This is a genomic window from Enterobacter sp. (genome assembly GCF_977039595.1).
The window spans coordinates 1-53,988 of the sequence record NZ_CDRQYH010000019.1; the positions used below are offsets into that span (position 1 = coordinate 1).

The window sequence follows — 53,988 nt, forward strand, 5'->3', positions numbered from 1 at the left end:
CGCTGAACAAAATGACGAAAGCAGGTATGCCTGAAAGCGTGCGTATTACCTGAAAACACAACCCGCTACGGGGGAGACTTACCCGAAATCTGATTTATTCAACAAAGCCCATCTGGATTATCAACGATCACGGAAGACCGCTGGTGTTATCGAAATTAGCGGAGCGGCTGACGGCCAATAACGTGGCGTGCGAACGTGAGGAATACGACATTTATTATTTCAGCGCCCGTTTTTCTATTGCCACTGCAGATGAGGTGTTCATTGGCGCTTGCCCGGTCAGTAAATCCAGCCTGTGCAAAACCATCCGTTATAAAAGTGGGGCACAAAAATGAAAATAAAACTTCTTTTTGGGCTGGGTGGCGCATTGGTCGGCAGTGCCCTGGCGCTATTTTACTATTCCGGCTGTGTGTTTAAAAAGGATGTGCTGGCCTGCAGCACTGAATTTAACTTCACGCGCAATGAGGGAAAAGCCAGCGAAGTAAAGGTCAATACCCTTGCTCAGTTCTATTTTCACCGGGATGGTACAGGGGTAACTACCTATAAAGGCGCGGCAAGGGCTGACGGGCAAAATATGATCGTTGACAGGGACGTGGACTTTACCTGGCAGCAGCGGGACGACGATAAGGTCATTGTATTGAGCTACACCGAAACCTGGCGTCGGCACAATGACAATACGCCTGACGCACAGTGGGGGAGCTTTGCCAGTCCTACCGCACGTTATTACCTCACGATCTCTGAACTCTCGCCATCCGTGTGGCTGATTCAGGACCGGCGTTACCCCACCTATATTTGCCGGGGTGAGTAGGGCATAAAAAAAGGAGAATGCCAGAGGCATTCTCCTTTTTAATATCCGTTGTGCTTAATCGCGGCTGGCGAAGCCCAGGATGCTCAACAGGCTGACGAAGATGTTGTACAGCGACACGTAAAGGCTGACGGTGGCGCGGATATAGTTCGTCTCACCGCCGCGAATGATGTTGCTGGTTTCAAACAGGATCGCGCCGGAAGAAATCAGAATAAACACGGCGCTGATCGCCAGGTGCAGGGCAGGCAGCTGCAGGAAGATGTTAGCCACCATGCCCACCAGCACCACAACAACACCCGCCATCAGCATACCGCCGAGGAAGGACATGTCCTTACGGGTGGTCAGCACGTAGGCCGAGCAGCAGAAGAATACCAGCGCGGTACCGCCCAGCGCCATGCCGATAAGGTCGCCCATACCGGCAGACAGATACGCGTTCAGCATCGGTCCCAGGATGTAGCCCAGGAAGCCGGTGAAGGCAAAGGCCGACAGAATACCGACCGGTTTGTCAGCGGTTTTGTAGGTCAGGAACATCAGACCATACATACCCACCAGCGTCAGGATCAGCCCCGGAGACGGCAGCATCAGCACGGTGCTGGCGGTGGCGGTGATCGCCGAAAACGCCAGCGTAAGGCTGAGCATGAAATAGGTATTGCGCAGCACCTTGTGGGTGCTGAGTAGCGATGTGCGGTCGCGTGAGGAAGTAATTATACGATCCATGAGTCACTCTCTTATGACAGATGTAATTAACGGAAAGAATAGGAAACGGGGCGCCAGTCTCAAAGTGGTTTTACCCATCTTTACTCAGCAGGTTAGCGCTGGAGCTGGTTGTTTCTTCTGCATAAATACATTTCACCAGTATGAACAGCGGTTTGACGCGATTAATCAGATCAACCTCTTATAGGTTACTGAAAATTATTGCGTTATTACCATAAGGCCGCTAAGAGTTATTTCCGGATCGTCACAAAAACAGACAATAAGGCGAAGGAAATGAAACCACAAACACGCACGCGCTTTACGCTCTCTTTACTTACCGCAGGGATCCTGTGCGCCAGCACGGCTACCTGGGCGGCTAACGTGCCGGCAGGAACGCAGCTGGCCGATAAGCAGGAACTGGTCAGGAACAACGGTAATGAGCCCGCTTCGCTCGACCCGCATAAAGTCGAAAGCGACGTCGAATTCAATATTATCAGTGATTTATTCGACGGGCTGGTCAGCGTTTCCCCGTCGGGTGAAGTTCAGCCCCGACTGGCGGAAAAATGGGAGAACAAGGACAACACCGTCTGGACGTTCCATCTGCGCCCGGGCATCACCTGGAGCGACGGAACTGCCATCACCGCGGAAGATGTGGTCTGGAGCTGGCAGCGTCTGGTTGATCCTAAAACCGCTTCACCGTATGCCAGCTATCCAGGCAACATGCACATCGTAAATGGTGCGGATATCGCTCAGGGGAAAAAAGCCCCCGATACGCTGGGCGTGAAAGCCATTAACGACACCACGCTGGAAGTGACATTGACTCAGCCTAATGCGGCATTCCTGGCAATGCTGGCGCACCCGTCACTGGTGCCTGTGGATAAAGTGCTGATTGGCCGCTTTGGCGACAAGTGGACCAAGCCTGAACATATCGTCACCAGTGGGGCGTATAAGCTTTCACAGTGGGTGGTCAACGAACGCATTGTGGCGGAGCGCAACCCGCGCTACTGGGATAATGCTCATACCGTGATCAACAAGGTGACGTATCTGCCTATCACCTCCGAAGCCGCGGATGTGAACCGCTATAAAGCGGGTGAAATTGATATCGTGTACACGGTGCCGATCAACCAGTTTGCCCAGCTTAAGAAGACTCTGGGCAGCCAGCTGGATGTCTCTCCGCAGCTGGCGACCTATTACTACGAATTCAATACCACCCGACCGCCGTTCAACGACGGCCGGGTGCGCAAGGCGCTGAACATGGCGCTCGATAAAGACATCATTGCCGGGAAAGTGTTAGGGCAGGGGCAGCGCCCGGCGTGGCTCATCAGCCAGCCGGATATCGGCGGCGTTAAGCTTCAGAACCCGGACTACGCCAGCTGGCCGCAGGACAAGCGCATCGCTGAGGCGAAAAAACTGCTCAACGAGGCCGGGTACAACGAAAGCCACCCTCTGAGCTTCAACCTGCTCTATAACACCTCTGAATCGCACCAGCGTATCGCGATTGCGGCCAGTTCCATGTGGAAAAAGAACCTCGGCGTGGAGGCGAAGCTGCAAAATCAGGAGTGGAAAACCATGCTGGATACCATGCACACCCACAACTTTGACGCGGTGCGGTACGCGTGGATTGCCGATTACGACGATGCGGCGACCTTCCTGAACACCTTCCGCACCGGCGACAGCGAAAACACCAGCCAGTACAGCAATCCGGAATACGACCAGGCGCTGGTGAATGCCGCAAAAGCCAAAACAACGGAAGAGCGGGGTAAGTTCTACCAGCAGGCGGAAGATCTTCTGGGTCGTGATGTGCCGGCCATTCCGGTTTATCACTACGTTCGCACGCACCTGGTGAAACCGTGGGTGGGTGGGTTTACGCCGGATAAGCTGGGGTACTATTACACCAAAGATATGTACATCAAAAAACACTAAGCCTGAGCGCGGGAGACTGTGCTGATAAAATCGTCGATGTGTCGTCAGTTCAACCGATTAAACACGTTTTGACTATTTTTACAGCGAACGAGTGCAGCCACTCTTTACAGCACGCGGTGAGGTGTTTATAGTTCGCCTCACTTAGGAAGTGTGGCCGAGCGGTTGAAGGCACCGGTCTTGAAAACCGGCGACCCGAAAGGGTTCCAGAGTTCGAATCTCTGCGCTTCCGCCAGATATAAACCCCAGGTTACTCGTGAACCTGGGGTTTTTGTTTTGGATTGACCGATCCGCCTCACACTTTCAAGACCCCGTTATTTCCCCGCAAAAATCAGGCGCTATTATTCACCCCGTAAATACCTTTTCATCTCTCATCGAGGCTTTGATGCTGGAGAATGTTTTCATCAGATAATCAGTTTCCCGACCTTTTCAGGACGGACTGGTTATCGCTGCGCTTAAACCTTACGCACGCACCTGCGGGTGTGGGCTCGTTTTTACGCATGATGATTACACAGGTTTTCCAGTATGAATTTATCCCGTCAGGAACAACGTACCTTACACGTTCTCGCCAAAGGTGGGCGTATTGTGCACGTCCGCGACAGTTCCGGCCGCGTCACGTCCGTTGAGTGCTACACCCGTGAAGGGCTGGTGCTGAGCGACTGCACGCTGAACGTCTTCAAAAAACTCCGCTCCAAAAAGCTGATCCGATCCGTGAACGGGCAGCCTTACCGCATCAACACCACCGGGCTGAACAACGTTCGCGCCCAGCTGGATAATCGCTAAGCGGAATAGACAACGCCACCCTCGGGTGGCGTTCATGCATTAAACTGAATATTGTGGCGGAATGTAGGCCGGGTAAGCGCAGCACCACCCGGCAAGAAACGCAGCGTTATGAGCGAATGAAAGCCAGAATGTCCGCGTTGATAGTATCCGCATGGGTGGTATGCATCCCGTGCGGGAAGCCCGGATAAATTTTCAGTACGCTGTTCGCCAGCAGCTTGTCCTGCAGCAGGGCGGCATTCTTATACGGCACGACCTGATCGTCGTCGCCCTGCATCACCAGAACGGGAACCGTGATGGTTTTTAAATCTTCCGTCTGATCGGTTTCAGAAAACGCCTTAATCCCCTCATAGTGGGCCTTGGCGCTGCCGATCATGCCCTGACGCCACCAGTTCTGAATCGTACCCTGTGAAATCTCGGCTCCCTCACGGTTAAAACCATAGAAAGGACCGCTGGCGACGTCGAGGTAAAACTGGGCGCGGTTAGCCGCCAGCGCTTTGCGGAAGCCATCGAAAACCTCGATCGGCGTTCCGCCGGGGTTAGTCTCCGTTTTGACCATGAGAGGCGGAACAGAGCTGACGAGCACCGCTTTGGCAACGCGCCCCTGCGGTTGGCCGTACCGGGCAACATAGCGGGCGACCTGGCCGCCGCCGGTGGAGTGACCGACGTGCACGGCATTACGCAGATCCAGGCTTTCAACCACGGCTGACGCATCGGCCGCATAATGATCCATATCGTGTCCTTCACTCACCTGGTCCGAACGCCCGTGACCGCGGCGATCGATAGCGATAACGCGATAGCCTTCAGCAAGGAAGAAGAGCATCTGGTTATCCCAGTCATCGGCACTCAACGGCCAACCGTGGTGGAAGACAATGGGCTGGGCCTCTTTGGGGCCCCAGTCTTTGTAGTAAATGTTGACGCCGTCTTTCGTGGTTACGAATGCCATACTGCAGACTCCTCTGTTAAAGGCAAAACGATCGCAACCCGGGTGGAGAGCGAATCATTAATGCCTTAATTAAGTTGGCTTTTTTCTATTTCCCGTACCGACAGTACCCCTAAAGTGTAGGTGAAATAGTAAAAGCAGTGGGTTTCATTCCTGTGAAAGGCAGCGTTTTGCTTTCAGGCGGGAGGGGGGAACGGAAAAAGGCTCTGGGGAGATCCTCCAGAGCCTTCAGGGCAGCATTAACTACAGGGGCGTTTAGCGGTTTTCTTCAATATAGCGGGCCAGGTCAGCCGGGGTTTTCAGCACCGTCGCTACGTCAGTTGGCGGGATCATACAGCCGTAAACGTCCTGCACTTCCAGCACCATATCGACCGCCAGGATGGAGTCGAGAATGTCGGATTCAATCAGTTCATCGTGAAAGCCCACCTTACGGGATAACACTTTTTCGAACAGGGCGAGAATTTCTTGTTCCATAATTTTTCCTGGAGTCATTAATTTGTTCGGGCGTAAGCGTCCAGCAGCTTGCGGTCAATTTTGCCGTTGGGATTCAGCGGCAAAGCGTCTTTTACGATAATTTGTGAAGGCACCATATAGTGCGGAACCACCTTAGAAAGCGACGTTTTGATGGTGTCCGGCGCCATATCGGTCACGCAGAACGCTGCAATGCGCAGCACGCTGCCGCAGGATTTCATCAGCGGCAGAACCACCGCTTCGTTGATGCCGGACATGGCCAGCAGGCGGTTTTCAATCTCGTTAATTTCAATACGGTAGCCATTCAGTTTGACCTGGCTATCGTTGCGGCCCTGGCAGTAGATAAGTCCCGCTTCATAGCCCAGATCGCCGGTCCGGTAGCCGCGAAATGCTTCATTTTCCCGACGGAGTAATTTTTCTGCGTTCTCCTGCGGTAGGCCCAGGTAGCCGCGCATGACGTTTTTACCCCAGATAATCAGCTCGCCTTCAGCGGAAATTTCCATTCTGCTCTCAGGCATCATGACCCCCACCGGCAGCACGGCGCTGTCGCTGTTCAGGATCTCATCCGTGATTTCAACCACGGTGGTCGCGATGGTCGCTTCCGTTGGACCATAGGAGTTAATGATTTTTGCCTGCGGGAAGCGGCGGCGAAGCTGTTTAACCAGCGCTTTATTCAACACTTCACCAATGAAGATAAAGACGTTGAGTTCAGGTAAATACTCGCTGTTAAACTGCGGGGAAAGCAGCTGCTGGTAAGCAAAAGAGGGGGTCGAAACCCAGGCGGAGACGGCGTTGCTTTTCAGTCGCTCCAGCCAGTTCTCTTTTTGAATGTCTTCTTTGGCGTTCAGCACGATGTGTCCACCCATCGCCAGATTCGCCAGCAAAGGGATCAGGGAGAGGTCAAAACTGAACACCGCGTGGTTCATCAGCACCGGTTTTTCCGGCAGCGAAAAGTCCTGGCTGACCCATTTCATGAAGTGCCATACGCTTTCACGCCCAATCTGCACCCCTTTAGGCTTGCCGGTGCTGCCTGAGGTAAACATGATATAGGCCAAATCCTGCTCCTCCAGCACCTTGCCCGGTTCACCGGTGGCGATAAACTGCCGGGTCGCGACGTCGTAATAGTAAGGGGCGCTGGCCAGATGGCAGATCTCCCGCAGGCGCTCCTGCGGGTAAATGCAGTCCACCGGAATGTACGGAATGTTGTGCAGCAGGCAGCTATAAATCGCCACGGCGAACTCGGCCTGCTGGTGTCCGTACAAGACGACCGGCGTACCGGCAACAGGCTGGCAACGCTGATAGCGCTGCGCCCAGTCCGTCACGGCCGCGGAAAGCTGCAGCCAGCTTAAGGCTTCGTCGCTGCCGCTGATGGCCAGCTGCTGCGGGGAGGCGGGATCGCATAATGCCGCACGCAAGAAATCGTGCATTTCCTGAAGATCGGAGTGATTTTTCATAGAGGTGACATTCCACTAAAGATGTAAAGGGAGCCCGCGGCGCTTCCCAGCGTCAGAATGCGTCCCAAAAATGCAACGGCCGGATACTGCAAGCCCCGGTGCAATGCCGGGCTGCGTTTGGCTAACCACAGCAGCATGTTATGAGTGACGGAAATCGCGCCAAACAGCGCGCCGCTGATGACGTAATGGCGTTCCAGGCCATTCCATGCCCCCATGCAGAACAGGGTGCAAAAAATACCGATATTTTGCGCCAGCGTTTTGTTCTGACGGAAAAAGTTGAACTTCATCAGGTTCATATAAACGGGCATAAAGACCACATCGCGCAGCCATTCAGACAGGCTGATGTGGAAGCGGCGCCAGAAATCCTGCGGGTTCTTTGCCAGAAGCGGCATATTGAAGTTTGCCGGAATGTTGAGTCCAAACAGGCGGCCTGCGCCGATGGCCATATTGCTGTAGCCCGCAAAATCAAAGTACAGATAGGCGCTATAGGCAATCGACATCACCACGCCCACGGTCAGCGTAAACGGCTTATGGCTCCAGGGCTGCACGACAAGTGAGTCAACCAGCATCGCAAACAGGAACTTCTGGATAATGCCGGTAATGATTTGCTCCAGCGCCACTAAAAACTGTTCGCGAGTAAGGGCAAAGACGGGCTTGCTGACGTCGCTCATCCATGTCCGCCAGCGGTACATTGGGCCCGCCAGAATAATAAAGGGCATAAACAGATAGCAGTAATAGTGCAGGAAATTCTGCCCTTCTTTTTTACTGCGATAGAGCAGCACGTCCACCGCGCGGAACGTCATAAAAGAGAGGCCGATCATGCCGAGATGGTGATTAACGTGCAGTTTCACCAAAAATAAAGGAAGCAGCGTTAACACAATCGCCTGCCAGGTTTTTAACCATCCTTTTTCTTTTAACGCGGCGACAAGGTAAAAACTAAAAAAAACGACCGCGGGAACACGGTAATCACCCTGAAAAATATAGCCCCAGCCTAATGCGGCCAGGACGGATAAGGCCGATAAATAAGTCAGGCGATGGCGTAATACGCGATTGACCAGCGCAAACGCCAGCGCGGATGAAAACAAATAAACAAAAAACATTCCTGAGCTATACATCATTCGGCCTCAGAATTTTTGATATTCAAAATGCAGCTGCATACTCATGCTGTCATCGACAGAGGTCCACGCGACGACGGTAATCGCCAGCAGGAGATAAAGGAAAAAAAGACGGATCGCAATTTTCATCATTTAAAACTCTGTGCAATAAAGCGAATCATAGGAACCCAGGCCAGTTCGGAAGGGTGCAAACGATCCCAGTTCCAGCCATTCTGATAAGGCATGGCGTACATATCTAAATAGGGGATCTGGTTCTTTTCCAGAATGGTTTTAATTTGCTTATCAACCGGGCGGAAGGTATCGGTGTTGTAAAGCGCCCAGGGGTTAACCGGGTCGACGATAGCAATCACCTGCACGTGATGTTCTTTCAGCAGCTGGACGGTTTTACTGAAAGCGGTGATTTGCGCAGGCACGACCGGCGTGTCGTCCCACTGTTGCCGCGTACCGTCCTCTTCGTAAATCGTTTTGTCCATCCACAGGGTGGCCGCGCTCTGCTGGCGTTTTTTATTTAACTCGCGGGCATTCGCCAGCTCTTTATCCCAGTCAGGGATAATGTGGGTGGCTGGCTGCGGCGGCCAGGTCTGAACCGTCTGGGGCCTAATGTTGAGCAGCGACAGCCAGTCGTTTTTTATCATGGTACAGACGTTCGCAAACTGGAAGCTCAGCTCGTCCCAGATCAGATCGGGATGCCAGCCAAAGACGCGCATTTGGCCAAAGGTTAAATGGCTTATTTCTTTACTATCAATATGCTTTAAATAATTAACCAGCAGCGGGCGCGCCTGCGGATCCTTCATCAGTGGATTAAAAATAGAGCCGGGGAAATTATCGGCATAAATAGCCGGTGGCAGCCCTTTTGAGTAAAAGCTGTCAGGCGCCAGCAGCAAAACAACTTTACTGTTTGCGTTAAGGCTATTTTTAAAGCGTGAGAATAGTAAAAATTGCGTTTCATCATCGACAAACGCATCGCCATACGCCACGATGGGTTTGTGTAATTGCTTATTAAAGTAATTATATACAGCGTAATGTTCATCTTCTGAGGTGGCAACCTCAGACGCGCCAATGAAGAAAATAGCATTCCCTTCTAAGGCATGAGAAATAGTGGCAATTTTTTCCGCCTGTTCTTTAGGCGTACCCGCCATTGATTTAATCAGCGGCTGGAAAGTGAGCGGTGGATCGAAACTCGTCACCAGCGGGTGAACACAGAGAAACAAAATGGCCAGCGTCGCCATCAGGATATGTAAGCAAAGCGAATTTTTGATTTTCATCATCAACCAGTAACACTGCATGGCAGTAATTTCTAAATCTGTGGCTACTCAGATTTATAACAATTACACAACAAATGACCGTTTATTTTTGTGGCATTCTATACCAGAGCGTTTTAAAACGATGAGCGTTGCTATGTTACGGTATGTACAAGGTCGCGGAGAGTGATGTGAAGTCAGCGTTTGGGTGACTTTTTGCGCAGTCAAACGCCTGTGGGGAAAAATAGAAAAATTCCTGCTTTACAAGGCGCTAATAGATGTTTATAGTGCGCCTCACTTTGGAAGCGTGGCCGAGCGGTTGAAGGCACCGGTCTTGAAAACCGGCGACCCGAAAGGGTTCTAGAGTTCGAATCTCTACGCTTCCGCCAAATTCGAAAACCCTGCGATAGCAATATCGCAGGGTTTTTTCGTTTTACAGCCCAATCACCAGCTCCCCGGAATGGCTTCGCGAACAGCACAGCGCCACCTGCTGGTTCGTCGCGCTTTTTTCCGCCTCCGACTGCACGCTATCCCGGTGATCCACCACGCCGTCAATCACCGGCGTCAGGCACGCGCCGCAGATCCCCATTTCGCATGACAGCGGAATGTCTACCCCGTTTTCCTGTAATACCTGGGCGATGGTCTTATCCGCAGGCACCGGCCAGCGCTCACCGGTGGAGGCCAGTTTGACCGTGAAGATCTCCCCGGTTTCACCGCCTGCGGCGGGCGCAACGGGTTGAAACGCCTCGCTGTGAAGGTGGGCGTCATCCCATCCCTTTGCAGTGGCGACCTCACACACTTTTTCCATAAATCCTGCCGGTCCGCATATCCAGGCGTGAAGCCCCGCCTCGGGCGCGGGGAGATGCTCTGCCAGCGTTATGCGCGGGCTGGCGGTATGAATGAGGCACTCGTCGAACCGGGAGAGTTCACGCGTAAACGCCGCGCTTTCGCGGTTTCTGACGTAGTAGTGCAGCGTGAATGGCGTTCCGGTTGCCTTCAGCTGCAGGGCCATCGCATACAGCGGCGTAATGCCAATGCCCGCCGCCAGCAGCAAAACCCGCTCTGCCTGCTGAAGCGGAAACAGGTTGCGCGGGGCCGATATTATCAGCTTCTGCCCGGGACGCAGCGTCTCGTGAACGTAGCGCGACCCGCCGCGCGAGGCGGTTTCACGCCCCACGCAAATAAGATAGCTCTCGTCCCCACATGCTCCGGTCAGTGAATACTGGCGCACCACGCCGCAGGGCAGGTGGACATCAACGTGCGCGCCGGCCTGCCACGCCGGCAGCGCTTCGCCGTTTTCAGCCACCAGCCTGACGGCGAGGCTTTTGTCGCCCTCACGCCACAGCCCGTCAACAATTACGCTCAGCATATCGGCCTCCGTCATACCAGGAAAAATTCGCCAAAGCCCATCTTCTTCAGCCCCCGACGGTAGGCAATTGAGCTTTTATCTGCGGGAATATGGGCTTCCAGCGTCAGATCCAGCGGCAGGCTTTCCGGGCGCTGGGTTTCGACCATCAGGCGATCCTCTTCAAAAATGCGCAGGTTAAAGGCATGCACATCCTCCACCGGAATATGCAGGTCAAAGTTGCGGGCGATAGGGGCGAACATGCGGGTCACGCGCGACGACACGGGCGACGCGGCGTTCATGATCACCAGCCGCGATTCACCCGGAAAATGAATTGTCAGGGTAGCGGTAAACGGCAGGTGCATTTCAAAATGGCGCAGCCACTGGAACCCTTCTGGTGCCTGCACGTCCGAACTGGCGGGATAGTTGCTCACGGAGCTCCAGTAATCCGCCACGAAGCCGAACGGCGTCTCCTGCGGCTGATAGGCAGGTACAAGCTGATTATTGGGGTCGGCAAAGGTTTCGGTGTGGATCCACGCAAAGTGCGCCACGTCCAGAAAACCCTCTACCTGACGTCCGGCAAAGCCGTTTACCTCAAACGCCGGGCAGTTAATCTGCTGAAATCCGTCGTCATCCCAGTGCGGCATGGCGGGCAGCGGCGCGGGGTTATCCGGATCAAAGGCCAGGCAGGTCCAGATCAGCCCGTACCGCTCTTCCACGGCGTAGTTAATCAGGTTCAGCTTCGCCGGAACGGGCTGGTCGGGGCTGGAGGGAATACGGTTGCAGCGCCCGTCCTCCCCAAAGCGTAAACCATGATAGGGGCAGATAATCCCGAGCTCATCGTGAAAGCCGAGCGTCAGCGGCACGCCGCGGTGCGGGCAAACGTCACGGGCGACCACAACCTGGTCGTTTATCCGGTAAATCACCAGCTGTTCATCCAGCAGCGTCGCTTTGACCGGCGCCGGACCGACGTCGCAGGCGCGCGCGACCGGATGCCAGCATTTCGCCAGACGCAGCCAGTCCTCTGGCTCAAACGTACAGTGGGCGGGTGGAGTTGGTTCTCTTTTCATCATTATCCCTCTTGCGTTCAGCCTAACGGGCCGCCCTGAATGGTCTCGCACAGACCGTTGATGATGCGCTCTCCGGTCTCTTCGCTAAGCTCCTGATACCAGGCCTGCGTCAGCGCCATGTCTTTCCCGTGGGTGACGTCGCAGCGCTTACGCGCCTTCAGCACCAGGTCGCGCACCCGGTCGCAGCGCAGCGCCTCGTACTGCCGCAGCGCCAGCGTAATATTATGGTTTTCACGCAGGCATTCCCCCAGCACTACGGCATCTTCCATAGCCGCGCAGCCGCCCTGGCCGATATCCGGCGTGGTGCTGTGCGCGGCATCGCCGAGCAGCGCGACGTTGCCGCGCACCAGGCTGTCGAACGGCTCGATATCGTGGATTTCGATGCGGTTGGTCGTTTCAGGATCCAGCGCCGCGATAAGCTTCTGCACCGGCGGCGCCCAGCCGCGGAAGTAGCCAGTGAGATCGGCGCGCAGGGTGGTGCGATCTTCCGCCAGGCCTGCGGGCAGCGGCACGTCAAAAAAGAAGTAGAAGCGTCCGCCGGAGACGGGCATCAGCGACACGCGTTTGCCTTCGCCAACGAACGTGGTCCACTGGTGCGCCGGGGCGATCTCTTCGTCAATCTTCACCAGCCCGTTCCAGTTTACGTACCCGGCGTATCGGCGCTCCGGCGTGTATCCCAGCACGTACGGGCGAACCGCCGAGTGGCTGCCGTCGGCGGCAATCAGAAAATCGCCAGTTGCCGTGGTGCCATCGGTGAAGGTGACGTTCACGCCCGCTTCGTCTTCATGGACGTGTTCCACGCGCTTGCCGAACTGCACCCTGTCGCGCCCCCAGAAGTCCAGCATTTCGCGCTGGAGTTCAGCGCGCGAGACGGGGCAGGGACGCCCGCCGGTACGCTCAACCAGCGGGGCAAGGCTAAAGCGGGTCAGGGTATCGCCGCGTCGGAAATCCTTGTAGGCCATAAAACGCATCGGCCCGCCATAGGTCTCGATGATGTCGCCCATGCCGAGGTGCTGCATGCATTTCACGCCGTTAGGCCAGATGGAGATGGCCGCCCCGACGGGCCTGATCTCCTTTACGGCTTCAAACACGGTACAGTCGATGCCCGCTTTCTTCAGCGCCACGGCAGCGCTCAGGCCACCAATGCCCGCGCCAATCACGATTGCTTTCATGCTTCTCTCCTTTTGCAGGGTGTAAAGACATTCAGCAATTTGCGTACCAGGCTGCAGCATGGCGAAAACGGCGTTGTAAGGGAGACGTTTGCACTGCTAAGGTGCGTAAACGCGGTGAACGTGCCTTTTTATGAATCAAAAATTTCCAGTTGAGCTATACGGAATCGACTGTTTCACGCCCGCGTTCAGGGTGGCGTGGTTTGTGCAATAGCCTGGAGAAGGATAATAAAGGAGACACTATGATCGCACTGCACGACTTCAATCAGCTTCCTGAGAAAGATGCTCTTACGCTGCTTCTGCCCTGCGTGGCGATACCCGGCTGGGCCGACGCGCTGGCTCTGGGGCGGCCATACGCCAGCCGGGACGAATTACTCAGTACGGCAAACGCGCTGACGCAAAACTGGGACGAAGCGGAGCTGGCGCAGGCCCTGAGCGCCCATCCGCGCATCGGGGAAAAGCCCGCGGGTTCAGCGGCGGAGGCGGCGCTGTCGCGTCAGGAGCAGGGCGCTGTGAACGATCGCGATGGCGCCCTTGCCCAGGCGCTGCGCGAGGGCAACGCCCGCTATGAGGCCCGCTTCGGACGCGTGTTTCTGATCCGCGCGAAGGGCCGCAGCGGCGAGGAGATATTGCGGGCCCTGCACGCGCGGCTGGAGAACAGCGACGCGCAGGAAGTCCGTGCCGCGCTGGAACAGCTGCGGGAAATTACGCTGCTTCGGCTGGAAGGAGTTATTAGCGAATGAGCACACTCAGCACCCATATTCTCGATATCTCAACGGGCAAGCCCGCGGAGGGCGTAACGGTTCATCTGCAACAGGACGGGAGCACGCTGGCCACGGGCGTGACCAACGTCCAGGGGCGCATTGCCGCGTTCGTTCCCTCTCTGCCCGCAGGTCGCTATCGGCTGGTGGCGGAGATCGGGGCGTGGTTTAGCGAAACCGGTCGCGACACGCTCTATCCCAGTGCGCAAATTGATTTTGTGACGGGAGAAACGGCAGACGAGCATTTCCATCTGCCGTTTGTGATTGCCCCCGGCGGATGGTCAACCTACCGGGGCAGTTGACCACACCCGCTCGCCGTTGACCCAGGTCTCGCTGATGTTGCGCTCGTCTCCGAGGGTCATCAGCACAAAAAGCTGCTCGTAGATATCCTGACAGCGGCGATTGCGCAGGCGCTGCAGCGGCGTCACGTCGGGATCGATGACCACAAAATCAGCCTCTTTGCCGGGTGTGAAGTTGCCAATCTTATCGTCCAGCCGGAGGGCGTGCGCGCCGCCCAGCGTGGCGTGGTAAAACGCCTCGCTGGCGCGCAGGCGGTAGCTTTGAAGCTGGCCGACCTTGTAGGCTTCCCCCAGCGTGCGCAGCATGCTGAAGGTCGTGCCCGCCCCAATGTCGGTGCCGATGCCCATCCGCACCCTGTGCTGCCAACAGGCGGGGAGGCGAAACAGCCCGCTGCCGAGAAACAGGTTAGAGGTGGGGCAAAACGCCACCGCCGAGCCGGTGTCATGCAGGCACTGCCACTCGCTGTGGTGCAGATGGATCGCGTGGGCAAACACGCTGCGCTCGCCGGTCAGGCCGTAGTGGTGATACACGTCCAGATAGCGCTCGTGCTCCGGCCAGAGGTCGCTTACCCAGGCCACTTCGTTGGGGTTTTCGCTCAGATGGGTCTGCAGCCAGGTGTCCGGGAACTCCTCTCTGAGCAGGCTGACCGCCGCAAGCAGCTCGGGGGATGACGTCGGGGCAAAGCGCGGCGTAATGGCATAGCCCAGCCGTCCCCGATGGTGCCAGCGCTGGATTAGCGCCCGCGTCTGCCGGTAGCTCTGCTTCGCGTCTTCGCTCAGGTAGTCCGGCGCGTGTCTGTCCATCATCACCTTTCCGGCGATAAGGCGCATGTTGAGGCGCAGGGCCTCGGTAAACAGCGCTTCGACCGATTCCGGATGCAGCGTGCAAAACACCAGCGCGGTGGTGGTGCCGTTGCTAACCAGTTGCTGTATGAAAAATTCGGCGATCTCTTTCGCGTAGGCCTCATCGGCAAACTGGCTCTCCACCGGGAAGGTGTAGGTGGTCAGCCACTCCAGCAGCTGTTCGCCAAAGGCGCCGATCATCTCCGTTTGCGGGTAATGGACGTGGGTGTCGACAAAACCGGGCAGCAGCAGCCTGCCGCGCAGGTCGGTATAGCCTTTGTGCGGGTCAAGATACTGCTCGCCCTCCTGCCACGGCATCTGCGCCAGAATTTTTCCGCTCTGTATAAACAGCAGCCCGTCCTCAAGGTAGCGCGCGTGTTGAGCAATGGCGTCTGCGCTGTCGCAGACCCGGGCAATATCAAAAAATGCACCGCGTATCGCAGTCTGGTATTCCATCATGGTTCCTGCCTTCGTGTTTGCGTAGCGGGGGGTGAGAAGTCTCAGCAAGAACGGTGCCAGAATGAAAGGGCCGCAGATACGCTGCGGCCGGAGGAGGGGGGTTACTCTTTTTGCGTCGCCACGCGGGAGCTGAACGACGTCGCGCCCGCCGTCTCACGATCTTCCCGCGCCAGCCAGCGGTAGGTCACGCCGCCGAGGAAGACGCCGATAAACCAGCTGAAGTTCGCCACCTCATGCAGGGCCGGGATAAAGCTAATCACCAGGCCCACGGCAACGGACGGGATCAGCGCGCCAATGGCTTTCGGGTTAAAGCCGTTGCGGTACCAGTATTTACCCTTTGGCGTGTCGTCGAACAGATCGTCAACCGACACCTTGCCGCGCTTAATCAGATAGAAGTCGGCAATCAGAATGCCGAACAGCGGGCCGATGAACGCCCCGAGCACGTCCAGGGTGTAGTGGATAAGCTCCGGCGAGTTGAACAGGTTCCACGGGGTGAGCAGGATGGAGCCGACGGCGGCAATCGTGCCCCCTGTGCGGAAGCTGATTTTCTGCGGCGAGCAGTTAGAGAAATCAAACGCCGGGGAGACGAAGTTTGCCACGATGTTGATCCCGATGGTGGCGGTGATCATCGTCAGCAGGCCAATCGCCACGGCCAGATCGTTGCCCACGCGGCTGACGGTCTCAATCGGGTCAGTGATCATGCGGCCAAACAGCGACTGGGTGCCGGAGACAATCACTACGGTGACGATGGAGAACAGCAGGAAGTTAAACGGCAGGCCCCAGCGGTTGCCGCGGCGGATCTCGCCCATGCTTTTGCCGTAGCGGGAGAAGTCGCCAAAGTTGAGCAGCGGGCCGGAGAAGTAGGAGACCACCAGCGCGGTCGCGGTGATCATCTGCCAGGTCTGCTCGCCCGCGCTCAGGGATTTGCTGGCGAGGGTAAAGGAGATCCCGTCAAAACCGGTCTTGTATACAATCCAGCCTGCGAGGGCAAGCATCACCACGTAGACCGCCGGACCGGCGATATCAATAAAGCGCTTGATGGCGCTCATGCCGTGCCAGAAGACCATCGCCTGCAGGACCCACATAATAGCGAAGCAGATCCAGCCCAGATGAGACAGGCCCAGGAACGCGCCGGCGGTGAGCGAAGAGAGCGATGGCCAGAACTTCAGCGCCACCAGCATCAGGGCGTTGGCGGCAAGATAGGTCTGGATGCCGTACCACGCGAAGGCAATCAGCCCGCGGATCACCGCCGGAATATTGGCTCCGAAGACGCCGAACGCCTGACGGCTGATCACCGCATAGGGCACGCCCGCCATCTGGCTTGGTTTGGCCACCAGGTTGGCGCACAGCTGCACGATGCAAATCCCCACCAGCAGGCAGAGCAGCACCTGCCAGCTTGCCAGCCCGAGCGTAAAGAAGCTCGCGGCGACAACATAACCCCCCATGCTGTGAACGTCCGACATCCAGAACGAAAAGATGTTGTACCAGCTCCAGTTCTGGTCACGCGTCGGTGCCAGATCCTCATTGCAAAGACGTGGGCTGTAAACCGCACCGGAATCAGCGGCCGTACCTTGCTGTGCGTTTTGACTGTTTGGCATGAAACCTGCTCCTGTGAATGAAAACCCGTTAAGCGGGAGTGCAAACGGTGTTGCAGGATCCAGGCCAAAATAATAAATCTTGTATGCAATATTTTATTTTTATGTATACGATTCGATAGCGAAGAGTAAAAGACGGAGTGGTGAATGAACAACATAAACGCCCTGCAGACCGCGCCAGACCTGCATGACAAAGACGAATCGATCTTTCAGGCGCTGATGACCGCGATTGTCGAACATCAGCTGCTGCCGGGGAGCAAATTGCCGGAAGAGGCGCTGGCCGAGGTGTTTGGCGTAAGCCGCACGGGCATCCGCAAGGTGCTTCAACGACTCGCCGCCGTGCAAATGGTCACCCTGACGCCCAAGCGTGGTGCACACGTCGCCAGCCCGACGGTGGAAGAGGCGCGACACATCTTTCGCACCCGCGCGCTGCTGGAGGTCGCTAACCTTCCGGACGTGCTGGCGCACTGCCAGCCGCCGCACCTTGCCGCGCTGGAGACCATTATTCGCCAGGAGCAGCAGGCGCACGAGGCCTATGACGGCCCGGCGGCGATTCGCCACTCCGCCAATTTCCACATTCAGCTGCAGGCCATCTCCGGCAACCAGGTGCTCACTGAGATGGTGACCAGCCTGAGCCAGCGTTCTTCGCTGGTGATTGCCACCTGGGGCGCGCCGTGGCGTCAGGGCTGCCGCTGCAACGATCACGAACAGCTTGTGGATCTGCTGCGCCAGAAGGCGCTTGAGCCATTAAGCGATGCCCTCATGCACCATTTTGAACATATCGTCGCCAGCCTCTGCTTCGAGCGGGCGGGCGAGTGCCTGCCTGATTTTGCCCGGCTGTTTGCCGGCCACAAGGAGTCGTAATGTCTGTCTGTATACAAGTGATCAACCCCAACACCAGCCTCGCCATGACGGAAACCATCGGCGCGGCGGCGCGCGCGGTGGCGGCGCCGGGGACGGAGATCCTCGCGGTCTGCCCGAGCGCGGGCGTGCCGTCTATAGAAGGCCACTTTGATGAGGCCATCGCCGCCGTCGGTGTCCTGGAACAGATCAAAAAAGGCAGGGAACAGGGCGTGTCGGGTCACGTGATTGCCTGCTTTGGCGATCCGGGCCTGCTGGCGGCGCGCGAGCTGGCCCAGGGGCCGGTTATCGGCATTGCCGAAGCCGCGATGCACATGGCGACGCTGGTGGCGACGCGTTTTTCGGTGGTTACCACGCTGCCGCGCACGCTGATTATTGCCCGTCATCTGTTGCACCAGTATGGCTTTCAGGACCATTGCGCGGCGCTGCACGCCATCGACCTTCCGGTGCTCGCGCTGGAGGATGGCAGCGGTCTGGCGCAGGAGAAAGTGCGCGCGCGTTGTATACAGGCGCTGAAAGAGGATGGCTGTGGCGCCATCGTGCTGGGCTGCGGCGGCATGGCGACGCTGGCGCAGGAGCTGACCCGCGAGCTGCGCGTGCCGGTGATCGACGGCGTCAGCGCGGCGGTGAAGATGGTGGAGTCGCTGGTGGCGCTGGGGCTGTCGACCAGCAAGCACGGGGATCTGGCGTTCCCGGAGAAAAAACCGTTAAGCGGGCATTTTCAGGCATTGAATCCATTTTAATTTTTGGGGGTAGCAATGGGGCTTTTTGAACAGGATTATCCGCGGGATCTGCGCGGCTACGCGGGCAACCCGCCGCACGCGCGGTGGCCGAATCAGGCGCGCGTTGCCGTGCAGTTTGTGCTCAACTATGAGGAAGGGGCGGAAAACCACGTTCTGCACGGCGATGCCGGATCCGAGCAGTTCCTGTCGGACATTATCGGCGCGGCCAGCTACCCGGATAAGCACATGTCGATGGACTCCCTCTACGAATACGGCAGCCGCGCCGGGTTCTGGCGGATCCACAGTGAATTTCAAAAGCGCGGCCTGCCGCTGACGGTCTTTGGCGTGGCGATGGCGCTGGCGCGTCACCCGGAGATCGTTGAGGCGATCAAAGCCGCAGATTACGACGTGGTCAGCCACGGCTGGCGCTGGATCCATTATCAAAACATGGACATCAGTCAGGAGCGCGAACACCTGCATAAGGCGGTGCACGTTCTGACCGACCTGTTCGGCAAGCCGCCAGCGGGCTGGTACACCGGACGAGACAGCCCCAACACGCGCCAGCTGGTGGTGGAGCACGGTGGTTTTGACTACGACAGCGACTACTACGGCGACGATTTGCCCTTCTGGACGGAAGTAGCCTGCAGCGACGGCACCCGCAAGCCGCACCTGATTGTGCCGTATACGCTGGATGCGAACGACATGCGCTTCGCGACCGCGCAGGGGTTTAACACGGCCGAGCAGTTCTATACCTACCTGAAGGACAGTTTTGACGTGCTGTACGAAGAGGGAGAAAGCGCGCCGAAGATGATGTCCATCGGCATGCACTGTCGCCTGCTGGGGAGACCGGGGCGTTTTCGCGCGCTGCAGAAGTTCCTGGATTATGTGCAGCAGCACGAGCGGGTATGGGTCTGTACCCGCCAGCAGATTGCCGACCACTGGCGGGAGGTGCATCCGTTTCAGAAATAACTGAGCCGTCTTTAGCCGGGTGGCGGCTGCGCCTTACCCGGCCTACGACTACGACATCAAACTCACCTGCGCCGCCACGATCCGCCACCCGTAGGCAAACCGTACCCACGTCTGCTGCTGGCGGCCAATGCGTTCCGTCCCCGCGCGGGTAAACTCGGTGCTGCACACGGCATAATCCTCCCCGAAGGTGGTAATCACTGTGTGGCGCAGCGTCCGCTGCAATCCGGCGGACGGGCGCGCCGCCCGAAAGGCGCGGATTTCATCAATCCCGTACAGGTTTTCACCCGCTCCGAGACGCACCGTGCTTTTGTCGTGCCAGAACAGCTCGTCCAGCACCGCAACGTTGTTGCTCACCAGCGCGTCCTCATACCGGTAAAACGCAGCGGTCACCTCGGCAACCACCCACGGGAGGTTAATGTCATCGTGATTCATCATGCTGCTATCTCCGCCGGGCGGGCATCGGTGATACCGTTCTCTTCCAGAACCCGCGCGACGCGCAGGCAGGCCTGCTCGTTAAACGGCGCGGCAATCAGCTGCAGGCCGATGGGCGCACCCTGCGCGGTGCGCAGGGGAACGGTGGTCACGGGCAGGCCCAAAAACGAAATTGGCTGGGTCAGCATCCCCATGCTGGCGCGAATGGGCAGCGGCTGGCCGTTAATCTCCATGGTCTGCTCACCCGCCAGCGTGGCGCTGCGCGGAGTGGCCGGGGCGATCAGCACGTCGGCCTGCGCGAACAGGGTTTTGAACGCCTGCCGGGCGTGAGCGCGAAACCGCTGGGCCTGAATATACCAGGCTGAGGGGATCATCGCCCCGGCCAGCAGCCGTTCGCGAGAGTGCGGCTCAAAACGCGCCGGTTCATGGCGAAGCGCGGGCAGGTATTGATTTCCCCCTTCGGAGGCGCTGATGATAAACGCAGCGGAACGCGCCAGCTCGGCGTCAGGGAACTGCAGCTCATCCTGCACGTCGAGCGCCTTCGCCACCCGCGCCACGGCGGCTCTGGCGTCTGCGTCGCACCAGGTGGTGAAATAGCCGCCGAGCACCGCGCAGCGCAGGCCATCAAGCCCGCGATCGAGCAGGGGGCGCGTCTGTTCCCGGGAGCACTCGGCCTGAAAACCGTCGCTGGTATCCCGTCCCTGCAGCGCATCATACACGGACGCCAGGTCGCACACGCGGCGGGCGAAGGGGCCGATATGATCCAGGCTCGCGACAAACGGATGGCTGCCGGATCGCGACAGGCGGCCAAAGGTGGGCTTCAGGCCATAGATACCGCACAGGGAGGCCGGAACGCGAATCGAGCCGTTGGTGTCTGTGCCGAGCGAAAAGTGCACCAGCCCGGCGGCCACCGCGGCGGCTGAACCGCCGGACGACCCGCCCGCAATGCGCGTCAGGTCGTGCGGGTTACGCGTCGTGCCGTAGTGGCTGTTCTCGGTGGTAAAACCGTAGGCGTAGGCGTCCATATTGACCATCCCGGTCAGCAGCCCGCCCGCGCTACGCAGCTGGCGCACCGCAAAACTGTCAGCGGCGGCGGCAGGGCGCTGGCTGAACAATTCGGCTCCGGCGAGGGTGGTGTGACCGGCAACGTCGAACAGATTTTTTACCGCGTAGGGCACGCCCGCCAGCGGCGGCAGGGGGCGCTTTTCCCGTCGCAGGGTATCGATATTGTCGGCCTCGGCGAGCATGCGTGCTTCCGTCACGGCGGTCCAGGCGCCGATCTGCGGGTTAACGCGCGCAATCCCCTCCAGCGTCTGTCGGGCGATCTCGCGAGCGCTCAGCTCCCCAGCGCTTAGCGCCTGCTGGATCGCGCTGATACTCATCTCGTGTAGCGTCATGCTTTATACACTCCTGCAATCTCCAGACGGTCGTCGAGCGGCAGCGCCATCAGCGGGGCGGCCATGGTGGCTATGCGGCTGAACTGCAGCTGCAGCTCGGCGCGGCGGGCGTCATCCAGCGTCACGCCGAGTACAGTTTCCATTTGCGCCAGGTATGCCTGCCAGTCGGGTTGGTGTGTCGTCATTTTTTTTCTCCTCAGAATCCGGCGGCCGCGCCGTTGCTGCGCGGGTCAAATGCCCCTTCGAACAGCCCGTTGGGGTGGCGGACAATCGCGCCCGCGTGGCCCATGGCTTCACTAAAGTCAGGGAAAAGCTCCACCTCGTGACCGAGTGCCCGCAGGCGCACGACCGTCTCGGGTGAAAAACGTCCTTCAAGCTTTAAGGTGTCCGAGGTTTGTCCCCAGGTGCGCCCCAGCAGCCAGCGCGGGCGGGAAATGCTCTCCTGTAAAGGCACGTCCTGAATCGCGTAGCGGGTAAAGATCGCGGCCTGGGTCTGCGGCTGTCCGTCGCCGCCCATCGATCCGTAGACCATCACGCGACCGTCCTTCAGACGCGCCGCCGCCGGGTTCAGGGTGTGGAACGGCTGTTTGCCCGGCGCGAGGGCCAGAAGATGGGCGGGATCGAGGCTGAATGATGCCCCTCGGTTCTGCCAGACGATGCCGGTATCGGGCAGCACCACGCCGCTGCCGAACTCGTGATAAATGCTCTGGATAAACGACACGGCAAGCCCGCTGCTGTCCATCACCCCCATCCACACCGTATCGCCGGGGCCTTTTCCGGTTCCCCACGGTGCGGCCCGGCCGTCGTCAACCCTGTTGGCAAGCGCCTGCAGGGCGGCGGGATCCAGCAGATCCTGAATATCGGTTTTCAGCTCGCGCGGGTCGGTGATGTGGGCATCACGCAGGCCAAAGGCCAGCTTGGTGGCTTCAACGATGCGGTGAAGGGTTTCGGCGTCGTCGGCCTCCGCCATGTTCAGTCGGTCGGTGATGCCGAGTATCGCCAGCGAGACCAGCCCCTGCGTCGGCGGGGCGTGGTTAAAGATCTCCCCCTGCTGATGCTGCAGCGTCAGCGGCGCGGTGCGCCGGGCAGCGTGGGCGTGTAAATCGGCCAGCGTAACGGGCAGGCCTAGCGTCTCCATGCCGTGCGCCAGCACGTCCGCCAGCGGGCCGCGATAAAAACTGTCAAGACCGTCTTCCGCCAGGCGCCTCAGGGTTGTAGCCATGGCGGGCTGGTAAAAGCGGCTCCCGGCCTGCGGCGGCTTGCCGTCGACCAGCCAGGTTTCCGCGAAGCCCGGCACATCCTTCAGCTCGTCGAACTTGCTGGCAGTGGCGTGAGCCTGAGAGGCCGTGACCGGCGTGCCGTTCTGCGCGTAGTCAATAGCGTCGGCCAGCAGGCGGGCCAGCGGCAGCGACTTGCCGGTCATCTCACGGGAAACCTTCAGCGCCTCGTCCCAGCCGCTGACCGTGCCGGCGACGGTTAGCGCCGCCTGCGGTCCGCGATGGGGGATCTGCGTGAGCCCATCGTAGGCGGCCAGCGTCGCGTGCGATCCCGCCGCGCCGCTGGCGTCAATGGCGATGGGGTCGCCTTCCGGCGGCACGATAAGCCAGAAGCCATCGCCGCCCAGCCCGTTCATATGCGGGTAAACCACGGCGATGGTGGCCGCCGCCGCGACCATCGCTTCTATCGCGCTGCCGCCTTCGCGTAGCACCGTCAGCGCGCTCTGGCTGGCGAGGTGGTGGGGCGCAACCGCCATACCGTGTGTGGAGACATTACTTTGCATGAAGAGTCCTCGTAACCCTGAAAGTCACAAGGCGCTGCAAAAGCTGTTCCAGTTCTGAAAGAAAAGTTTCAGTAAACTGGCACGTATAATGAAAGGTAGAATGAAAACCAAAATGTAATGAAACAAAAGTTACAGAGGCGCTATGGAACAACTGGATGAACGTCTGAAAGCACAATACCCGTCGCTGTCGCCGCAGGAGCAGCGGGTGGCGGACTTTATTTTTGATCATTTTGACGATCTTATTAGCTACAACAGCGCCGAGCTGGCGCAGCTGAGCGGGGTATCGAAAGCCACGGTGAGCCGTCTGTTTAAGCGTCTGGGCTATGAGAAATATAAGGACATGCGCGAAGAGCTGCGCACCCTGCGCCAGAGCGGGATGCCGCTCACCGATAACCGCGACGCGGTCCAGGGCAACACGCTGCTGGCACGCCACTACAAGCAGGAGATGGCGAACCTGACCCAGTGGATCAATGCCCTCGACGCGCAGCAGTTTGCCGACGCCCTGGCCTGCATGGTGAAGGCGCGGCGGATCGTGATTATCGGCATGCGTAACGCCTATCCGGCGGCGCTCCACCTGCGCCAGCAGCTGCTGCAGGCGCGCGGTCAGGTGCTGGTCCTGCCGCAGCCGGGGCAGAGCCTGAGCGAGGAGCTGGTGGACTTAACGCCGGACGATCTGGTGGTCATGATGGCCTTCCGCCGCCGTCCGCGCATTATCCGCCCGCTGATGCAGCAGCTTCAGAGCAGCGGTATTCCGGTGCTGCTGATGTGCGAGCCGCAGGCCCACAGCCTGTTTCCGCTCGCCAGCTGGCAGCTCTGCGCCCCGCTGGATAGCGTCTCGGCCTATGACAGCTATTCCTCGGTTAACAGTCTGATCAACCTGCTGGCGAACGCCTTCCTGCATGAGATCCTCGATAAAGGCCGTCCGCGCATTCACGAGATTGCCTCCCTCTATCAGCAGCTGGACGAGCTCGAACAACGATAATGGGGCATCAGGCTGGTGCTTTGCATTAAAATGGTGCGTAATGGCGGGGCGAAAATGGAGAGCATTTCCGCCCCGTCCGCGTTTTATCAGGCTTTACAAGAATATTTCCCGCTTCGCCTTATCTGGCGCATTAGTTGCAAAATCACATTCAAAGAATCTTTTGTTTCATGTTAACGTTACGGGGAAGCACCATGAAAAAATTGTTGATTGCACTGGCCGGGGCAGCATGCCTCTTCACGCAGCTGCCGGCAAAGGCTGACCAGCTACAGGATATCGAGAAGCGCGGCACTATCCGTATTGCCGTTCCGCAGGACTTCCCGCCGTTTGGCTCGGTGGGGACCGATCTGCAGCCCCAGGGGTACGACATCGATATGGCGCGCTATCTCGCCAAACAGATGAAGCTCAAGCTGCAGCTGGTGCCGGTGACCAGCGCCAACCGCGTGCCGTACCTGCAAACTGATAAGGTGGACCTGGTCATTTCCAGCCTCGGTAAAAACCCGGAGCGCGAGAAGGTGATCGACTTCAGCCGCGCCTATGCGCCGTTCTTCCTTGGCGTGTTTGGTCCAAAAGGGGCCGAGCTGAAGGACGCCGCCGCGCTGAGCGGAAAAACCATCGGCGTGACGCGCGGGGCGGTGGAGGACATGGTGCTGACTGGACTGGCGCCGAAAGACGCGGACGTGAAACGCTACGAAGACAATAACACCACGCTCTCCGCTTACCTGTCGGGGCAGGTGCAGTACGTGGCAACCGGTAACCTCGTGGTGGCGGCCATTTCGCGCCAGAACGCGGATAAAGCCCCGGTGCCGAGCTTTATGCTGAAAGATTCGCCGTGCTTTATTGGCCTGAAGAAAAACGAACCGGCTCTGAAGGCAAAAGTGGATGCGCTGATTGAGCAGGGCATCAAGGACGGCACGCTGAACGGCCTGTCTGAGCAATGGCTGAAGGCCCCGCTGCCGGCAAACCTTGGCGCCTGAGCCGATGACTGAGCAACTTGATTTCTCCGCGCTCTGGCCGCACTGGCCGGAGCTGCTGGCAGGGCTGTGGGTCACCGTTCAACTGACGGTGATGGCGACCGTCGGCGGGCTGGCGATAGGGATTTTCGGGGCGGCGATCCGCAGCGGACGCACGACCTGGTTCAGCCGGATCTGGGGCGGCTACGTGGAGATCATCCGCAACACGCCGTTTGTGGTACAGCTGTTTTTCATTGTCTTCGGCCTGCCAAATCTTGGCCTGAAGATGACGGCGGGTGAAGCGGCGCTGCTGGCCATGGTGGTAAACCTGGGCGCCTACAGCACCGAGATTATCCGCGCGGGCATTCAGGTCACGCCGAAAGGGCAGTGGGAAGCCGGACGCGTGCTGGGGCTCACCCGCCTGCAGACCTTTATTCGCGTGGTGCTGCCGCCCGCGCTGCAGCGCATTTACCCGGCGCTGGTGAGCCAGTGCATCATCGTGATGCTCGGCTCGTCGGTGGTGTCGCAGGTCTCCTATGAAGAGCTGACCTTCGCCGCCAACCTGATCCAGTCCAGAACGTTTTTGAGCTTTGAGGTTTATCTGGTGACAACCGGGATTTACCTGGCGCTGTCGATAACCCTGCGCCAGCTGATGATGGCGGCAGGACGCAAATGGCTGGGGGTGCAGGCATGATGACCACCTTTACCGACTGGGACATTATTCGCAACCTGCTGCTGGCCGGACGCTGGACGGTGCTGCTGTCGCTGGTGGCGTTCGTCGGCGGGGCGGTGGTAACGCTGCCGCTCCTGCTGCTGCGCCTGACGGGCGGGCGCACGGTGAAGCGCATTATCCGCGGCTATATTGAGCTGTTTCAGGGCACGCCGCTGCTGATGCAGCTGTTCCTAGCCTTCTTCGGCGTGGCGCTGTTCGGCATCGACGTCTCGCCGTGGACCGCCGCATCGCTGGCGCTGACGTTTTACACCAGCGCGTTTCTGCTCGATATCTGGAACGGCTGCATTCGCGCTTTACCGAAGGGGCAGTGGGAAGCGTCGCGCTGTCTGGGTCTGACCTTCGGCCAGACCCTGTTTCGCGTCGTCGCCCCGCAGGCGCTGCGCATCGGCATTGCGCCGACGGTCGGCTTTGCCGTGCAGGTGATCAAAGGCACCGCGCTGGCGTCGATTATCGGTTTTGTCGAGCTGACCAAGGCCGGGACCATGCTGACCAACGTGACCTATCAGCCGTTTAAGGTCTTTGCGCTGGTGGCGCTCGGCTACTTTATTCTGTGTTATCCGCTGTCGCGCTACAGCCGCTATCTGGAGACGAAATTCAATGCCTCTCATCACCATTAATCAGGTGCAGAAGTACTACGGCGATAACCACGTGCTCAAGGGCGTCGATCTGGATATCGACATGGGCCAGGTGATCTCCATTATCGGGCGCAGCGGATCGGGCAAAAGCACGCTGCTGCGCTGCATTAACGGTCTGGAAGGCTATCAGGACGGCAGCATCAAGCTGGGCGGCATGACCATTACCGACCGGGATTCCCAGGCGCGTGAAATCAGCCGCTCGGTGGGGATGGTGTTCCAGAGCTTCAACCTGTTCCCGCACATGACGGCGCTGGAAAACGTGATGCTCGCCCCGCGTCGGGTGCTGAAGAAAAGCGCCGCCGAATGCCGCGAGCTGGCGCAGCGCATGCTGGAGAAGGTTGGCCTCGGCGATCGTCTGGATTACTACCCGTCGAGCCTCTCCGGCGGCCAGCAGCAGCGCGTGGCGATTGCCCGCGCGCTGGCGATGTCGCCGAAAGTATTGCTCTGCGATGAGATCACCTCCGCGCTCGACCCGGAGCTGGTGGGCGAAGTGCTCAAAGTTCTGGAGCAGCTGGCGGCCGAGGGGATGACGCTCATACTGGTTACCCATGAAATGAATTTTGCCCGCGAAGTGGGCGACCGCGTGGTGTTTATGCACCAGGGGAAAGTCTGGGAGCAGGGCGACAGCAAAACGCTGTTCGCCAACCCGCAGACCACGGAACTGAAGCAGTTCATCTCCTCCGTGCGCGGCCTCAACTGATAAGGACTTAACAATGGATATCGCACACTTTCCGCAAATCAACCCGCCGCAGCGCCTGCTGATGGGGCCGGGCCCGATCAACGCCGACCCGCGCGTGCTGCGCGCCATGTCGAGCCAGCTGATCGGGCAGTACGATCCGGCCATGACCCACTACATGAACGAGGTGATGGCGCTTTATCGCGGGGTATTCCGCACCGAAAACCGCTGGACGATGCTGGTGGACGGTACCTCCCGCGCGGGGATTGAAGCCATTCTGGTCTCCGCCATCCGCCCGGGAGATAAGGTGCTGGTGCCGGTCTTTGGCCGCTTTGGCCACCTGCTGTGCGAAATTGCCCGCCGCTGCCGCGCGGAGGTGCATACCATCGAGGTGCCGTGGGGCGAGGTGTTTACCCCGGATCAGGTCGAGGATGCGATTAAGCGTATTCGTCCGCGCCTGCTGCTGACCGTGCAGGGCGACACCTCCACCACCATGCTGCAGCCGCTCGCCGAGCTGGGCGCGATCTGCCGCCGCTACGACGTGCTGTTTTACACCGATGCCACCGCGTCGCTCGGCGGTAACGCGCTGGAAACCGATGCCTGGGGGCTGGATGCCGTCTCTGCCGGGATGCAGAAATGCCTCGGCGGCCCGTCGGGCACCTCGCCGATCACCCTGAGCGCGCGCATGGAGGAGGCGATCCGCCGCCGCAAATGCGTTGAGGAAGGCATACGCACCGACGCCCACCGCGACGGCGACGAGGAGATGATCTACTCCAACTACTTCGATCTCGGCATGGTGATGGACTACTGGGGGCCGGAACGTCTTAACCACCACACCGAAGCCACCACCGCGCTGTTTGGCGCCCGCGAGTGCGCGCGTCTGATCCTGCAGGAGGGGCTGGATAACGGCATCGCTCGCCACAGGCTGCACGGCGATGCGCTGCTGAAGGGCATTCAGGCGATGGGGCTGGAGACCTTCGGCGACCTGAAACACAAGATGAACAACGTGCTGGGCGTGGTGATCCCGCAGGGCATCAACGGTGACCAGGTGCGTAAGCTGATGCTGGAGGATTTCGGGATTGAAATCGGCACCTCGTTTGGCCCGCTGCACGGCAAAGTTTGGCGCATTGGCACCATGGGCTACAACGCACGCAAGGACTGCGTGATGACCACCCTGAGCGCGCTGGAGTCGGTGCTGAACTACCTGAAATTCTCCACCACGCAGGGGGCCGCCATGCAGGCCGCGTGGGACCACTATCGCCGCGAGACGCCGCAATGAGCCCGGCGGCAGAGCGGGTGATGGCGCGCGCCGACGCGCTGGCCGCCATCAGCGAAACCCCGGACGGCCTGACGCGAGTCTATCTCTCCACGCAGCATCTGCAGGCTAACCAGCTGATCGGAGAGTGGATGTGCCAGGCGGGCATGACCGTCTGGCAGGACAGCGTGGGCAATATCTGCGGACGCTATGAAGGCCAGCAGGAGGGGGCGCAGGCGGTGCTGCTCGGCTCGCATCTCGATACCGTGCGCAATGCCGGGCGCTACGACGGCATGCTCGGCGTGCTTGCCGCCATTGAGGTGGTGGACAGCCTGCGCCAGCAGGGTGTGCATCTGGCGCAGGCCATCGAGATTGTCGGCTTTTGCGACGAAGAGGGTACCCGCTTCGGCATTACGCTGTTAGGCAGCCGGGGCATCACCGGCACCTGGCCGCAGGGCTGGCTGGAGAAAGCCGACGCCAGCGGAATCAGCGTGGCGCAGGCGATGACCCTGGTGGGGCTCGATCCTGCCCGCGTGTTGCATGCCGCGCGCCGTCAGGTGGATTTCAGCGCCTATCTGGAGCTGCATATTGAGCAGGGGCCGTGCCTTGAGCAGGAGGCGCTCGCCCTGGGCGTGGTGCAAGCCATTAACGGCGCGCGTCGTCTGAACTGCCGGTTTACCGGCGAGGCCGGGCACGCGGGAACCGTGCCGATGCACCACCGCAGGGATGCGCTGGCCGCCGCCGCCGAGTGGATGGTCATCATTGAAAACGCTACCCGACAGCAGGGCGGAAACCTGGTGGCGACGGTTGGCGAACTGCGCTGCCTGCCGGGGGCGGTGAACGTGATCCCCGGCGAGGTTCAGCTCTCGCTGGATATTCGCGGCCCGCAGGATGCGCCGCTGGATCGGTTGCTTAACGAGCTGCTGGAGCATGCGCAGGCGATCGCATCGCGCCGCAATCTGGACTTCAGCGCCGAGGAGTTTTACCGCATTGCCGCCACGCCGTGCGATACCCACCTGCAAAACGTGCTGGAGGAGGCGGTCAAATCGGTACAGGGTCGCTCGCTATCGCTACCCAGCGGTGCGGGCCATGATGCGATTGCCATCGCGGAACGCTGGCCGGTCGGCATGTTGTTTGTGCGCTGCAAAGGAGGTGTCAGCCACCATCCGGCGGAATCGGTGATGGCTGAAGATGTCGCCCTGGCGATTGAGGCGTTTTCGCGAGCGGTGATCCAGCTGGCGGACCGCGTTACTCCAGCCCCAGCGTATATTGCGCGATCTTAAAGTAGATAATCAGCCCGGTACCGTCGATAAGCGTCGCAATAAACGGCGCGGAGACGACAGCCGGGTCAATGCCGCAGCGCTTGAGCACCATCGGAATGACGGACGACACAATTGCACTCCAGAGCGTAATGCACACCAGCGTCAGGCTGACGATGAGTGTAATCTCCAGCCCAATCCCCATCATCCAGGCGCGGATACACCCTGCGATACCGAGCGTGGCGGCAATCATCAGCGAGGTGGTCATCTCTTTACGCAGCACGCGGCCAACGTCGCGCAGACGGACTTCTCCCAGCGCCATGGCGCGCACCAGCGTGGAGGTGATCTGCGTCCCGCTGTTGCCGCCCGTGCCGATCAGCAGTGGAATAAAGAACGCCAGCGCGATGGCGGACTCCAGCGCCTCTTCGAAATGCTGGATCACCGAGCTGGTGTAGGCTTCTGCGACAAAAAGCAGCAGCAGCCAGACGGAGCGTTTCTTCCACAGGCTATACGGACTGGTATCCAGATAGGGCTTCTCCAGCGGTAGCGTCGCCCCCTGAAGCTGGGCGTCTTCGGTGACGTCATCTTCCAGCAGATGGGCGATTTCGCGCTCCGTCAGGCAGCCGACGAGCTTACCGTGGGTGACCACAGGCACCACATCCGCGCCGCCGTGCGCCAGCAGTCCGGCAACGTCGGCACGTTCATCCTCCGGTTTGACCTGCAAAAACTGCGAAATCATCAGCGATTTCACCGGCTGGACCGTGTCGGCGGTTTGCAGCAATTTACGCACGGCAATCATGCCCGCCAGGCGACCATTGTCTTCAATAAAAATATGAGACGGAATATCGTCGTCTTTTAATTTTTCGAAGAATTGCTCGCGCGCCAACGCCACGCATAATGAAATATCAAGGACAATAAAATCGGTATTCATATATTGCGCGACAGCGCTGTCATTGAATGCCAGGTTTTGGTTGTGAATAGCGTAAGACATAGTGAATTCCCTTTGAATAATAACATCTCTCAGGGGCGAGCAAGACAGGGCATGTCGAAGAGGAGATCCCCACGTCCTGGGTTCAGCACTGTACACCGTATCCCGTGAGGGAAGTTATACTGACAAAGCCTTGATTCGACAGTGCCTGTTTTACCCTGTGCCGGTTCTCTCGAACCTACCAGAGCGATAACGTGTATTTGTACAGGAGCCTCGCCATAACGAGATCGTTGTAAAACGAGGGAAATAATACGCCTGTTTAAATTTACCGCTCAGGAAATTAAATAATGTTTAAGAACGGTTTAGATAAATATTATTAATAAAGCGTTGAGGGTTTATTTAGGTTTATTCATTTTAAATGGAGGATTAAATAATTAACGGAGGAGAGAAAATGGCGTGGCTTGATAATCTGCTGAATCATTTTGCGCTGTATCCGGCACATCTTTTCGCGCTGTTATTTGTGATGGCGCTGAGTAAATCGACGGTGCTGATCTCCTCCGTGCTGCCGCCCGCGTCGGTGATGCTGCTGGCGGGCATTACCGTCAGCCAGGGGAGCATGCATCCTGCGTTGGCATGGCTGGCCGTAGTGATGGGGGCAACGGCGGGATCGGTGCTGAACTACCACTTAGGGCAGATGATGGGGCACACCCGGCTGGTCACGCGTTTCACCTCAAAGCATGCCGCTACGTTTTTACGGGTACAGCATCAGCTGCAAAAGAACGGCGTCATCGTGCTGTTTACGTCGCGTTTTCTGGCGGTGCTGCGTTACATTGTGCCGCTGGCGGCGGGCATGCTCAGGCTGAATGCAGTCAGGGTCTACCTCGTCAGCCTGCTTTCCGCCTGCGCGTGGGCGGCGCTGTATGTCGGCGCGGTCACCGGCATCAGCGCCTTTTGAGTTACAGGCTCCCCATTCCGCCGTCCACCAGCAGCTCCGTTCCTACCGTGTAGCTCGACTCGTCGGACGCCAGATAGAGCGCGGCTTTTGCCAGCTCCGCCGTTGAGCCCATTCTGCCGAGCGGCACCATCTTGATGATTTCCGCCATCATCGCGTTAAGCGCCTCGTCGCTTAAGCCCGTTTTGGTAAACGCCGGGGTCTCCACCGGACCGGGGCTCAGGCCGTTGACGCGTATCCCGCGCGGCAGCAGTTCCGCCGAGAGCGTGCGCGCCAGCGACAGCAGTGCGGCCTTGCTCGCGGCATACACGCTGCTGGTGGGCAGGCCGATGCGCGCGCTCACGGAGCCGCAGAGGATCACCGACGACGGATTATTCAGCAGCGGCAGCAGCGCCTGAATCAAAAAGAACGGTCCCTTCAGGTTGATGCCCATCAGGCGATCCCAGGTCTCTTCCCGCCACTCTTCCAGCGGCGCGTGCGTTACGTCGCCGGCGTTGAGAAACACCGCGTCCAGGCGCGGCCAGAGGGCGGCGAGGGTTTCCGCCAGGGCTTTTTGCGACGAGATATCGCCCGCATCGGTTGGGATCACCCAGGCCTTATCGCCAAGAATACGTTCTGCTTCGGCGAGGGTGTCCGGGTTACGCCCGGTCACGGCGACGCGCGCGCCTTCGGCGATAAACGCCTGCGCGGTGGCGAGACCGATGCCGCTGGTGCCGCCGGTAATCAGCGTATATTTATCTGTTAAACGACCCATATTCATCTCCTGAAATGTCACTGGAGAAAGCACTATAGAAACGTTAGTATCGAAAGGAAACCAGGTACCAAATGGATACTAAAGAGGCAAGAGGTGTGCTATGGCAGAAATGCTGGAGGTGTGCTGTGAAAAAAAATCTGAGGCGTATACCTGCCCGATGACGCAGTTTGTGAACCTGATTTCCGGTAAGTGGGCGATCCCCATTCTCTATCGCCTGATTGTCTTTAATACGCCCGTACGCTTTGGCGATCTGCTGCGGGCGGCTGCCCCCATCACGCAGAAAGAGCTGACTAAGCAGCTGCGCCTGTTTGAGCAGCGCGGGCTGGTGACGCGGACGGTCTACCCGGAGATCCCGCCGCGCGTGGAGTATCAGATCACCGCGCTGGGGTTAACCCTGCAGGACGCACTCTCCCCGCTGGCCGCCTGGATGAGTGAGTACGGCGACCAGCTTCAGCGTTAGGCTATTGTTTTACGTAGCGCGGCGCCGGAATGCCGGTGCGCGCGCTGTTGAACAGCTCAAGACGCGCCGCTTCGTAGCGATCCCACAGGGCGGCGTCATGCATCGGCGGGATGGTGATCGGTTCACCCTGATCCAGACCCGCCAGCGACGCATCCACCATGTTGTCGGTGGTCATCACCGATCCTTCCGGCAGATCGTCCACCGTGACGCCTGAATGGCTCCAGATTTCAGTCGCCGTGGCGGCAGGCAGTACGGCCTGAATGCGCACGTTGCTGTCGGCAAATTCTTCCTGTAACCCACGTGTAAAGCTCAATACCCACGCCTTGGTGGCGCTGTAAAGCGCGCTGCCCGCCCGGACGTGCAGGGCCAGCACGGACGCGATATTGATCAGCGTGCCGCGATTGTTCTGCGCCAGGCGCGGCAGGATGGCGTAGGTCAGACGCATCAGCGCCGTAGTGTTCAGGGTATTGATGGCCTGATGCTGCGCCACCTCGCCCGCGAGGAACGGTGCCATCTGCGCGGTGCCCGCGTTGTTAACGAGCGTATCAATGGCGGTATTGCTGCGCAGCTCTTCTTCCACGGCGCGGATCCCGGCTTCATCGGTGAGATCGGCAACCAGAATATCGACGGCCACGCCATAGCGCGCGCGAAGGTCGGCGGCGAGGATTTTCAGGCGATCCTCGCGACGGGCGACCAGCACCAGGTTAGCGCCGCGCGCGGCAAGTCGATCAGCATAGACGGCACCGATCCCGGAAGAGGCACCCGTAATCAGGGCTGTTGTGATTTGCGTAGTCATCGTGTGTTACCTCAAAGCAGAGTGGGTTATTTGGTTTCAATATGAAACTGAATAAACTCTCTGCTATTTGGTTTTATAATGCAACCATATTTGCGAGCATTTTGTGCTTTTGCCGTCGGGAACGGTCAGGAGGGGGGTTTAGCCACGATCTCTTCAGGCGTCAGTTCGCGCCCGTCGTCGGCGATAAGCGCCAGTTTACGCAGGGGTTTGCGCTGTTCGGTATCGACCAGCACGGTGCCGTATTCGTTTTCCGCGAACAAAAACTCGTTGCCCCACTGGGAGAGGGCAACCAGCACCGTTTGCAGGGCGCGCCCTTTATCGGTCAGGACATACTCCTGCCAGGCGCTGCCTTCAGACGCAGGCTGAAGCCGGAGGATGCCCTCGTCGACCAGCAGTTTTAGCCGCGTAGTCAGCATATTTTTTGCGATACCGAGGCTTTTCTGGAACTCGCCGAAGCGTTTAATCCCGCGTAGCGCGTCGCGAACAATCAGCAGCGACCACCAGTCGCCTATAATATCCAGCGAACGGGCGACGGGGCAGGTGCTCTCTTCAAGGCGGGTACGTTTCACAGCGAATTCTCCGGTGGGGTGTGGTTTTATTATAAAACTAATCTGCACGCGTCGTAAGCATGTTAATCATCAGTTTGAGAAATGCTTCCCGGAAAATTGTCACGAATCTGTCACACTGAACGCGACATTTTAAAACGAGTGAGGAATTAGGGATGAGAAAAGCACTACTCGCGCTGGCAGTCGCCGGTTCCATTTCAGCAACGTTTGGCGTGCAGGCGCAAGAGACGCCGGAAGGGTATCAGCTGGAGCAAGTTTTAATCATGAGTCGCCATAACCTGCGCGCGCCGCTCGCTAATAACGGCAGCGTGCTGGAGCAGTCCACGCCGAAGCAGTGGCCGGAGTGGGAGGTGCCGGGCGGTCAGCTCACCACCAAGGGTGGCGTGCTGGAAGTCTATATGGGCCATTATATGCGCGAGTGGCTGGCGCAGCAGGGGATGGTGAAGACGGGAGAATGTCCAGCGGCGGATAGCGTTTATGCTTACGCCAACAGCCTGCAGCGTACCGTCGCCACCGCGCAGTTCTTCATTACCGGCGCGTTCCCGGGCTGCGATGTGCCCGTGCACCATCAGGAAAAAATGGGCACCATGGACCCGACGTTCAACCCGGTGATTACCGATAACACGCCGGAATTCCGCGAAAAAGCGCTCAAGGCGATGGAGACCGAGCGGCAGAAAATGCAGCTTGGCGAAAGCTATAAGCTGCTTGAGCAGATGACGAACTACGCCGATTCGCCGTCCTGCAAAGAGAAAAAAGTCTGCTCTCTGGCGGACGCAAAAGATACCTTCAGCGCCGACTATGAAAAAGAGCCTGGCGTATCCGGGCCGCTGAAGGTGGGTAACTCGCTGGTGGACGCGTTTACGCTACAGTATTACGAAGGCTTCCCGGCTGACCAGGTGGCCTGGGGAGAAATCAAAACCGACCAGCAGTGGCGCGTGCTGTCGAAGCTGAAGAACGGCTATCAGGACTCGCTGTTTACCTCAACCGAGGTGGCGCAAAACGTAGCGAAGCCGCTGGTGAAATATATCGATAAAACGCTGGTCACCGACCAGGCTAAAGCGCCTAAGATCACCCTGCTGGTGGGACATGACTCGAACATTGCTTCCCTGCTGACGGCCCTGGATTTCAAACCGTATCAGCTGCACGACCAGCAGGAACGCACCCCGATTGGCGGCAAGATTGTCTTCCAGCGCTGGCATGACAAAAATGCCAACCAGGAGTTGATGAAAATTGAGTATGTCTATCAGAGCTCAGAGCAGCTGCGCAACGCCAGCGTGCTGTCGCTGCAGTCGCCTGCACAGCGCGTGACGCTGGAGCTGAAAGGCTGCCCGGTAGATGCGAACGGCTTCTGTCCTGTCGACAAATTCAATGCGGTGATGAATAACGCGGCGAAGTAAAAGAGAACCCCCCGCTGCGGCGGGGGGAAACGCTTAGACGTTTTTACGTTCGATGGTTTGCTCGCCCCAGAAGAGCGAGTCTTTATCCGTTTTTTCGAAGGCGCGCACCAGCACCTCATCGTTACCTTCCTCCCAAATCTGCTCGGCCAGCTTTTCATCGTATTTCGCGACTTCAAAGATAGCTTCGGCAATCTCCGGAGAGGTGTTGCGTAAACTTGCCCATTCGCCCACGTGGTGAGCTTTGGATTCTTGAGTTGGCATGCTTGTCCTCCTGTTGGGTGTTAGCCGTTCAGTTTTTTGGCCAGACCCGCGACGTATTCACCCTGATAGCGGGCGATAGACAGTTCTTCATTGCTTGGCTGACGTGAGCCATCCCCACCGGCAATGGTGGTTGCGCCGTACGGCGTACCGCCACGCACCTGGGAAATGTCAAACAGCTCCTGCGCGCCGTAGCCAATTGGCACAATCACCATCCCGTGATGAGCAAGGGTAGTCCAGGTTGAGGTAATCGTCTGCTCCTGACCGCCGCCGGTGCCGGTAGAGCTGAACACGCTGGCGAGTTTGCCGTAGAGCGCCCCGGATGCCCAAAGTCCGCCGGTTTGATCGAGGAAGGTGCGCATCTGGCCTGACATATTGCCGAAGCGGGTCGGGGTGCCGAAGATAATGGCATCATAATCCGCCAGCTCCTGCGGGGTGGCGACCGGGGCGTTTTGCGTTTTCCCCCCGGCTTTCAGGAAGGCTTCCGCCTGCATGGTTTCCGGTACGCGTTTCACCACAACCTCAACGCCGTCAACCCTGTTTGCACCTTCTGCTACCGCGTGAGCCATGGTTTCAATGTGTCCATACATGGAATAATAGAGCACCAGAACTTTTGCCATTTTGCTTCACTCCTCGTTGGTTTCTCTGACAGCGGATCGCTGCGCTCTTTTAAAGATATGCCATCACGGCCAGACTGCAAAAATGAACGCCATTTATTTGATTTATAACAACATGAGTAGAAAAATGGCTTTGTAGCAAAATGATACAACTTTCCAGGCGCGGATTTTTAAAATGATAAGAATGGCTTATGCATCCACGCCGCGTCATCTCACCCGAAAGACTGAGATCATGTTGCAGGATATTACCTCTGGCTTGCCGGACAGCCTCAGTCCACTAAGCTTAGTTTCACGCGGCACAGATTGAGGCGTCGTCCTTGCGCCGCGAGGTGAAAGAATCCTCTTTTACTGAATGCAATATGATGTCTAATGTTTCACACTCTGGAGGTTAGAGATGGCAAACCATCGTGGTGGTTCAGGTAATTTCGCTGAAGACCGTGAAAGAGCATCAGAAGCAGGTCGTAAAGGTGGCCAGCACAGCGGGGGCAATTTTAAAAATGACCCTCAGCGCGCATCAGAAGCTGGTAAAAAAGGGGGTAAAAACAGCCACGGCAGCAGTAAGTAATATGCCGGGTTGAACCTCTGCCGCCGGGATCTCCCGGCGGTTTTTTATTTCTGCAACATTGAACTGTAACCAAAGGCAACGCACACTACAGAATTGTTTTCTCTTTCTGGTGCCGCATGTCTGTCTCACGCTTCAAATTCTCCGTTAAACCGCAGGAAGCCATCCTCATTCTCATCACCATGTTCTGGGGCGGGACGTTTCTGGCCGTTCAGTACGCGGTGACACTCAGCGATCCGTTCTTTTTTGTTGGCCTGCGCTTTGCGACGGCGGCGCTTGCCGTGGGGCTAATTTCGCTTAAAACGCTGAGGGGGCTGACGCTGAAAGAGCTTAAGGCCGGCGTGGCGATTGGGGTGGCGATAGCGATGGGCTACAGCCTGCAAACGTGGGGATTGCAGACCATCTCCAGCAGCAAATCCGCATTTATCACCGCCATGTATGTGCCCCTGGTGCCGCTGCTGCAGTGGCTGTGCCTGGGTCGGCTGCCGGGGCTGATGTCCTGTATTGGCATCGTGCTGGCGTTTATCGGTCTGATTTTGCTGGCCGGGCCGGAAAATAACCTGCTGGCGCTGGGGCCGGGCGAAATCATTACCCTGATTGGGGCGATCGCCATTGCGGCGGAGATTATTCTAATTAGCGCCTGGGCGGGCAAGGTCGACGTCAAACGCGTAACGGTGGTGCAGCTCGCGACGGCGTCGCTGGTGGCCTTTGCGACGATGGTTCCGGCAGGGGAGTCCGTGCCGCAGATGTCCACCGGTCTGGTGGTAGTCGCACTGGGGCTGGGTATCTTCAGCGCCATTATCCAGGTCACCATGAACTGGGCGCAGCGCAGTGTCTCGCCGACGCGGGCAACGGTGATCTACACCGGTGAGCCGGTCTGGGCAGGCATTTTCGGGCGACTCGCCGGCGAGCGTTTGCCGCTGCTGGCCCTGGTGGGCGCGGCGTTTATTGTCGCCGGGGTGCTGGTGAGCGAGCTGAAGCTCAAGCGGAAGAAAAACGCGCTGCCAGAAGATGACAGCGCGACGTTAAATCACGAATCCTGATGTACCACCTCGCCCTGCGGCGCAGCGGCCATCCGGCGGCTCAGCAGGGCGTTAAGCAGGATCGCGCCGAAGGTCGCGGTGCCAATCCCGCCGATCGTAAACCCGCCCAGCGTCAGGGCAAAATCGCCTGCGCCCAGCACCAGCGTGACGGCCACCATAATCAGGTTGCCGTTCTGGCTGAGATCGACCCGATGCTGCACCCAGATACGCGCGCCGGCCACGGCGATCAGCCCAAACACCACGATTGAGGCCCCGCCGATGACCGGTGACGGAATGGTGTGGATCAGCGCGCCGAACTTCGGCGAGAAGCCGAGCAGCATCGCCATCACCGCCGCCGCGACAAAGACCAGCGTCGAATAGACTTTGGTTACCGCCATCACGCCGATGTTTTCGGCATAGGTGGTGACGCCGCTGCCGCCCACGGAACCGGAGAGCATGGTCGCCAGCCCGTCGCCGACGAAAGCGCGGCCCATGTACGGATCCATACTGCGCCCGGTCATCCCCGCGACCGCCTTCAGGTGGCCCAGATTTTCCGCCACCAGGATCACCGCCACCGGTGCGATAAGCATCATCGCCTGGGTGTTAAAGGTGGGCGAGGTCACCTTCGGCAGACCGAACCAGGCGGCCTGATGCAGCAGCGTAAAATCAACCGGCTTGCCGAGACCAAAAACGTTCGCCAGCAGGGCATACACCAGACAGGCAACAATCAGCCCGACCAGGATCAGCAGCCGCTGGATCATGCCTCGCGTAAACACCGCCACCAGGCCGATGCACAGCACGGTCACGACGGCCATCCAGCTTTCAAACGGCGAGCCGGAGACGCTTTTCACCGCAATCGGCGCAAGGTTCAGGCCAATCGCCATCACCACGGCGCCGGTGACGACTGGAGGCATCATACGTTCGATCCAGCGCGTGCCGATCTTCATTACCACCAGACCTATCAGGGTATACACCAGACCGCAGGCGATGATGCCGCCGAGGGCCACGCTCAGGTTGGGGTTGATTCCCTGGCCGTTAAACCCGGTGGTGGCGATCACCACGCCGACAAAGGCGGCGCTTGATCCCAGATAGCTGGGCACGCGCCCGCCGGTGACAAAAAAGAACAGCAGGGTACCGATACCCGACATCAGAATAGAGAGGTTGGGATCCAGTCCCATCAGCATCGGCATCAATACCGTGGCGCCAAACATGGCGACCGCGTGCTGGACGCCCATCACCATCGTCTGCCCGAGCGGGAGTCGTTCATCCGGCGCGACCACGCCAGCTTCTGTGGAGGTCGATTTCAACTGCCAGTGGGGAAATCCGAACATGATCTGTCTCCTTAAAGCGGGTTAACAGGCGGGTCGCATAAGCGCGTGGTAGCCGCGGTCAAACCACACCAGGCCTTGCGGCGCGGGGTGGCGAATAATCGAAACGATGTCGCAAAAAAGAATGTCGTGCGTACCGACGCTCACCACCTGGCTGATCCGGCAGTCAAACGAGGCCAGCGCCTCCTCCAGGCGCGGACAGCCCGTGTCGCCCGTTTGCCAGCGGGCGGCGGCGAAGCGTTCTTCCATCGGCGTTTTGCCGCCAAACAGGTTTGAGAGCGGCTCCTGTCCGGCGCTCAGGGTATTCACGCAAAGGGTGCGGTTCTCGCTGAACGTCGGCCAGACGGACGCGCCGCGGTTCAGGCACACCAGCAGGGTGGGCGGTGAATCCGTGACGCTGCACACCGCGCTGGCGGTGAAGCCTGCCATCCCCGCCGGGCCGTCGGTGGTGATGATATTCACCGCCGCGCCAACGCAGGCCATAGCATCGCGAAAGGTTTGTTTATCCGGTGTCGTCATCATCGCTCCTTACGCCAGCCCGCAGGCATCGTCGAAGGTCAGGCGCGGCAGGCGCCCGTAAAGTTTGCCCGGGTCGCCGTAGCCAATGTTGATCAGCAGGTTGCTTTTAAGCGTCGTGCCGGTGAAAAAAGCCTCGTCGACCTTTTGGCGGTCAAAGCCCGACATCGGGCCGGTGTCCAGCCCCAGCGCGCGACAGGCGAAAATCATGTAGGCGGCCTGCAGCGAGCTGTTGCGAAAGGCGGTCTCTTCCGCCAGCGCGGGGCTTGCGGTAAACCAGCTTCGGGCATCGCCGTGCGGGAACAGTTCAGGCAGGCGCTCGTAGAATTCACCGTCCCAGGCGACAATCGCCGTGACCGGAGCGGTAAGCGTTTTCTCCAGGTTGCCGCTGGAGAGCGCCGGGCGCAGCTTCTCTTTTCCCTCAGCGCTTCGCACAAACACAATCCGCGCCGGGGAGCAGTTGGCGGACGTGGGCCCCCATTTCATCAGGTCGTAGATTTCGCGCAGCGTCTCGTCGCTGACGGCAATATCCTGCCAGCCGTTATGGGTGCGGGCGCTGGTGAACAGCGTTTCCAGCGCGGCGGGGGTAATGGCTTCGCTCATTAAAGCTCCTTATAAAGCGGGTTCAGGGCTGTGCAGCAGGCTGGCCAGCCCGTTCAGCAGCAGGGTGTTAAAGGCGTCCGGCTCGGTGACGTTGCAGGCATGCCCGCCCTGGCGCATCACCGCGCTGTGGCTGTTCGGGATCGCTGCCTGCAGCTCAGACGAGCAGACAGAGGGCACCAGCATGTCGTCGGCGGAACAGATGATCTGGACCGGGCAGCGGATGCGCGCCGCATGGCGGCTGAAGTCGGCCTTTTTCAGAGCGCTGAGCCTGTGCAGCAGGTTGGCTTTTCCCTGAAAATGGGCCAGCGCCAGCGCTTCTTCGGCCTCCAGGCGGGGCGCGCGAGCGGCCATCCAGTCTGCCGGGTAGAGAAACAGCGGCTGCGCCTCAACCCACGCCTGTGGGCCACCGTAATGCAGCAGGCGCTCGCGGATCTGAAAGCAGCGGCGGGTGTGGGCATTGAGGGTCAGCCAGCCGTTGACGCACACCAGCGCGGTGAGGGCGTCGGGCCTGTCGAGGGCCAGCTGCAGGCCGACCAGCGCCCCCAGCGCGTGGCCGACGACGCTGTAGCGTGCAATTCCGGCCTCAGCCAGCGCCTGGTCCAGTTCGTCCGCCATCTCTGCAAGGCTGTACCCTTCCGGCAGGACGTCGGGGTTATTGCCCGTTCCACGCTGGTCATAGCACACCACCTGATATTCCGGCTCCAGCGCGGCCAGCTGTGGCAGCCAGTAGCTGCCGCTGCCGCCGAGACCGGCAATAAGGACCACCACGGGTGCACCCTCATACGGGGACGGTGAGACGGAGAGTTTCATGGCCGCCTCACTTCGCGATGTGCGCAACGGTGGCGATCTCAACCAGCGCCTCCGGTTTCACCAGGCCGCACTGAATGCAGAACCGGGCCGGCTTATCGCCGGGGAAGAACTCGGCGTAGATTTCGTTAATCGCGGCGTAGTTTTTCCAGTCGGTGATAAAGATGCTGTTGAAGGTCACGTCCTCCATCGTGCCACCGGCCGTTTCGATCACGGTTTTGATCGTCTCCAGCACGTGGCGGGTTTGCGCCTTTGGGTCGTTGATAAACACCACGTTGTTGTCTTTATCAAACGGCAGCGTGCCGGAGACATACACCACGCCGTCGGCAAGGGTGCCGGGGACAAACGGGGCGATGGGCGTGCTGGTGCCCGGCGGGATGATTACGGATTTCGGCATCAGATGTCTCCTCAGGCGATACGGGCGAGCGGGGGATTCAGGGCGTCGCAGAACTCGGTGACGCTGCTGACCCAGCCAAAAAAGGTTTCGATATTGAACAGGGCCGCCTTCTGGGCGAATTCCGGCCCGGCCTGATGGGTCGCGTCTTCCAGCACCACGCCAAAATACTCGAGGAAAAAGCCGTCGCGCAGGGTCGACTCCACGCAGACGTTGGTGGCAATGCCGGTGAAGACCAGGTGGCGAATGCCCCGGCTGCGCAGCAGGCTGTCGAGCGGCGTGTTGAAAAAGCCGCTGTAGCGCGGTTTGGGCAGGACGATATCACCCGCCTGCGGGACCAGCTCATCCACCAGCTGATAGTCCCAGCCGCCTTTCGCCAGCAGCTTGCCCTGCAGTTCGGGCCGTTTACGCATGGTTTTCAGGGCGTTCGACTTGTGGAAGTTGGGCGAGCCGGGGCCACCGGCCTCGACGTACTGGTCATCCCAGCCGTTCTGGAACCAGATGATGAGCATGCCCGCAGCGCGCGCGGCGGCGACGGCGGTTTTAATGTTCGCGATCACCGGCTGCGTAGCGGAGACGTCGAAGCCCGCCAGGTCCAGATAGCCGCCCTGGCTGGCGTAGGCGTTTTGCATGTCCACCACGATCAGCGCGCTCTGCTCCGGCGTGAAGGTAATGGCTTCCGGGCGTGCGTTAAGGGTCGTCATTATGCCACCTCCTTCGTGACGGCAGGAACGTGGGCGCGGCACTGCATCAGCGGCTGGATGCGCTCGCCGAAGGTTTCCACGCCGGTGAGGAAATCATCGAAGGTCAGGAGGACGCCTTCCGCACCGGGCACGGCCGCCACTTCGTCAAGCATTCTGGCGACGCTGGCGTACGAGCCGACCAGCGTGCCCATGTTGATATTGACGGCAGAGGTCGGGTCGGCCATCTGGCGCACGTTTGTGTCTGCGCCGGAGCGGGTATCCTTCTGGCTCTGCTCGGTAAGCCAGCTCAGGGCCTCCTCGTCGGCGCCGTCCTTATAGCGCTCCCATTTCGCGCGCGCGGCGTCGTCGGTTTCGTCTGCTATCACCATGAACAGCACGTAGGAGCCCACGTCGCGCCCGGTTTTGTCGGCGGCCTCTTTCATGCGAGCGGCGGTCGGGGCGAAGGCGGCAGGCGTGTTAACGCCTTTACCGAAGCAGAAGTTGAAGTCGGCGTATTTGGCGGAGAATTCCATCCCCGCGTCGCTCTGTCCGGCGCAAATCACCTTCATCGGCACCGACGGCTGCGGGCTGACGCGACAGTCGTTCATGGTGAAGAAGTCACCCTTAAAATCGCTTTTGCCGGTACCCCACAGATCGCGCAGAACCTGCACGTATTCGGTCAGGTAGTCGTAGCGACGCGAGAAGTAATCGTCACCCGGCCAGAGCCCCATCTGCTCGTACTCGGGTTTTTGCCAGCCGGTAACCAGGTTGACGCCAAAGCGTCCGCCGGAAATGGAGTCAATGGTGGAGGCCATGCGCGCGACGATCGCCGGGGGCAGGGTAAGCGTGGCGGCGGTGGCGTAGATCTGGATCCGCGAGGTGACTGCCGCCAGCCCAGCCATCAGAGTGAAGGACTCCAAGTTGTGATCCCAGAATTCGGTTTTGCCGCCAAAGCCGCGCAGCTTGATCATCGAAAGCGCAAAGTCGAAATGGTAGTGCTCCGCTTTCTGCACGATGGCTTTATTGAGCTCAAAGGTCGGCATGTATTGCGGTGCAGTGGTCGAGATAAGCCAGCCGTTGTTGCCGATGGGTACAAATACGCCAATTTTCATCACGAACCTCTCTTCATTACGTCGCAGGTGTAACGGTGATTTTGCAAAGGCAGTGCCAGTTTTGAAAATGGCAGTGTTATTAGTGTGTTAATCAGAAGTTGGTGGATTGATGCAGCTAAATGTGGACTAACTGGTCAAAAACATTGCACAGAAAACAGGCATTCATGCGCGATCGAAGTGCAGGATGTCGTGGTGAGACGGGGGTTTTGCTATGCTGAGGGCAACGCAGAATAAGGAGAGCGGGAATGACACAAGGCGCAGTGAAAACACCAGGTAAACGTTCGCAGGCGGTGAGCGCCAAGAAGCAGGCGATCCTCAGCGCGGCGCTGGAGACGTTTTCGCAGTTTGGCATTCACGGCACGCGCCTGGAGCAGGTGGCGGAGCAGTCCGGGGTATCCAAAACCAATCTGCTCTACTATTACCCGTCGAAAGAGGCGCTGTATGTCGCGGTGATGCAGCAGATCCTCGATATCTGGCTGGCGCCGCTGAAAGCGTTTCGCGAAGAGCTGGCCCCGCTGGTAGCGATCAAGGAGTACATTCGCCTGAAGCTGGAGGTGTCGCGCGATTACCCGCAGGCATCAAGGCTGTTTTGTCTTGAGATGCTGCAGGGCGCGCCGCTGTTGCAGGCGGAGCTGACCGGAGATTTAAAACAGCTGGTGGACGACAAGTCGGCCATTATTGCCGGATGGGTTGCCAGCGGAAAGCTGGCCCCGGTCGATCCGCATCATTTGATCTTTATGATTTGGGCCTCCACCCAGCATTACGCTGACTTTGCGGCCCAGGTCGAGGCGGTGACCGGAAAAACGCTCCAGGACGAAGCGTTTTTCCACAGCACCCTGGAAAACGTGCAGCGGATGATTATTGAAGGGATCCGCTTACGTTAGTTTGCCGGCGGGAGAGGGCAGCTTAAGTCGCCCTCTTCACACTGCATCAGCGAGGCCAGAAACGCTTCGCGCTCCACGGTTTTTTCCGCCAGGCACTGGTTAACAATCATTGGCTGAACGCTCCCGCCTTCCGTACCCGAACCGATAAACGCGCAGTCCGCATCGCGCAGGGTAATCCACGCCTGCTGCGCTTTTTTCAGCAGATCTCGCTGAGGGGCTGCCGCACGCTTAACGGCCGCCTGGTAAGTCTGGTTGAGCTTTTTATCGGCAGCCTGGTACTGCTGAGCGCTACAGGTATTCAGTTCAAGCTGGGTGGTCGCTTTGTCGCACTCGTCGGCCAGCGCGCTGGCGCTCAGCAGCAGCGCTGCACTGGCGATAAGATATCGTTTCATATATTCCCCAATAAAATAAGGCTCCGTCTCCGGAGCCTTATTAGCACAGCGTTAACCTATTGTCATCAAACTGGCGTTACCGCCCGCCGCCGCGGTGTTGACGCTGAGCGAGCGCTCCACGTACAGACGCTCCAGCAGCAGGTTGGTTTCCCCGCGCGCAAAGCCCTGCACCGAAACAATCGCCCCGCTGCGGGCCGCAACCTGCTCGCACAGCTCGCGGAGCTGATCGGAATCACCGTGGTAGATCACCGCATCAAACGGCTGGGTCAGCAGGATATCGGCTTTCGCAAAGCGAATGCGGGCCGAGACCGCCTTCGGCAGCTGTTTAGCGAGATCGCGATGCAGAGCATCTTCCGGCCACAGCACTTCACAGCCGGTGGCCATGGCGGCGGCCAGCTGTACCAGCGCGTCCTGCTCGTTATCCGCCACGCACAGCACGCGCTCGCGCGGCATCAGCGTCCAGGTGTTGCGCTCGCCGGTTGGTCCCGGAAGCAGACGCTGCGTACCGGCCTGCGCCAGCTCGCCGTACTGCTGTGCGACAGCACGCAGTTCAGGACGTTTTTCCGCCCAGGCGATCAGCGCCTCCAGCGGCTGGGTCAGTACGGTTTTCAGCTGTGCATCGACTGGATACTCCGCATCCTGGCGAGCCAGGGTGACGCCCAGCGCGTTCTCCGGACGGTTCGCCAGCAGACGGTACAGGTAGAGCGGACCGCCCGCTTTCGGACCAGTGCCGGAAAGGCCTTCACCGCCGAACGGCTGTACGCCCACGACCGCGCCAACCATGTTGCGGTTAACGTACAGGTTGCCCACTTTGGCGCTGCCGGTCACCTGCGCAATGGTCTCGTCGATACGGGTATGCACGCCGAGCGTCAGGCCATAGCCTGAGGCGTTGATCTGCTCAACCAGCTCGTTGAGGTTGTTACGGTTGTAGCGCACCACGTGCAGTACCGGACCGAAGACCTCTTTTTTCAGCTCGTCGAAGCTTGCCAGCTCGATAAGCGTAGGTGGCACAAAGGTGCCGGTCCGCCACTCGCGGGTATCTTCGCTGTTCTCGCGCACCGCCTGGAACACCGGGCGGCCTTTCGCGCGCATGGTCTGAATGTGGTTTTCGATGTTGGCTTTGGCTTCCGCGTCGATCACCGGCCCGATGTCGGTGGTGAGACGGCCCGGGTTGCCCATGCGGCATTCGGCCATCGCGCCGCGCAGCATCTTCAGCGTGTGGTCCGCCACGTCATCCTGCAGGCACAGCACGCGCAGGGCGGAGCAGCGCTGACCGGCGCTGTCGAAGGCGGAGGCCAGTACGTCAACCACCACCTGCTCGGTGAGGGCGGAGGAGTCAACGATCATGGCGTTCATGCCGCCGGTTTCCGCGATGAGCGGAGTAGGACGACCCTGCGCATCCAGACGGGTGGCAATATTGCGCTGCAGCAGCGAGGCCACTTCGGTCGAGCCAGTAAACATCACGCCGCGTACGCGGTTATCGGAGGTCAGTTTGGCGCCCACGGTTTCACCGCGGCCCGGCAGCAGCTGGACCACGCCCGCCGGTACGCCTGCCTCCAGAAGAATGTTGATGCCCTGCGCGGCAATCAGCGGGGTCTGCTCCGCCGGTTTTGCCAGCACGCTGTTGCCTGCGGCCAGGGCGGCGGCAATCTGGCCGGTGAAGATCGCCAGCGGGAAGTTCCACGGGCTGATACAGACGACCGGACCCAGCGGACGGTGGGTTTCGTTATCGAAATCATCGCGCACCTGACCGGCGTAGTAGTGCAGGAAGTCGACGGCCTCGCGTACTTCGGCGATGGCGTTGCTGAAGGTTTTACCCGCTTCGCGCACCAGAATGCCGATGAGCGACTGCATCTGATCTTCCATCAGCACCGCCGCGCGTTCCAGAATGGCGGCGCGCTCCTGCGGCGGCGTGGCGAACCAGATAGGGGCGTTATTCACCGCGCTGTCCAGCGCCTGATCCACTTCCGCTTCTGTCGCTTCACGCACGTAGCCGACGATATCTTTTGGCTCTGCCGGGTTGATGACCGGCTGCATGTCGCCGTCATCAACGGGCTGCTCCAGCATCGGTTTGGCCTGCCACTTCTGCAGCGCGCTGTTGAGCAGGGCAGAGGAGAGGGACGCCAGACGGTGTTCGTTGGCGAGATCCAGACCCGCCGAGTTGACCCGGCCTTTGCCGTATAGCTCGCGCGGCAGGGCAATTTTCGGATGCGGCAGACCAATCTGGCCTTCCTGCGCGGCCATCTTCTCAACGGCCTGTAACGGGTCGGCCACCAGCTCGTCCAGCGGCAGCGTGGTGTCGGCGATACGGTTAACGAAGGAGGTGTTCGCGCCGTTTTCCAGCAGACGACGAACCAGGTACGCCAGCAGGGTTTCGTGCGTGCCCACCGGAGCATAGATACGGCACGGGCGGTTTAGCTTGCCGTCCGCCACTTTACCTGTGACCTGCTCGTAAAGCGGTTCACCCATGCCGTGCAGGCACTGGAACTCGTACTGGCCCGGATAGTAGTTTTGCCCGGCCAGACAGTAGATCGCCGCCAGGGTGTGTGCGTTGTGGGTAGCGAACTGCGGATAGATCAGGTTCGGCACGCCGAGCAGCTTTTTCGCGCAGGCGAGGTAAGAGACGTCGGTGTAAACCTTACGGGTATAGACCGGATAGCCTTCCAGCCCTTCCATCTGGGCGCGTTTGATTTCGCTATCCCAGTAGGCGCCTTTCACCAGGCGGATCATCAGGCGACGACGGCTGCGGCTGGCCAGGTCAATCAGGTAATCAATGACGAACGGGCAGCGCTTCTGGTAGGCCTGGATAACGAAGCCAATCCCGTTCCAGCCTGCCAGCTCCGGCTCGAAGCACAGTTTTTCCAGCAGATCGAGGGAGATCTCCAGACGGTCGGCCTCTTCGGCGTCGATGTTAATGCCGATGTCATACTGGCGCGCCAGCAGGGTCAGGGATTTCAGGCGCGGGTAGAGCTCTTCCATCACCCGGTCGTACTGCGCGCGGCTGTAGCGCGGGTGCAGGGCGGAGAGCTTAATCGAGATGCCCGGGCCTTCATAAATACCGCGACCGTTGGACGCTTTACCAATGGCGTGGATCGCCTGCTGGTAAGAAACCATGTAGGCCTGCGCGTCGGCGGCGGTCAGGGCCGCTTCACCGAGCATGTCGTACGAATAGCGGAAACCTTTGTCTTCCAGCTTGCGGGCGTTCGCCAGCGCTTCGGCAATGGTTTCCCCGGTCACAAACTGTTCGCCCATCAGACGCATCGCCATGTCCACGCCCTTGCGGATCAGCGGCTCGCCGCTCTTGCCGATGATGCGGTTCAGGGAGCGTGACAGGTTGGCTTCGTTATGGGTCGAAACCAGTTTGCCGGTAAACAGCAGGCCCCAGGTTGCCGCGTTAACGAACAGCGACGGGCTGCGGCCAATGTGCGAATGCCAGTTGCCGTTGCTGATCTTGTCGCGGATCAGCGCGTCGCGGGTGGCTTTATCCGGAATACGCAGCAGCGCTTCCGCCAGGCACATCAGCGCCACGCCTTCCTGAGAGGAGAGGGAGAACTCCTGTAGCAAACCCTGAACCATTCCGGCGCGGCCGGTGGCGGTTTTCTGGTTACGCAGCTTGTCGGCTAACTGATACGCCAGGCTGTGCGCCTGTGCGGCAATGGCGTCAGGCAGGCGAGCTTGCTCCAGCAGCATCGGCACGGCGTCGGTTTCGGCGCGGCGGTAGGCGCCGGTAATGGCGGCGCGGCTGACGGACTGCGGCAGGATCTGCTCGGCAAATTCAAGGAACGGCTGATGGCTTTCGTCGCCAGCGGCCGGCGCCTCTTCGCTTTCATTGGCGGCACCGGCGAGCAGGGCAGGCAGCTCCGGCAGGCCCTCATCGCTCTCGAGTCTTTCGAGATAGTTAAAAATCGCCTGCTTAATTAACCAGTGCGGCGTGCGGTCAATGCGGGTTGCTGCGGTCTTAATCCGTTCGCGGGTCGCGTCATCCAGCTTAACCCCCATGGTGGTCATACCCATGCCAAAGCTCCTGTTGTTCTGTAATAGCGTTCTGTAGATAGCGTGAAATATCCTCCATGTTGCAACTTTGTGCAACCGTGTTAAATGTGACCTGGTTTGCAACACAGAAAATGAATGGATTGTTAACGAATGGTTAGCTGGAAAAACGTGCTGGCTTTGTCGCGGAAAGCCTGGTTTTATGCGGAAGTTAACACTTTTCAAAGGTGCAACCCGTAAAAGCGTGAGCGAGTGCAACCTATAGGAAACTCGTATCAAACCGGGGATGAAATTGATGTAAATGCAGTGTTAAATCGTTTGTCAGCGGAGGGCGCATACGGCAGGATAGCGCGCCCAACCGAAACACAAGATACCGTCACCTCGTTCCGGTGATCATATAACAAGGCAACCCGGACGGTTGTCGCTCGACACTTTTGGAGAATTTGAATGGCTATTAGCACACCGATGCTGGTGACATTTCTCGTTTATATTTTTGGCATGATCCTGATAGGGTTTTTGGCGTGGCGTTCCACGAAAAACTTTGACGACTACATTCTGGGCGGACGCAGTTTAGGCCCGATGGTGACCGCACTCTCTGCGGGCGCATCCGACATGAGCGGATGGCTGCTGATGGGTCTGCCGGGTGCGATTTTCATCTCCGGTATCTCGGAAAGCTGGATCGCCATCGGTTTGACCGTCGGCGCGTGGATCAACTGGAAGCTGGTGGCAGGCCGTCTGCGCGTGCATACCGAAGCCAATAACAACGCCCTGACGCTGCCGGATTACTTCACCGGACGTTTTGAAGATAACAGCCGCATCCTGCGTATTATCTCTGCGGTGGTTATCCTGCTGTTCTTCACCATCTACTGCGCCTCCGGCATCGTGGCCGGCGCGCGCCTGTTCGAAAGCACCTTCGGCATGAGCTACGAAACCGCTCTGTGGGCCGGTGCCGCTGCGACCATTCTCTATACCTTCGTGGGCGGGTTCCTGGCGGTAAGCTGGACCGACACCGTGCAGGCGAGCCTGATGATCTTCGCCCTGATCCTGACCCCGGTGATTGTGATTTTCACCGTTGGCGGCTTTGGCGAATCGCTGGAAGTGATCAAGCAGAAGAGCATTGAAAACGTCGACATGCTGAAAGGGCTGAACTTCGTGGCCATCGTCTCTCTGATGGGCTGGGGTCTGGGCTACTTCGGTCAGCCGCACATTCTGGCGCGCTTTATGGCGGCGGATTCTCACCACACCATCGTACATGCCCGTCGCATCAGTATGACGTGGATGATCCTGTGTCTGGCGGGTGCGTGCGCTGTTGGCTTCTTCGGTATCGCCTACTTCAGCAACAACCCGGCGCAGGCGGGTGCGGTGAACCAGAACGCCGAACGCGTGTTCATTGAGCTGGCGCAGATTCTGTTTAACCCGTGGATTGCCGGTATTCTGCTCTCCGCGATCCTGGCGGCGGTGATGTCCACCCTGAGCTGCCAGCTGCTGGTCTGCTCCAGTGCGATCACCGAAGACCTCTATAAGGCCTTCCTGCGTAAAAACGCAAGCCAGAAAGAGCTGGTGTGGGTCGGGCGCTTCATGGTGCTGGCGGTTGCGCTGGTGGCGATTGCGCTGGCGGCTAACCCGGAGAACCGCGTGCTGGGTCTTGTTAGCTACGCGTGGGCGGGCTTCGGTGCGGCATTTGGTCCGGTCGTCCTGTTCTCCGTCATGTGGTCCCGTATGACCCGCAACGGCGCGCTGGCGGGAATGATTATCGGTGCGGTGACCGTTATCGTCTGGAAACAGTTCGCCTGGCTGGGCCTGTACGAAATCATTCCTGGCTTCATCTTCGGCAGCATCGGTATCGTGGTGTTTAGCCTGCTGGGTAAAGCGCCGTCTGCCTCCATGCAGAAACGCTTTGCGGAAGCCGACGCGCATTACCACACTGCGCCGCCGTCTAAGCTTCAGGCAGAATAATTTTTCTCGCTGCACAATACAGGCCGGGTGAGCGCAAGCGCCACCCGGCTTTTTTCTTGCCAAAATCCGTAATTTCCTGTGATATCCATGTGCTTATAACAATGAGGATAGCGAAGCATGACAATCAAAACAGGGTTAATGGCGGCGGCATTATTGATGCTGGCGGGCTGCAACGCGCCATCGCAGCATGCTGCGGTGGAGACCTGCAAAGCGGATAACCAGATGCAGCAAACCACGCTCTATTTCGGCTTAAACCGTCCTGCCGGGGCGCAGATTACCAGCAACGAGTGGCAGCAGTTTGTTGACCAGGACGTGACGCCGCGCTTTCGCGATGGCTTAACGGTGTTTGATGCGCGCGGGCAATGGCTGGGGAACGACGGGAAAGTGGCGCGCGAGCCGAGCAAGGCGTTGATGCTGATACATGGAAAAGATGCGCAGAGCGAGAAGAACATCGAAGCGTTGCGCGGGATTTATAAGTCACGCTTCGCGCAGGAGTCCGTGATGCGTGTCGACCAGCCGGTGTGCGTGCAGTTTTAATGAAAACGGCGGGAATTCCCGCCGTTGTTGTTTTGTAGGCCGGGTATGCGAAGCGCCACCCGGCATTGCATCAGAGCACCAACCCCGCAAAGCTCGCCGACAGTAAACTTACCAGCGTTGCTCCATACACCAGACGCAGGCCGAAACGCGACACCACGTTCCCCTGCTGCTCGTTAAGACCCTTAATCGCTCCGGCCACAATGCCGATGGATGCGAAGTTCGCGAACGACACCAGGAAGACGGATAAAATCCCTAGCCCGCGCGGGGACATCTGATGAGCGATTTTTTGCAGCTCAATCATCGCCACAAATTCATTCGCCACCAGCTTGGTCGCCATAATACTGCCCGCGTTCAGGGCGTCACCCAGCGGAATACCCACCAGCCACGCCAGGGGATAAAATACATAGCCCAGAATCTGCTGGAAACTCATGCCAAATACGCTGGAGAAGAGGGCGTTAACGGCGCTAATAAGCGCGATGAAGCCAATCAGCATCGCCAGAATAATCATCGCCACCTTAAAACCGGCCAGAATATACTCGCCGAGCATTTCGAAGAAGCTCTGCGATTCATGCAGTTTTTCCAGCTTGATATCCGGCTCCGCTTCCGGGCGTGCCGGGTTGATGACCGAAAGAATAATAAAGGTGCTGAACATGTTCAGAATCAGTGCGGCGACAACAAATTTGGCGTCGAGCATGGTCATATACGCGCCGACAATCGACAGGGAGACCGTCGACATCGCCGTGGCTGCCATGGTGAAGAGACGACGGGAAGAGAGATCCCCCAGCACGCCTTTGTAGGCAATGAAGTTTTCCGACTGGCCGAGTATCAGCGAGCTAACCGCGTTAAAGGATTCCAGCTTACCCATGCCGTTCAGTTTCGACAGCAGCGTACCGATCACCCGAATAAAAATCGGCAGGATCCGCCAGTGCTGAAGAATACCAATCAGCGCGGAAATAAAAATAATTGGGCAAAGCACGCCGAGGAAAATGAACGCCAGCCCTTTTTCACCCATACCGCCAAAGACGAAATTGGTGCCTTCGCCAGCAAATTTGAGCAGTGACTCAAAAAATCCCGAGACGTATTTAATCAGGAATAACCCGCTTTCGGCGTGCAGGAAAAAGAACGCCAGGGCAATTTCAATGACAATCAGCTGTAAAACAAAACGAATGCGAATTTTTCGGCGGTCGAAACTTACCAGCCAGGCAAGCGCGAGAATAATCACCAGCGCCAGCAGGAAATGGACAATTTTAAACATAATTTATTTTCACCAGGTGTTTGAGGCGGATATTTAGCCACAGCCCTGAATCAGCGTAAATGGGCATTTTCGTTATAACTTATAAACTTAACGATAACTTATGTAACTATTATCAGGCTGGGCGTTTACAACTCGTCATCAAAACACCGCACATTTCGCTTGTTTTTCTTTTCGCCGTAATGATAATCACTATCACAAGAATTTACCTTTCTTTGCATCAGTTGACCGCGATAAACATTTAAGGTGTCGGCATGTTTGTTCCATTTCTCATTATGTTACGTGAAGGGCTCGAAGCCGCCCTTATCGTGAGCCTTATCGCCAGTTATCTGAAGCGAACCCAGCGCGGACGCTGGATTGGCGTCATGTGGGTCGGGGTATTCCTTGCCGCGGCGCTCTGCCTGGGCTTAGGTGTCCTCATCAACGAAACCACCGGCGAGTTCCCGCAGAAAGAGCAGGAGCTGTTTGAAGGTATCGTCGCCGTGATTGCGGTGGTGATCCTCACCTGGATGGTGTTCTGGATGCGTAAAGTCTCGCGTAACGTGAAGGTGCAGCTGGAGCAGGCGGTGGACAATGCCCTGCAGAAGGGGAACAACCACGGCTGGGCGCTCATTATGATGGTCTTTTTCGCCGTCGCGCGTGAAGGCCTGGAGTCTGTTTTCTTCCTGCTGGCGGCGTTTCAGCAGGATGTGGGGATCTGGCCGCCGCTCGGGGCCATGCTGGGTCTCGCCACGGCCGTGGTGCTTGGTTTCCTGTTGTACTGGGGCGGTATCCGCCTGAACCTGGGCGCTTTCTTCAAGTGGACCAGCCTGTTTATTCTGCTGGTGGCGGCAGGGCTGGCGGCAGGGGCGATTCGCGCCTTCCATGAAGCGGGCCTGTGGAACCACTTCCAGGACGTCGCGTTCGACCTTAGCAACGTGCTCTCCACGCACTCTCTGACCGGCACTCTGCTCGAAGGTATCTTCGGCTATCAGGAAACGCCGAGCGTCAGCGAAGTGGCGATTTACTTTATCTATCTGGTTCCGGCGCTGGTGCTGTTCGCAATGCCGCCGCGTACCGGCACGCAGGCGTCTCGCGTTACGCCATAATAGTTGATTTAGTTACAACATGCTTTTTAAAGGGAAGAGTCATGGCAATTCAGTTCCGTCGTAGTGCGTTATGCGCAGGCATTGCCGCGCTGTTCGCTTCTGCATTCTCCGCCTGGGGCGCGGATGTTCCACAGGTTAAGGTCACCGTCAACGACAAGCAGTGTGAGCCGATGACCCTCACGGTGAACAGCGGCAAAACCCAGTTTATTATTCAGAACCACAGCCAGAAGGCGCTGGAGTGGGAGATCCTTAAAGGCGTTCTGGTGGTGGAAGAGCGTGAAAATATCGCTCCTGGCTTTAGCCAGAAGATGACTGCCAACCTGCAGCCGGGCGAATATGAGATGACCTGCGGTCTGCTGACCAACCCGAAAGGTAAGCTTATCGTCAAAGGTGAAGCAACGGCCGATGCGGCGAAAGGCGCTGCGGTGCTGAGCCTGGGCGATGCGATTACCGCGTATAAAGCGTACGTCACGAAAGAGACCGCGGATCTGGCGGCGGCAACCAAAGCCTTTACCGATGCGGT

At 58.8% G+C, this 53,988-nt stretch carries 57 protein-coding genes, 2 tRNA genes, 1 pseudogene and 1 riboswitch (1 of these 61 only partly in view); of the genes and pseudogenes, 28 read left to right on the forward strand and 32 right to left on the reverse strand.

The window, feature by feature from the left end:
* Nucleotides 1–143 precede the first annotated feature (143 nt).
* Together ACWYRJ_RS08145 and ACWYRJ_RS08150 are read left to right on the forward strand one after the other, a co-directional pair.
* Nucleotides 144–332, forward strand: a complete 189-nt coding sequence (locus tag ACWYRJ_RS08145) for a hypothetical protein (RefSeq protein ID WP_455507706.1) — start codon at nt 144–146, stop codon at nt 330–332.
* Entirely contained in the window at nt 329–805 is a 477-nt protein-coding gene (locus tag ACWYRJ_RS08150; RefSeq protein WP_455507707.1) for a hypothetical protein, read from the forward strand. Before ACWYRJ_RS08145 ends, ACWYRJ_RS08150 begins: the two co-directional genes overlap by 4 nt.
* A gap of 54 nt (nt 806–859) precedes the next feature.
* On the opposite strand, the gene yccA is transcribed toward ACWYRJ_RS08150, so the two are convergent.
* On the reverse strand, nt 860–1,519 hold the full coding sequence (gene yccA, locus ACWYRJ_RS08155; RefSeq protein ID WP_023335168.1) for an FtsH protease modulator YccA: 660 nt from the start codon (nt 1,517–1,519) through the stop codon (nt 860–862).
* 270 nt (nt 1,520–1,789) lie between these two features.
* On the opposite strand from yccA, the gene ACWYRJ_RS08160 reads away from it, so the two are divergent.
* From ACWYRJ_RS08160 to ACWYRJ_RS08170, 3 genes are all read left to right on the forward strand, one after another.
* Nucleotides 1,790–3,418: an ABC transporter substrate-binding protein gene (locus ACWYRJ_RS08160; RefSeq protein WP_455507708.1), complete on the forward strand. Its 1,629-nt coding sequence runs from the start codon at nt 1,790–1,792 to the stop codon at nt 3,416–3,418.
* Between the two features lie 144 nt (nt 3,419–3,562).
* Nucleotides 3,563–3,650 (forward strand) — tRNA-Ser (locus tag ACWYRJ_RS08165).
* A gap of 290 nt (nt 3,651–3,940) precedes the next feature.
* A complete protein-coding gene (locus ACWYRJ_RS08170) occupies nt 3,941–4,198 on the forward strand; it encodes a YjhX family toxin (protein WP_115874665.1) in 258 nt (85 codons plus the stop codon).
* A 106-nt stretch (nt 4,199–4,304) separates the two neighbouring features.
* Here the strand turns inward: ACWYRJ_RS08170 and ACWYRJ_RS08175 are convergent, their stop codons facing one another.
* From ACWYRJ_RS08175 to ACWYRJ_RS08200, 6 genes are all read right to left on the reverse strand, one after another.
* Nucleotides 4,305–5,141 carry an alpha/beta fold hydrolase gene (locus ACWYRJ_RS08175; RefSeq protein WP_111964524.1) on the reverse strand — a complete coding sequence of 279 codons (837 nt, stop codon included), beginning with the start codon at nt 5,139–5,141 and terminating at the stop codon, nt 4,305–4,307.
* 252 nt (nt 5,142–5,393) lie between these two features.
* Nucleotides 5,394–5,612, reverse strand: a complete 219-nt coding sequence (locus ACWYRJ_RS08180) for an acyl carrier protein (RefSeq protein WP_008499867.1) — start codon at nt 5,610–5,612, stop codon at nt 5,394–5,396.
* A gap of 17 nt (nt 5,613–5,629) precedes the next feature.
* Nucleotides 5,630–7,063, reverse strand: coding sequence for an AMP-binding protein (locus ACWYRJ_RS08185; RefSeq protein ID WP_223581795.1), 1,434 nt, complete (start codon nt 7,061–7,063; stop codon nt 5,630–5,632).
* Nucleotides 7,060–8,178 carry an MBOAT family O-acyltransferase gene (locus ACWYRJ_RS08190; protein WP_455507723.1) on the reverse strand — a complete coding sequence of 373 codons (1,119 nt, stop codon included), beginning with the start codon at nt 8,176–8,178 and terminating at the stop codon, nt 7,060–7,062. Before ACWYRJ_RS08190 ends, ACWYRJ_RS08185 begins: the two co-directional genes overlap by 4 nt.
* Nucleotides 8,179–8,187: 9 nt before the next feature.
* Nucleotides 8,188–8,310, reverse strand: a complete 123-nt coding sequence (locus ACWYRJ_RS08195) for a hypothetical protein (protein ID WP_256371422.1) — start codon at nt 8,308–8,310, stop codon at nt 8,188–8,190.
* On the reverse strand, nt 8,307–9,443 hold the full coding sequence (locus tag ACWYRJ_RS08200; protein WP_455507724.1) for a D-alanyl-lipoteichoic acid biosynthesis protein DltD: 1,137 nt from the start codon (nt 9,441–9,443) through the stop codon (nt 8,307–8,309). Before ACWYRJ_RS08200 ends, ACWYRJ_RS08195 begins: the two co-directional genes overlap by 4 nt.
* Nucleotides 9,444–9,720: 277 nt before the next feature.
* Between ACWYRJ_RS08200 and ACWYRJ_RS08205 the strand changes: the two genes are divergently transcribed.
* Nucleotides 9,721–9,808 (forward strand) — tRNA-Ser (locus ACWYRJ_RS08205).
* Nucleotides 9,809–9,852: 44 nt separating this feature from the next.
* On the opposite strand, the gene ACWYRJ_RS08210 is transcribed toward ACWYRJ_RS08205, so the two are convergent.
* Genes ACWYRJ_RS08210 through hpxO form a run of 3 tightly spaced genes read right to left on the reverse strand, consistent with a single transcriptional unit; the run spans nt 9,853 to nt 13,006 of the window.
* Nucleotides 9,853–10,788 (reverse strand): PDR/VanB family oxidoreductase, encoded by a 936-nt coding sequence (locus tag ACWYRJ_RS08210; protein ID WP_455507709.1) that lies wholly within the window; start codon nt 10,786–10,788, stop codon nt 9,853–9,855.
* An 11-nt stretch (nt 10,789–10,799) separates the two neighbouring features.
* Nucleotides 10,800–11,837, reverse strand: a complete 1,038-nt coding sequence (hpxD, locus tag ACWYRJ_RS08215) for a molybdenum cofactor-independent xanthine hydroxylase subunit HpxD (RefSeq protein ID WP_181574024.1) — start codon at nt 11,835–11,837, stop codon at nt 10,800–10,802.
* Between the two features lie 14 nt (nt 11,838–11,851).
* The gene (gene hpxO, locus ACWYRJ_RS08220; protein WP_455507710.1) at nt 11,852–13,006 is read right to left on the reverse strand and encodes an FAD-dependent urate hydroxylase HpxO; all 1,155 of its coding nucleotides are present in this window, start codon (nt 13,004–13,006) and stop codon (nt 11,852–11,854) included.
* Nucleotides 13,007–13,245: 239 nt separating this feature from the next.
* Here hpxO and uraD point away from each other — a divergent pair, with 239 nt between their 5' ends.
* Together uraD and uraH are read left to right on the forward strand one after the other, a co-directional pair.
* Complete coding sequence (gene uraD, locus ACWYRJ_RS08225; protein WP_455507711.1) at nt 13,246–13,746, forward strand: 2-oxo-4-hydroxy-4-carboxy-5-ureidoimidazoline decarboxylase; 501 nt, start codon at nt 13,246–13,248, stop codon at nt 13,744–13,746.
* On the forward strand, nt 13,743–14,066 hold the full coding sequence (gene uraH / locus ACWYRJ_RS08230; RefSeq protein ID WP_455507712.1) for a hydroxyisourate hydrolase: 324 nt from the start codon (nt 13,743–13,745) through the stop codon (nt 14,064–14,066). The genes uraD and uraH overlap by 4 nt, the downstream gene beginning before the upstream one ends.
* On the opposite strand, the gene guaD is transcribed toward uraH, so the two are convergent.
* A complete protein-coding gene (guaD, locus tag ACWYRJ_RS08235) occupies nt 14,046–15,365 on the reverse strand; it encodes a guanine deaminase (RefSeq protein ID WP_455507713.1) in 1,320 nt (439 codons plus the stop codon). The two genes, uraH and guaD, sit on opposite strands and share 21 nt — an antisense overlap.
* A 101-nt stretch (nt 15,366–15,466) precedes the next feature.
* Entirely contained in the window at nt 15,467–16,963 is a 1,497-nt protein-coding gene (locus ACWYRJ_RS08240) for an NCS1 family nucleobase:cation symporter-1 (protein WP_455507714.1), read from the reverse strand.
* A 144-nt stretch (nt 16,964–17,107) separates the two neighbouring features.
* Here ACWYRJ_RS08240 and ACWYRJ_RS08245 point away from each other — a divergent pair, with 144 nt between their 5' ends.
* From ACWYRJ_RS08245 to puuE, 3 genes and pseudogenes are all read left to right on the forward strand, one after another.
* Complete coding sequence (locus ACWYRJ_RS08245) at nt 17,108–17,824, forward strand: GntR family transcriptional regulator (RefSeq protein WP_111964516.1); 717 nt, start codon at nt 17,108–17,110, stop codon at nt 17,822–17,824.
* Nucleotides 17,824–18,695 (forward strand): annotated as a pseudogene (gene hpxA, locus ACWYRJ_RS08250) (allantoin racemase). The gene ACWYRJ_RS08245 and the pseudogene hpxA overlap by 1 nt, the downstream one beginning before the upstream one ends.
* Nucleotides 18,613–19,512: an allantoinase PuuE gene (gene puuE / locus ACWYRJ_RS08255; RefSeq protein ID WP_455507725.1), complete on the forward strand. Its 900-nt coding sequence runs from the start codon at nt 18,613–18,615 to the stop codon at nt 19,510–19,512. Before hpxA ends, puuE begins: the two are co-directional and overlap by 83 nt.
* Before the next feature lie 48 nt (nt 19,513–19,560).
* On the opposite strand, the gene hpxZ is transcribed toward puuE, so the two are convergent.
* From hpxZ to hpxW, 4 genes are read right to left on the reverse strand one after another with little or no spacing between them, the layout of a single operon-like run.
* Complete coding sequence (hpxZ, locus tag ACWYRJ_RS08260; RefSeq protein ID WP_149366301.1) at nt 19,561–19,947, reverse strand: oxalurate catabolism protein HpxZ; 387 nt, start codon at nt 19,945–19,947, stop codon at nt 19,561–19,563.
* Nucleotides 19,944–21,341, reverse strand: a complete 1,398-nt coding sequence (locus ACWYRJ_RS08265; protein ID WP_149366302.1) for an AtzE family amidohydrolase — start codon at nt 21,339–21,341, stop codon at nt 19,944–19,946. The genes hpxZ and ACWYRJ_RS08265 overlap by 4 nt, the downstream gene beginning before the upstream one ends.
* The gene (gene hpxX / locus ACWYRJ_RS08270; RefSeq protein ID WP_045334723.1) at nt 21,338–21,526 is read right to left on the reverse strand and encodes an oxalurate catabolism protein HpxX; all 189 of its coding nucleotides are present in this window, start codon (nt 21,524–21,526) and stop codon (nt 21,338–21,340) included. Before hpxX ends, ACWYRJ_RS08265 begins: the two co-directional genes overlap by 4 nt.
* Before the next feature lie 11 nt (nt 21,527–21,537).
* Nucleotides 21,538–23,121 (reverse strand): oxamate amidohydrolase, encoded by a 1,584-nt coding sequence (hpxW, locus tag ACWYRJ_RS08275; RefSeq protein ID WP_455507715.1) that lies wholly within the window; start codon nt 23,119–23,121, stop codon nt 21,538–21,540.
* Between the two features lie 142 nt (nt 23,122–23,263).
* Between hpxW and hpxU the strand changes: the two genes are divergently transcribed.
* From hpxU to hpxK, 7 genes are all read left to right on the forward strand, one after another.
* On the forward strand, nt 23,264–24,103 hold the full coding sequence (gene hpxU, locus ACWYRJ_RS08280) for a MurR/RpiR family transcriptional regulator HpxU (protein WP_455507716.1): 840 nt from the start codon (nt 23,264–23,266) through the stop codon (nt 24,101–24,103).
* A gap of 191 nt (nt 24,104–24,294) precedes the next feature.
* The gene (locus tag ACWYRJ_RS08285) at nt 24,295–25,077 is read left to right on the forward strand and encodes a transporter substrate-binding domain-containing protein (RefSeq protein WP_023311064.1); all 783 of its coding nucleotides are present in this window, start codon (nt 24,295–24,297) and stop codon (nt 25,075–25,077) included.
* A gap of 4 nt (nt 25,078–25,081) precedes the next feature.
* Nucleotides 25,082–25,747, forward strand: a complete 666-nt coding sequence (locus ACWYRJ_RS08290) for an amino acid ABC transporter permease (RefSeq protein WP_111964571.1) — start codon at nt 25,082–25,084, stop codon at nt 25,745–25,747.
* The gene (locus ACWYRJ_RS08295; protein WP_168708008.1) at nt 25,747–26,403 is read left to right on the forward strand and encodes an amino acid ABC transporter permease; all 657 of its coding nucleotides are present in this window, start codon (nt 25,747–25,749) and stop codon (nt 26,401–26,403) included. The genes ACWYRJ_RS08290 and ACWYRJ_RS08295 overlap by 1 nt, the downstream gene beginning before the upstream one ends.
* Nucleotides 26,384–27,121 (forward strand): amino acid ABC transporter ATP-binding protein, encoded by a 738-nt coding sequence (locus ACWYRJ_RS08300; RefSeq protein ID WP_008499843.1) that lies wholly within the window; start codon nt 26,384–26,386, stop codon nt 27,119–27,121. Before ACWYRJ_RS08295 ends, ACWYRJ_RS08300 begins: the two co-directional genes overlap by 20 nt.
* Before the next feature lie 13 nt (nt 27,122–27,134).
* The gene (locus ACWYRJ_RS08305) at nt 27,135–28,376 is read left to right on the forward strand and encodes a pyridoxal-phosphate-dependent aminotransferase family protein (RefSeq protein WP_115874686.1); all 1,242 of its coding nucleotides are present in this window, start codon (nt 27,135–27,137) and stop codon (nt 28,374–28,376) included.
* Nucleotides 28,373–29,635, forward strand: coding sequence for an allantoate amidohydrolase (gene hpxK / locus ACWYRJ_RS08310; protein WP_455507717.1), 1,263 nt, complete (start codon nt 28,373–28,375; stop codon nt 29,633–29,635). Before ACWYRJ_RS08305 ends, hpxK begins: the two co-directional genes overlap by 4 nt.
* Here the strand turns inward: hpxK and ACWYRJ_RS08315 are convergent.
* A complete protein-coding gene (locus ACWYRJ_RS08315) occupies nt 29,601–30,602 on the reverse strand; it encodes a magnesium transporter (RefSeq protein WP_111964506.1) in 1,002 nt (333 codons plus the stop codon). The two genes, hpxK and ACWYRJ_RS08315, sit on opposite strands and share 35 nt — an antisense overlap.
* A gap of 60 nt (nt 30,603–30,662) precedes the next feature.
* A riboswitch (M-box (ykoK) riboswitch) is annotated at nt 30,663–30,832 on the reverse strand.
* 158 nt (nt 30,833–30,990) lie between these two features.
* Here ACWYRJ_RS08315 and ACWYRJ_RS08320 point away from each other — a divergent pair.
* Complete coding sequence (locus ACWYRJ_RS08320) at nt 30,991–31,494, forward strand: DedA family protein (RefSeq protein WP_455507718.1); 504 nt, start codon at nt 30,991–30,993, stop codon at nt 31,492–31,494.
* Nucleotide 31,495: 1 nt separating this feature from the next.
* On the opposite strand, the gene ACWYRJ_RS08325 is transcribed toward ACWYRJ_RS08320, so the two are convergent.
* Nucleotides 31,496–32,245, reverse strand: a complete 750-nt coding sequence (locus ACWYRJ_RS08325; protein WP_455507719.1) for an SDR family oxidoreductase — start codon at nt 32,243–32,245, stop codon at nt 31,496–31,498.
* A gap of 100 nt (nt 32,246–32,345) precedes the next feature.
* On the opposite strand from ACWYRJ_RS08325, the gene ACWYRJ_RS08330 reads away from it, so the two are divergent.
* Nucleotides 32,346–32,705, forward strand: coding sequence for a winged helix-turn-helix transcriptional regulator (locus tag ACWYRJ_RS08330; protein ID WP_223581811.1), 360 nt, complete (start codon nt 32,346–32,348; stop codon nt 32,703–32,705).
* Between the two features lies 1 nt (nt 32,706).
* Here ACWYRJ_RS08330 and ACWYRJ_RS08335 read toward each other — a convergent pair whose 3' ends face one another.
* Together ACWYRJ_RS08335 and ACWYRJ_RS08340 are read right to left on the reverse strand one after the other, a co-directional pair.
* On the reverse strand, nt 32,707–33,501 hold the full coding sequence (locus tag ACWYRJ_RS08335; RefSeq protein WP_249575930.1) for an SDR family NAD(P)-dependent oxidoreductase: 795 nt from the start codon (nt 33,499–33,501) through the stop codon (nt 32,707–32,709).
* Nucleotides 33,502–33,626: 125 nt separating this feature from the next.
* Nucleotides 33,627–34,070 carry a winged helix-turn-helix transcriptional regulator gene (locus tag ACWYRJ_RS08340; protein WP_455507720.1) on the reverse strand — a complete coding sequence of 148 codons (444 nt, stop codon included), beginning with the start codon at nt 34,068–34,070 and terminating at the stop codon, nt 33,627–33,629.
* 152 nt (nt 34,071–34,222) lie between these two features.
* Between ACWYRJ_RS08340 and agp the strand changes: the two genes are divergently transcribed.
* Complete coding sequence (gene agp, locus ACWYRJ_RS08345) at nt 34,223–35,464, forward strand: bifunctional glucose-1-phosphatase/inositol phosphatase (RefSeq protein ID WP_249575929.1); 1,242 nt, start codon at nt 34,223–34,225, stop codon at nt 35,462–35,464.
* Nucleotides 35,465–35,497: 33 nt separating this feature from the next.
* Here agp and ACWYRJ_RS08350 read toward each other — a convergent pair whose 3' ends face one another.
* Both ACWYRJ_RS08350 and wrbA read right to left on the reverse strand, forming a co-directional pair.
* Nucleotides 35,498–35,725: a YccJ family protein gene (locus ACWYRJ_RS08350; protein WP_008499832.1), complete on the reverse strand. Its 228-nt coding sequence runs from the start codon at nt 35,723–35,725 to the stop codon at nt 35,498–35,500.
* A 20-nt stretch (nt 35,726–35,745) separates the two neighbouring features.
* Complete coding sequence (gene wrbA, locus ACWYRJ_RS08355; RefSeq protein ID WP_023311076.1) at nt 35,746–36,342, reverse strand: NAD(P)H:quinone oxidoreductase; 597 nt, start codon at nt 36,340–36,342, stop codon at nt 35,746–35,748.
* Between the two features lie 391 nt (nt 36,343–36,733).
* Between wrbA and ACWYRJ_RS08360 the strand changes: the two genes are divergently transcribed.
* Entirely contained in the window at nt 36,734–36,904 is a 171-nt protein-coding gene (locus tag ACWYRJ_RS08360; RefSeq protein WP_023311077.1) for a con-10 family general stress protein, read from the forward strand.
* Between the two features lie 116 nt (nt 36,905–37,020).
* Nucleotides 37,021–37,944, forward strand: coding sequence for a DMT family transporter (locus ACWYRJ_RS08365; protein WP_133294141.1), 924 nt, complete (start codon nt 37,021–37,023; stop codon nt 37,942–37,944).
* Here the strand turns inward: ACWYRJ_RS08365 and rutG are convergent.
* The 7 genes from rutG to rutA are packed head-to-tail and all read right to left on the reverse strand — an operon-like array spanning nt 37,932 to nt 43,366.
* Nucleotides 37,932–39,254: a pyrimidine utilization transport protein G gene (gene rutG / locus ACWYRJ_RS08370; RefSeq protein ID WP_149366310.1), complete on the reverse strand. Its 1,323-nt coding sequence runs from the start codon at nt 39,252–39,254 to the stop codon at nt 37,932–37,934. The genes ACWYRJ_RS08365 and rutG overlap by 13 nt on opposite strands.
* Nucleotides 39,255–39,275: 21 nt before the next feature.
* Nucleotides 39,276–39,770: an NADH-dependent FMN reductase RutF gene (gene rutF, locus ACWYRJ_RS08375; RefSeq protein ID WP_111964498.1), complete on the reverse strand. Its 495-nt coding sequence runs from the start codon at nt 39,768–39,770 to the stop codon at nt 39,276–39,278.
* Nucleotides 39,771–39,779: 9 nt separating this feature from the next.
* Complete coding sequence (locus ACWYRJ_RS08380) at nt 39,780–40,370, reverse strand: malonic semialdehyde reductase (protein WP_223581819.1); 591 nt, start codon at nt 40,368–40,370, stop codon at nt 39,780–39,782.
* A gap of 9 nt (nt 40,371–40,379) precedes the next feature.
* Nucleotides 40,380–41,180, reverse strand: a complete 801-nt coding sequence (gene rutD, locus ACWYRJ_RS08385) for a pyrimidine utilization protein D (protein ID WP_455507721.1) — start codon at nt 41,178–41,180, stop codon at nt 40,380–40,382.
* A 7-nt stretch (nt 41,181–41,187) separates the two neighbouring features.
* Nucleotides 41,188–41,574: a pyrimidine utilization protein C gene (rutC, locus tag ACWYRJ_RS08390; RefSeq protein WP_010429508.1), complete on the reverse strand. Its 387-nt coding sequence runs from the start codon at nt 41,572–41,574 to the stop codon at nt 41,188–41,190.
* A gap of 11 nt (nt 41,575–41,585) precedes the next feature.
* Nucleotides 41,586–42,275, reverse strand: a complete 690-nt coding sequence (gene rutB, locus ACWYRJ_RS08395) for a pyrimidine utilization protein B (RefSeq protein ID WP_115874698.1) — start codon at nt 42,273–42,275, stop codon at nt 41,586–41,588.
* Entirely contained in the window at nt 42,275–43,366 is a 1,092-nt protein-coding gene (gene rutA / locus ACWYRJ_RS08400; RefSeq protein ID WP_111964494.1) for a pyrimidine utilization protein A, read from the reverse strand. The genes rutB and rutA overlap by 1 nt, the downstream gene beginning before the upstream one ends.
* 245 nt (nt 43,367–43,611) lie before the next feature.
* Here rutA and rutR point away from each other — a divergent pair, with 245 nt between their 5' ends.
* On the forward strand, nt 43,612–44,250 hold the full coding sequence (gene rutR, locus ACWYRJ_RS08405) for an HTH-type transcriptional regulator RutR (RefSeq protein WP_008499819.1): 639 nt from the start codon (nt 43,612–43,614) through the stop codon (nt 44,248–44,250).
* On the opposite strand, the gene ACWYRJ_RS08410 is transcribed toward rutR, so the two are convergent.
* Nucleotides 44,247–44,642 (reverse strand): lysozyme inhibitor LprI family protein, encoded by a 396-nt coding sequence (locus tag ACWYRJ_RS08410; protein WP_115874700.1) that lies wholly within the window; start codon nt 44,640–44,642, stop codon nt 44,247–44,249. The two genes, rutR and ACWYRJ_RS08410, sit on opposite strands and share 4 nt — an antisense overlap.
* 51 nt (nt 44,643–44,693) lie before the next feature.
* A complete protein-coding gene (putA, locus tag ACWYRJ_RS08415) occupies nt 44,694–48,656 on the reverse strand; it encodes a trifunctional transcriptional regulator/proline dehydrogenase/L-glutamate gamma-semialdehyde dehydrogenase (protein ID WP_455507722.1) in 3,963 nt (1,320 codons plus the stop codon).
* A gap of 423 nt (nt 48,657–49,079) precedes the next feature.
* Between putA and putP the strand changes: the two genes are divergently transcribed.
* Nucleotides 49,080–50,588, forward strand: a complete 1,509-nt coding sequence (putP, locus tag ACWYRJ_RS08420; protein ID WP_111964491.1) for a sodium/proline symporter PutP — start codon at nt 49,080–49,082, stop codon at nt 50,586–50,588.
* A gap of 117 nt (nt 50,589–50,705) precedes the next feature.
* Complete coding sequence (locus ACWYRJ_RS08425) at nt 50,706–51,125, forward strand: DUF3574 domain-containing protein (RefSeq protein WP_032648964.1); 420 nt, start codon at nt 50,706–50,708, stop codon at nt 51,123–51,125.
* A gap of 70 nt (nt 51,126–51,195) precedes the next feature.
* Here ACWYRJ_RS08425 and ACWYRJ_RS08430 read toward each other — a convergent pair whose 3' ends face one another.
* A complete protein-coding gene (locus ACWYRJ_RS08430; RefSeq protein WP_127730349.1) occupies nt 51,196–52,380 on the reverse strand; it encodes a NupC/NupG family nucleoside CNT transporter in 1,185 nt (394 codons plus the stop codon).
* A 251-nt stretch (nt 52,381–52,631) separates the two neighbouring features.
* Here ACWYRJ_RS08430 and efeU point away from each other — a divergent pair, with 251 nt between their 5' ends.
* Nucleotides 52,632–53,465, forward strand: coding sequence for an iron uptake transporter permease EfeU (gene efeU / locus ACWYRJ_RS08435; RefSeq protein ID WP_111964489.1), 834 nt, complete (start codon nt 52,632–52,634; stop codon nt 53,463–53,465).
* 41 nt (nt 53,466–53,506) lie between these two features.
* Nucleotides 53,507–53,988, forward strand: partial view of an iron uptake system protein EfeO gene (gene efeO / locus ACWYRJ_RS08440; RefSeq protein ID WP_111964488.1) — the beginning only. The gene runs 646 nt beyond the window's last position; only the first 482 of its 1,128 coding nucleotides appear in the window; it begins with the start codon at nt 53,507–53,509; the stop codon falls past the right edge of the window.

Excerpts from the sequence above, each read along its gene's own strand:
- ACWYRJ_RS08150 (WP_455507707.1), top strand. The coding sequence starts at position 329 with ATGAAAATAAAACTTCTTTTTGGGCTGGGTGGCGCATTGGTCGGCAGT.
- yccA (WP_023335168.1), bottom strand. The coding sequence starts at position 1,519 with ATGGATCGTATAATTACTTCCTCACGCGACCGCACATCGCTACTCAGC.
- ACWYRJ_RS08160 (WP_455507708.1), top strand. The coding sequence starts at position 1,790 with ATGAAACCACAAACACGCACGCGCTTTACGCTCTCTTTACTTACCGCA.
- ACWYRJ_RS08170 (WP_115874665.1), top strand. The coding sequence starts at position 3,941 with ATGAATTTATCCCGTCAGGAACAACGTACCTTACACGTTCTCGCCAAA.
- ACWYRJ_RS08175 (WP_111964524.1), bottom strand. The coding sequence starts at position 5,141 with ATGGCATTCGTAACCACGAAAGACGGCGTCAACATTTACTACAAAGAC.
- ACWYRJ_RS08180 (WP_008499867.1), bottom strand. The coding sequence starts at position 5,612 with ATGGAACAAGAAATTCTCGCCCTGTTCGAAAAAGTGTTATCCCGTAAG.
- ACWYRJ_RS08185 (WP_223581795.1), bottom strand. The coding sequence starts at position 7,063 with ATGAAAAATCACTCCGATCTTCAGGAAATGCACGATTTCTTGCGTGCG.
- ACWYRJ_RS08190 (WP_455507723.1), bottom strand. The coding sequence starts at position 8,178 with ATGTATAGCTCAGGAATGTTTTTTGTTTATTTGTTTTCATCCGCGCTG.
- ACWYRJ_RS08195 (WP_256371422.1), bottom strand. The coding sequence starts at position 8,310 with ATGATGAAAATTGCGATCCGTCTTTTTTTCCTTTATCTCCTGCTGGCG.
- ACWYRJ_RS08200 (WP_455507724.1), bottom strand. The coding sequence starts at position 9,443 with ATGAAAATCAAAAATTCGCTTTGCTTACATATCCTGATGGCGACGCTG.
- ACWYRJ_RS08210 (WP_455507709.1), bottom strand. The coding sequence starts at position 10,788 with ATGCTGAGCGTAATTGTTGACGGGCTGTGGCGTGAGGGCGACAAAAGC.
- hpxD (WP_181574024.1), bottom strand. The coding sequence starts at position 11,837 with ATGATGAAAAGAGAACCAACTCCACCCGCCCACTGTACGTTTGAGCCA.
- hpxO (WP_455507710.1), bottom strand. The coding sequence starts at position 13,006 with ATGAAAGCAATCGTGATTGGCGCGGGCATTGGTGGCCTGAGCGCTGCC.
- uraD (WP_455507711.1), top strand. The coding sequence starts at position 13,246 with ATGATCGCACTGCACGACTTCAATCAGCTTCCTGAGAAAGATGCTCTT.
- uraH (WP_455507712.1), top strand. The coding sequence starts at position 13,743 with ATGAGCACACTCAGCACCCATATTCTCGATATCTCAACGGGCAAGCCC.
- guaD (WP_455507713.1), bottom strand. The coding sequence starts at position 15,365 with ATGATGGAATACCAGACTGCGATACGCGGTGCATTTTTTGATATTGCC.
- ACWYRJ_RS08240 (WP_455507714.1), bottom strand. The coding sequence starts at position 16,963 with ATGCCAAACAGTCAAAACGCACAGCAAGGTACGGCCGCTGATTCCGGT.
- ACWYRJ_RS08245 (WP_111964516.1), top strand. The coding sequence starts at position 17,108 with ATGAACAACATAAACGCCCTGCAGACCGCGCCAGACCTGCATGACAAA.
- hpxZ (WP_149366301.1), bottom strand. The coding sequence starts at position 19,947 with ATGATGAATCACGATGACATTAACCTCCCGTGGGTGGTTGCCGAGGTG.
- ACWYRJ_RS08265 (WP_149366302.1), bottom strand. The coding sequence starts at position 21,341 with ATGACGCTACACGAGATGAGTATCAGCGCGATCCAGCAGGCGCTAAGC.
- hpxX (WP_045334723.1), bottom strand. The coding sequence starts at position 21,526 with ATGACGACACACCAACCCGACTGGCAGGCATACCTGGCGCAAATGGAA.
- hpxW (WP_455507715.1), bottom strand. The coding sequence starts at position 23,121 with ATGCAAAGTAATGTCTCCACACACGGTATGGCGGTTGCGCCCCACCAC.
- hpxU (WP_455507716.1), top strand. The coding sequence starts at position 23,264 with ATGGAACAACTGGATGAACGTCTGAAAGCACAATACCCGTCGCTGTCG.
- ACWYRJ_RS08285 (WP_023311064.1), top strand. The coding sequence starts at position 24,295 with ATGAAAAAATTGTTGATTGCACTGGCCGGGGCAGCATGCCTCTTCACG.
- ACWYRJ_RS08290 (WP_111964571.1), top strand. The coding sequence starts at position 25,082 with ATGACTGAGCAACTTGATTTCTCCGCGCTCTGGCCGCACTGGCCGGAG.
- ACWYRJ_RS08295 (WP_168708008.1), top strand. The coding sequence starts at position 25,747 with ATGACCACCTTTACCGACTGGGACATTATTCGCAACCTGCTGCTGGCC.
- ACWYRJ_RS08300 (WP_008499843.1), top strand. The coding sequence starts at position 26,384 with ATGCCTCTCATCACCATTAATCAGGTGCAGAAGTACTACGGCGATAAC.
- ACWYRJ_RS08305 (WP_115874686.1), top strand. The coding sequence starts at position 27,135 with ATGGATATCGCACACTTTCCGCAAATCAACCCGCCGCAGCGCCTGCTG.
- hpxK (WP_455507717.1), top strand. The coding sequence starts at position 28,373 with ATGAGCCCGGCGGCAGAGCGGGTGATGGCGCGCGCCGACGCGCTGGCC.
- ACWYRJ_RS08315 (WP_111964506.1), bottom strand. The coding sequence starts at position 30,602 with ATGTCTTACGCTATTCACAACCAAAACCTGGCATTCAATGACAGCGCT.
- ACWYRJ_RS08320 (WP_455507718.1), top strand. The coding sequence starts at position 30,991 with ATGGCGTGGCTTGATAATCTGCTGAATCATTTTGCGCTGTATCCGGCA.
- ACWYRJ_RS08325 (WP_455507719.1), bottom strand. The coding sequence starts at position 32,245 with ATGGGTCGTTTAACAGATAAATATACGCTGATTACCGGCGGCACCAGC.
- ACWYRJ_RS08330 (WP_223581811.1), top strand. The coding sequence starts at position 32,346 with ATGGCAGAAATGCTGGAGGTGTGCTGTGAAAAAAAATCTGAGGCGTAT.
- ACWYRJ_RS08335 (WP_249575930.1), bottom strand. The coding sequence starts at position 33,501 with ATGACTACGCAAATCACAACAGCCCTGATTACGGGTGCCTCTTCCGGG.
- agp (WP_249575929.1), top strand. The coding sequence starts at position 34,223 with ATGAGAAAAGCACTACTCGCGCTGGCAGTCGCCGGTTCCATTTCAGCA.
- ACWYRJ_RS08350 (WP_008499832.1), bottom strand. The coding sequence starts at position 35,725 with ATGCCAACTCAAGAATCCAAAGCTCACCACGTGGGCGAATGGGCAAGT.
- wrbA (WP_023311076.1), bottom strand. The coding sequence starts at position 36,342 with ATGGCAAAAGTTCTGGTGCTCTATTATTCCATGTATGGACACATTGAA.
- ACWYRJ_RS08360 (WP_023311077.1), top strand. The coding sequence starts at position 36,734 with ATGGCAAACCATCGTGGTGGTTCAGGTAATTTCGCTGAAGACCGTGAA.
- ACWYRJ_RS08365 (WP_133294141.1), top strand. The coding sequence starts at position 37,021 with ATGTCTGTCTCACGCTTCAAATTCTCCGTTAAACCGCAGGAAGCCATC.
- rutG (WP_149366310.1), bottom strand. The coding sequence starts at position 39,254 with ATGTTCGGATTTCCCCACTGGCAGTTGAAATCGACCTCCACAGAAGCT.
- rutF (WP_111964498.1), bottom strand. The coding sequence starts at position 39,770 with ATGACGACACCGGATAAACAAACCTTTCGCGATGCTATGGCCTGCGTT.
- ACWYRJ_RS08380 (WP_223581819.1), bottom strand. The coding sequence starts at position 40,370 with ATGAGCGAAGCCATTACCCCCGCCGCGCTGGAAACGCTGTTCACCAGC.
- rutD (WP_455507721.1), bottom strand. The coding sequence starts at position 41,180 with ATGAAACTCTCCGTCTCACCGTCCCCGTATGAGGGTGCACCCGTGGTG.
- rutC (WP_010429508.1), bottom strand. The coding sequence starts at position 41,574 with ATGCCGAAATCCGTAATCATCCCGCCGGGCACCAGCACGCCCATCGCC.
- rutB (WP_115874698.1), bottom strand. The coding sequence starts at position 42,275 with ATGACGACCCTTAACGCACGCCCGGAAGCCATTACCTTCACGCCGGAG.
- rutA (WP_111964494.1), bottom strand. The coding sequence starts at position 43,366 with ATGAAAATTGGCGTATTTGTACCCATCGGCAACAACGGCTGGCTTATC.
- rutR (WP_008499819.1), top strand. The coding sequence starts at position 43,612 with ATGACACAAGGCGCAGTGAAAACACCAGGTAAACGTTCGCAGGCGGTG.
- ACWYRJ_RS08410 (WP_115874700.1), bottom strand. The coding sequence starts at position 44,642 with ATGAAACGATATCTTATCGCCAGTGCAGCGCTGCTGCTGAGCGCCAGC.
- putA (WP_455507722.1), bottom strand. The coding sequence starts at position 48,656 with ATGGGTATGACCACCATGGGGGTTAAGCTGGATGACGCGACCCGCGAA.
- putP (WP_111964491.1), top strand. The coding sequence starts at position 49,080 with ATGGCTATTAGCACACCGATGCTGGTGACATTTCTCGTTTATATTTTT.
- ACWYRJ_RS08425 (WP_032648964.1), top strand. The coding sequence starts at position 50,706 with ATGACAATCAAAACAGGGTTAATGGCGGCGGCATTATTGATGCTGGCG.
- ACWYRJ_RS08430 (WP_127730349.1), bottom strand. The coding sequence starts at position 52,380 with ATGTTTAAAATTGTCCATTTCCTGCTGGCGCTGGTGATTATTCTCGCG.
- efeU (WP_111964489.1), top strand. The coding sequence starts at position 52,632 with ATGTTTGTTCCATTTCTCATTATGTTACGTGAAGGGCTCGAAGCCGCC.